The organism is Stenotrophomonas sp. CASM114 (genome assembly GCF_049384325.1).
Taxonomy (GTDB): domain Bacteria; phylum Pseudomonadota; class Gammaproteobacteria; order Xanthomonadales; family Xanthomonadaceae; genus Stenotrophomonas; species Stenotrophomonas muris.
The window spans coordinates 1-57,671 of sequence record NZ_JBMRGJ010000016.1 but is presented as its reverse complement, the minus strand read 5'-3'; the positions used below and the strand labels follow the sequence as shown (position 1 = coordinate 57,671).

The window sequence follows — 57,671 nt, the reverse complement described above, 5'->3', positions numbered from 1 at the left end:
CAGGCGCCCTGGTTCGGCTGGATCCAGGACCTGACCGCACGCGACCCGTACTTCATCCTGCCGGTCATCAACGTGGCAGTGATGTGGTTCACCCAGAAGCTGACCCCGGCACCGGGCATGGACCCGATGCAGCAGAAGATGATGCAGTTCATGCCGCTGGTGTTCGGCGTCATGATGGCCTTCATGCCGTCCGGCCTGGTCCTGTACTGGGTGGTCAACGGTGGCCTGGGCCTGCTGCAGCAGTGGTGGATGACCAAGCGCCATGGCGGCGAGCCGGTTGCGGCCACGACCGCTCCGGCCCCGGTCAAGAAGAAGTAATCGGTAGAGCCGGCCGCTGGCCGGCTGACCCCAGCAAAAGCCCGCCGCAAGGCGGGCTTTTCGCATGCGGCGTTAGAATCGCCGGCACACCGTTCCTCCCACCTTCGAGTCCGCCATGCCGCGTGCGTCGTCGTTCCGCCTGTTCCTGCCCTCGCTGTTGTTGACCCTGGTTGTTGCCGGCTGCGGCGACAAGGACGCGAAGGCGCCGGCGACCACCGTCACCCAGCCAAGCGCGCAGGCCGCGGCCGCCGCCGATCCGGCCGCCGCGCCGTTGCTGGCGGCGCTGCAGAAGCAGCTCGACGGCTACCGCCGGATCATCGTGCTGCTGGCAGACGAGGAACAGCAATCGGCCGCCGACCGCGTCACCTCCACGCGTGTGGGCCAGCAGCTGTTCCACGATGGCCTGGAACAGCGCACGGCGATCGCCGCGCAGTTCGACACCCTGCTGCGCGGCTCCAGCCCGCAGCGCTTCGCCACCCTCGGCACCGTGCTGGACTACATCGAGTCGGCGCCGGAACTGTTCGACGCCGACCGCCTGGCCTTCCGCGAAGTGCTGCGTGATCTGCATGAGCGGGTCGGCACTGATTCGTCGCTGCCGGCGGTCAAGCTGCACCAGCGCATCGGCGAGGACCTGGAGGCACTCGACGAGATCGAGCGAAACTACAACCAGGAACTGACCCGCATCTTCAGCCGCTTCGAGCGCACCCGTGCCATCGAGCTGAAGCGTGAGAAGTGGGACGACTACATCGCCCACCTGCACAAGGACTACAGCCGCGAAGCGATCCTGCGCGACTACGGCGTGATCGAGCCCTACCCGATGTCGATGAAGGACAGCGACCGCGAGATCTTCGGCCGCGACCTGCCGGCCAAGACCGTGGTGCTGACCTTCGACGATGGCCCGCACAAGGCCTATACCGATGAAGTGGTGGCCATCCTCAAGCGCTACGACGTGCCGGGCGTGTTCTTTGAAGTGGGCCGCAACCTTGGCAAGGTCGAGGCCGATGGCAAGGTCAGCCTCGGCCCGATGGCGAAGATCAGCCGCAACCTGATGGAAGAGGGCTATGCGGTCGGCAACCACAGCCTGACCCACGCTCAGCTGTCGCGCACCACCGGTGACGCGCTGCGCCAGCAGGTGCTCGACACCGACACGCTGCTGAAGGATGTCGACAGCAAGCGCGCGCCGCTGTTCCGTTTCCCGTATGGCGCGCGCAATGCCGAAGGCCTGCAGCTGCTCAACGAGGCCGGGCTGAAGTCGATCATGTGGAACATCGACTCGATGGACTGGGCCGACCCGGTACCGGAATCGATCGTGCAGCGCGTGCTAGACCAGGTGAACAAGGAACAGCGCGGCATCATCCTGTTCCACGACATCCACGATCGTGCGGTGAAGGCGCTGCCGCAGATCCTCGACCGGCTGATCGCCGATGGTTACCAGTTCGCCGGCTGGAACGGCCGTGACTTCACTGTCGCCCGTGCGCGCAAGGGTGAAGCCGGTGCCGCCACGGTCACCACCGGCTACGAGAAGTCCTGGGCGATCGTGGTCGGCATCGACAACTATGCCAAGTGGCCGAAGCTGGAGTACGCCAGCCACGACGCGCAGGCGGTGGCCGATACCCTGACCGGGCAGTTCGGCTTCCCGTCCTCGCAGGTGATCGTGCTGAAGAACGAGCAGGCGACCCGCAACAACATCCTCGCGGCCTTCCACGATCGCCTGGCCGATGACCGCACCGGCAAGAACGACCGCGTGTTCGTGTTCTTCGCCGGCCATGGCGCGACCCGCCAGCTCGCTTCCGGGCGCGACCTGGGCTACATCATTCCGGTCGATTCGGACCCGAAGGAATTCGCCACCGACGCCATCGCGATGACCGACATCCAGAACATTGCCGAGAGCATGCAGGCCAAGCATGTGATGTTCGTGATGGATGCCTGCTACAGCGGCCTGGGCCTGACCCGCGGTGGGCCGTCGTCGTCGTCGTTCCTGCGCGAGAACGCGCGTCGCAGCGCGCGGCAGATGCTGACCGCCGGTGGTGCCGACCAGCAGGTAGCCGATGCTGGCCCCAACGGCCATTCGGTGTTCACCTGGGTGCTGTTGCAGGCGCTGGCCGGCAAGGGCGACCTCAACGGCGACGGCCTGATCACCGGTACCGAGCTGGCCGCCTACGTGGCGCCGGCCGTATCGGCGGTCTCGCACCAGACCCCGGCCTTCGGCAGCCTGCCCGGTTCGCAGGGCGGCGAGTTCGTGTTCCAGGTGCCGGACAGCCAGGAATTCCTCAACGCCGATACGCGCCAGCTGACCGCCGATGCGATCGCGCTGAACAACAAGGTGGATGCGGCCAGCGAGGCCAAGGGCAGCCAGGCGCCGGTGACGGTGGCCGACCTGCAGGGTGGCAAGGCCAAGCTGGTGGTGCCCACCGCTGGCCCGGCGTCCGACCGCCAGCGCGCGCAGCAGGCCAACGACCGCGGCCTGCAGCTGTACCGCGAGAAGCAGTACGACGAGGCAGCCGCGCAGTTCGCCGAAGCGCTGAAGCTGCGTCCTGATTTCGCCCAGGCCGCCAACAACCTCGGCTTCGTCTACTACCGCCAGCAGCGCTATGCAGAAGCCGCGCGCTGGCTGGAGAACACGCTGAAGATCGACCCGTCGCGCGCGGTGGCCCATCTGAACCTGGGCGATGCCTACTTCAACGCCGGCGACAAGGCCAAGGCGAAGCAGGCCTACACCACCTACCTGGCGCTGCAGCCGCAGGGCAGTGGCGCGGCCCAGGCGCGCGCGCAGCTGGAGAAGCTCTGAGCCATGAACGACGCGATCCGCACCGACACCATCGTGGCCATCGCCAGCGCCCCCGGCGCCGGCGGTGTCGGCCTGTTGCGCCTGTCCGGTCCGCGCGCTGCGGCGATTGCCAATGCGCTGGGGGCGCCTGCACTGCGCCCGCGCCACGCGCACTACGCGCGCCTGCGTGATGCCGACGGCGAGGTCATCGACGATGGCATCGTGCTGTGGTTCCCGGCACCGAACAGTTTCACCGGCGAAGAGGTGGTGGAACTGCAGGGCCATGGCAGCCCGGTGCTGCTGCAGCAGCTGGTCGCGCGCTGCATCGCGCTCGGTGCGCGCCAGGCGCGGCCGGGTGAGTTCAGCGAACGGGCGTTCCTCAACGGCAAGCTGGACCTGGCCCAGGCCGAGGCCATCGCCGACCTGATCGCCGCGGGCGACAACCGTGCCGCACGCGCGGCGCGTCGTTCACTGGATGGCGTGTTCTCGCGCCGCATCGATGCGGTGGTCGAGCAGCTGGTGCTGCTGCGCATCCACGTGGAAGCGGCCATCGACTTCGCCGACGAACCGCTGGATACCCTCGGTGGCGCGCAGGTACGGCGTGGGCTGGAACAGGCGCGCAGCGATCTGGCCATTCTGCGCCGCGATGCCGAACGCGGCCGTCGCCTGCGCGATGGCCTGCACGCGGTGCTGATCGGTCCGCCCAATGCCGGCAAGAGTTCACTGCTCAACGCGCTGGCCGGCAGCGAACGCGCCATCGTCACCGACATCGCCGGCACCACCCGCGACACCCTGCGCGAAACCATCCGCCTGGATGGCCTGGAGCTGACCCTGGTCGACACCGCCGGCCTGCGCGACGGCGGCGACGCCATCGAACGCGAAGGCATGCGCCGCGCCCACGTGGAAATCGAGCGCACCGACCTGGCGCTGATCGTGCTGGATGCGCGCGATCCGGCGGCCGGTGAAGCGGCGCTGGGCGAGGCCGTGGCCGCGGTACCGCACAAGGTCTACATCCACAACAAGTCGGATCTGCTGGCGGCGTTGCCGTCGCTGGCTGATCCGGATCGGGTGTTCGTTTCGGCCGCCACCGGCGCCGGGCTCGACGATCTGCATGCGCGCCTGCGTTCGATTGCTTCGGCCGGTGCCGGTGAGCAGGTGGACGGCGAGTTCTCCGCGCGCACGCGCCACGTGGATGCGATTGAACGCGCGCAGGAACATGCGCAGCGCGCCGATGGCGAGCTGGCGCACGAGCACCTGGAGCTGGCCGCCGAGGAACTGCGGCTGGCCCACGATGCGCTGGGTGAGATCACCGGGCAGATGAGTGCCGATGATCTGCTGGGGAGGATCTTCTCCAGTTTCTGCATCGGCAAGTAACACGGGGTCAGATCCCCAAAGGGGCTCTGACCCTGCACGGTTCCGCCACGGGGTCGGAGCCCCTGCGGGGATCCGACCCCAGGTCCCCCACCTGTCACATTGCCGCCGCATACTGACGCCCATCACATACCGCTTGGGGAAGTCGCAGTGAAGTCGTGGGGTTGTGCGTTGCTGTTGTCGCTGGCCGTGGCACCATCGGTGGCCATGAGTGCTGAATCCTCCACCCCGGCCGTGCCCAAGGTGTCGGTCTACGGCCATCGCGGGGCAAGCGCACTGCTGCCCGAGCACACCCTGGCCTCGTATGCGCAGGCCATCGCCGATGGCGCCGACTACATCGAACCGGACCTGGTGATGACCCGGGACGGGGTGATGGTGGCCCGTCACGAGAACGAGATCGGCGGCACCACCGACGTCGCCTCGCATCCGGAGTTCGCCAGCCGCCGCACCCGCAAGGTGATCGATGGGCAGCAGGTCGAGGGCTGGTTCACCGAGGACTTCACCCTGGCCGAGCTGAAGACCCTGTACGCCCGTGAGCGCCTGCCGGAACTGCGCAGCACCGCCTACGACGGCCAGTTCCGCATCGCCAGCCTGGATGAGATCCTGGCCTTCCTGGTGCAGCAGGCCGGGCGCGCCAACCGTGGCATCGGCCTCGTGCCGGAGATCAAGCACCCGACCTATTTCCAGTCCATCGGCCTGCCGATGGAAGACAAGCTGCTGGCCGCGCTGCGTGGCAACGCGTACACCAATGTCGGCCCGGTCACGATCCAGTCGTTCGAGACCGCCAACCTGCGCTACCTGCATGGCAAGATCGGCCGGGGCAGCAACATCCGCCTGCTGCAGCTGCTGTGGAAGGGCGATACCCAGCCGGCCGACATCGCCAAGGCCGGCGGCACGCTGACCTACGCACAGATGATGACCCCGGCCGGGCTGAAGGACATCGCCGGCTACGCCGATGGCATCGGCCCCGAGCTGCGTTCGATCATTCCGCTGGATGCGAAGGGTGCGCTGGGCACGCCGACCGCGCTGGTACGTGATGCGCATGCGGCCGGCCTGATGGTGATTCCGTACACTTTCCGCCCGGAGAACCATTTCCAGCCCAGCAACCTGCGCAAGGGCGCCGACAACGCGCGCAACGTCGAAGGCTCGATCGCCGAGATGCGCGCCTACCTGGCGACCGGCATCGATGCCTTCTTCACCGATGATCCGGCGCTGGGCCGGCAGGCGGTGGATGGGATGGGCACAGCGGGGAACTGAGCGATCAACGCGCCGGGCATGGCCCGGCGCTACCCGGGGGCCGGTGTGCTCTGGTAGGTGCCAACCTTGGTTGGCACGCAACAACCGCGCCGACCAAGGTCGGCCACTACCGGTTCATGAGGTTGCCGGCCAGTGGCCGGCACGACCGTCACCTCAACCGCGCGGCTCGTCCGGGCGGCGGAACGGGATCACCACGTAGTCCTGGCCCTCGCGCGGCTGCCACAACACCGGCACGCGCTGCGGAGACGGCGGCTCCAGCTCGTCGTCGGCCAGCGGCTCGGCCTCGTCTTCTTCGTCTTCCCAGCTGTAGCGCTGGCGCGGCGGCACCGGATCGGCGTTGCGGAACAGCAGCGCGGCGATGATGCCGGCGAAGGCGCCGCCCATGTGCGACTGCCAGGACACGCCATCGGCATGCGGCAGGATCGTCATCAGCATGCCGCCATAGAACAGCATGCCGATCAGGCCGGTGGCGATTGCCGCACGGTCGCGGCGCAGCAGGCCGAGGCTGGCCAGCAGGAACATCAGGCCGTGGGTCACGCCACTGGCACCCAGGTGCACGCTGCCCGGATTGCCCAGCATCCACGCGCCGAGGCCCGAACCCAGCCACAGCAGGGGCAGGGCGCGCACGGTGGCTTTGGGATACACACTGCCGGCCAGGGTGCCGAGGATCAGGATGGCGATGCTGTTGGCGGCGATGTGCTCGACCGAGGCATGCAGCATCGGGCCGCCGATCAGGCCGAGCAGGCCCTTGGCTTCCAGCGGCGCAACCGCCCACGGTCGCCAGTCGAACGTGCCCTGCAGGGCGAACACGGCCACCAGCACCAGCACGGCCGCCAGGCTGACATTGAACGCCCGCAGGATGCGCGAGCGGTCATTGCGGGGGGCCGGCACGTCGCCGGCGGGCAGGGGCGTGTTGTTGTCCATACCTCAGCAATGGCGGTGGCTGGCGCGAAACCAAGGCCACTGTTGCGGGAGAGTGGGTGCGGCCGGCGGGACAATCCCGCCGGCCGCGTCTTCCCACCGCCCAGGCTCAGGCGTGGCCCGAGCCTTCCTTCGGCGGGTACTTCAGGCTCAGCACCACGGTGGCGGCGATGATCACCGCGACCACGCCCAGCGACACCGGGGTCGGGATCTTGAACAGGTCGATGATCATCATCTTGATGCCGATGAAGGCCAACACCAGCGCCAGGCCGTACGGCAGCAGGTGGAAGCGGTCGGCCATGCCGGCCAGCAGGAAGAACATCGCACGCAGGCCCAGCACCGCGAACACGTTGGAGGTGAGCACGATGAACGGGTCGGTGGTGATCGCGAAGATCGCCGGGATGCTGTCCACGGCGAAGATCACGTCGGTGACCGCGATCAGGATCAGCACCGCGAACAGCGGGGTGAACCAGCGCACGCCATCGCGCTTCACGCTCAGCGCATTGCCGGCGTAGTCCGGCAGCAGGCGCAGGTGCTTGCGCATCCAGCGCAGGGCGGGGTTGGTTTCCAGATCCGGTTCCTGGCCGGCGGCGAACCACATCTTCCAGCCGGTGAACAGCAGGAAGGCGCCGAACACGTAGAGCAGCCAATGGAACTGGCTGATCAGCACGCTGCCGGCGAAGATCATGATCGTACGCAGCACGATCGCACCCAGGATGCCGATGATCAGCACCTTCTGGCGCTGCTCCTCCGGTACTGCGAAGTAGCTCATGATCATCAGGAACACAAAGATGTTGTCGACCGCCAGCGCCTTCTCGACCAGGTAGCCGGTCAGGAATTCGAGGCCGACCTTGTTGGCCACCACCTGGCCGGCGGTCTCATTCAGGTAGTACCAGAGGCCGGCGTTGAACAACAGGGCCAGCGCGACCCAGCCGATCGACCACCACAGGGCTTCCTTGAAGGTGACCTTGTGCGGTCCACCATGGCGCATCAACACGAGGTCGACCAGCAGGGCGATGACCACCACCGCTGCGAAGCCGCCCCACAACCACACGTTACCGATCGTCTGCATTGGGAATGTCCGTTGGAAAGATGAATGCCAGGCCGGACGGCGAGGATCTGCAACGGAGGATCGGGAGGGGGATCCAGGGACAGAGCTTCGCCAGTACGGCGAAGGTCTCGCTCGCAGTTCCAGTCGGCTGGAACTGCCGTTGCACCGGAGCCTGCGGGCTCGAAATGACGGCGACAACGTCTGGGAGCTACTCCCCTTCTGGCGCCGATTCTGCCGTCTGGCTGGGCCGCCGTCAAATGGGGAAGAGGGGTCGGATCCCCGTAGGGGCTCTGATCCCATTCCCGAGCCCGTTCCGGCCTGGTGGGTGCCAACCTTGGTTGGCACGCCGGCGGGGGTCAGAGCCCCTGCGGGGATCTGACCCCGGCGCCCGGTTTACAATGGGTGGATGAATACCCCCCTTCCGATTGTCCGCCTCAAGAATGCGTGGCGCTCCAGCCACCCGTGGATCTTCCAGAAACTGGTCGAGAAGCCGACCGTCCGGCCCAAGCCCGGTTCCATCGTCGACGTGGTCGGCATTGATGGCGAGTTCATTGGCCGCGGGTTCTACAACGGGCATTCGCGCATTGCCGTGCGCATCCTTGAGACCGACCAGAACGTGCCGGTGGATGCCGGCTGGTTCTCGCGCAAGATTGCCCAGGCGGTGTCACTGCGCCGTGAGGTGCTCAAGCTCGACGCGGTCTCCGACGCCTGGCGCGTGGTGCACAGCGAAGGCGACGGCCTGTCCGGCCTGGTGGTGGATCGCTACGGCGACCTGGTGGTGGTCGAATTCTTCGCCGCCGGCATGTTCCGCCACCGCGAGTGGATCTACGACGCCCTGCGCGAGCAGTTCCCGGGTTGCCGCTTCCACAGCTTCGCCGATGAGCACGTGCAGAAACAGGAAAGCTTCGATTTCCACGGCAATACCACCACCGAAGCGTCGGTGATCACCGAGTACGGCATCAAGTTCCGCGCCGACCCGGCCGGTGCGCACAAGACCGGCTTCTTCGCCGACCAGCGCGAGAACCGCGAGTGGCTGAGCCAGCAGGTGGAAGGCAAGCGCGTGCTGGACCTGTGCTGCAACACCGGCGGTTTTGCGGTGTACGCGGCGGCGCGAGGCGCCTCGGAAGTGGTCGGCATCGACATCGATGAAGACGTCATCCAGATCGCCAAGGGCAATTCGCGCCTGAACAACGTGCGCCCGAAGTTCGTCCAGTCCGACATCTTCCCGTGGCTGCGTGATGCGGCCAATCGTGGCGAGCAGTACGACGTGGTGATCCTGGACCCGGCGAAGATGACCCGCGACCGCGACCAGGTCATCACTGCGCTGAAGAAGTATCTGGACATGAACAAGCTGGCGCTGGGCGTGGTCAAGCCGGGCGGCCTGTTCGCCACGTTCTCCTGCACCGGCCTGGTGGCCGAGGACCAGTTCCTCGACATGCTGCGCCGCGCGGCGTATTTCTCCGGCCGCACGATCCAGATCCTGAAGGTGGCCGGCGCCGGTCCGGACCACCCGTTCATGGCCCACGTGCAGGAATCGCGTTACCTGAAGGCCGTGTTCTGCCGCGTGGTGGACTGACCGCGTCACTGCCGATCTCTGTAGAGCCGAGCCCACGCTCGGCTGATCTGTCTGGCAGCCGAGCATGGGCTCGGCTCTACAAAAAGGCCGGGTGCAGCGCTATGGTCGGGCTCTTCCCATTGCCGGTGAGAGCCCATGCCATCGTTGCGCCACCTGTCCGTCGTGCTCGCCGTGGCGCTGTGCGCGCCGCTGTCGGCTCATGCCATCGAGTTCAGCGCCGAGGAACTGGCCCGTGCCAAGGCGCTGCAGCAGCGCCTGGTCACGCTCGACAGCCATCTGGATACGCCGGCAAATTTCGGCCGGACCGGCTTCGACATCGAGCAGCGCCACGACCGCAACGCGCTTTCGCAGGTGGACTACCCGCGCATGGTCGAAGGTGCGCTCGATGGCGGTTTCTGGGCGATCTACACCGACCAGGGCGATCGCAGCGCAGCGGCCCACCTGGCCGAGCGTGACCACGGCCTGCAGCGACTGCTGGAAATCCGCGAGATGCTGGCGGCCAATCCCGCGCGCTTCGCGCTGGCACTGACCGCCGATGATGCGGCGCGGATCAAGGCCGCCGGCAAGCGCGTGGTCTACATCAGCATGGAAAATGCCAGCCCGCTGGTGGAAGACCCCAGCCTGCTCTCGTTCTACCACCGTGCCGGCCTGCGCCTGCTCAGTACCGTGCACTTCGCCAACAACGAGTTCGCCGATTCGGCCACCGACCCCAAGGGCGCGGAGTGGAAGGGCCTGAGCCCGGCCGGCAAGGAACTGGTGCGGCAGGCGGTGAAGCTGGGCATCGTGATCGACCAGTCACATGCCTCGGACGCGGTGTTCGATGACCTGCTGGCGATGATGCCGGTGCCGTTCGTGCTGTCGCACAGCTCGGCCAAGGCGGTCTACGACCATCCGCGCAATCTGGATGACGCGCGGCTGCGCAAGCTGGCCAAGGCCGGCGGCGTGATCCAGGTGAACGCCTATGGCGGCTACCTGATCGACACCGCGAAGACGCCCGAGCGCACGCAGGCCGAAGAAGCGCTGAGCAGGCAGCTGGGCGGCTGGGAAGGGATGGGCATCGAGCAGGGCGTGGCCCTGCTGAAAGCCGAACAGGCACTGGACCATGAACACCCCGTGCGGCATGCCAGCCTGGACGACTTCTTCGCCCACTTCGAGCACATCCTCACGGTGGTCGGCCCCGAGCACGTGGGCATCGGCCTGGACTGGGATGGCGGCGGTGGCCTGAGTGACCTGCCCGATGTCAGCCAGCTGCCGAAGATCACCGCCTGGCTGCTGCGCAAGGGCTATACCGAGCAGCAGATTGCCGGCATCTGGGGCGGCAACCTGCTGCGGGTGATGCGCCAGGCGCAGGATTACGCCGCAAAGCAGGGCGGTTGACCGCCCTGTGGTAGTGCCGGCCGCTGGCCGGCATTGCCCGTATCAACAGGATGAGAGGTGCCGGCCCGCGGCCGCCACTACCGGTGATCCGGTTATTTCGCGATCAGTGCGTGGCGGCGGCTGTACAGGAAGTACAGCACCAGGCCGGCCACGTTCCACAGCAGGAAGTACAGCTGGGTGCTGTGCGGCAGGCTGAGGAACAGGTAGATGCAGCCCAGCGCGGCCAGCGGGCCGACCACGAAAGCAGCCGGCGTACGGAAGCTGCGCTCGCGGTTCGGTTCGCGCAGGCGCAGCACCACCAGGCAGACGCCCACGGCAGTGAACGCGGCCAGGGTACCGGCATTGGCCAGCGCGGCGATCTCGTCCAGGCGGGCCACGCCGGCCAGCGCCGACACCACCACCGCAGTGAACAGTGTGGTCGCCACCGGCGTGCCGGTACGCGCGTTGACCTTGGACAGGCCACGCGGCAGCAGGCCGTCGCGGCTCATCACGAAGAAGATGCGGCTCTGGCCGTACAGGAAGGCCAGCAGCACGGTCGGCAGCGCGATGATCGCAATCACGCCGATCACCATCGCCGCTGTCGGATGGCCCAGCTGGCGCATGATCAGCGCCAGCGGCTCGGCGCTGTGCCCGAACACGGCGTAGCTCATCGCACCCACTGCGGCCAGCGCCACCAGCACGTAGACAATGGTGCAGCCGATCATCGAACCGATGATGCCGATCGACAGGTCACGGCCCGGGTTCTTGGTCTCCTCCGCAGCAGTGGAGATCGCATCGAAGCCGTAGAAGGCGAAGAAGATGATCGCCGCTGCCGCCATCACGCCGTGCTCGACGCCATCGGGGCCCATCGACTTGGCAAAGCCATACGGCATGAACGGCTGCAGGTTGGCGCTGTCGAACGCAGGCAGGGCCACGGCCACGAAGATCGCCAGCGCGATCAGCTTGAACACCACCAGGATGGCATTGAGCGTGGCGCTTTCCTTGGTCCCGGCCATCAGCATGCCGGCCACCAGCCAGGTGATGATGATCGCCGGCAGGTTGATCATGCCGCCTTCCACGTGCGGGCCGGCTGCCAGCCAGGCCGGCAGGTGCACGTTCCAGCCGAACTGGGTGTGGACCCATTCGAGGAAGCCGACGAAGTAGCCGGACCAGCCCACCGCCACCGTACTCACCACCAGCGAGTACTCCAGGATCAGGCTCCAGCCCACCACCCAGGCGAACACCTCGCCCAGCGCACTGTAGCTGTAGGTGTAGGCGCTGCCGGCGGCCGGCATCATCGTCGACAGCTCGGCATAGGACAGCGCCGCACAGGCGCAGACCGCACCGGCGATGGCGAAGGAGATCAGCACGGCCGGGCCGGCCAGGTTGGCACCGACGCCGATCAGCGTGTAGATGCCGGTGCCGACGATGGCACCGATGCCCAGTGCGATCAGGTGCGGCCAGCTGAGCGTCGGGATCAGACGCCTGCCGGCTTCGTGGACGGTGACGGAATCTAGGGACTTGCGCCGGAACAGGGACATGCAGGCCTCGGAAGGGGTGACTAAGAACGACAAGTTCCCGAGTGTGACCGAACGCAGCGCAGCATTACCACTGACGGGGGTCATGCATGGCGGGGCGCGCGCTGCACCCCAGCCACGCTGCCGGAATCGGCACAATCCGGCGGTAGCCACCGGTGTGCGTTCGTCCCGGCCGCTGCTACGACTCGATGTTGGCCATGCCGCTGACCGAATAGCGTTCGCCGGCCGCGGCATGCAGCGGGAAGGCCGCATCCAATGCGTCCAGCGTGGCCGCATCCAGTTCCACCTGCAGTGCAGCGAGGTTCTCGTCCAGCCGTGCCCGCCGCGTCGTGCCCGGGATCGGCACGATGTGCCCGCCGCGCGACAGCACCCAGGCCAGCGCCAGCTGCGAGGCAGCGATGCCGCGCTCGGCGGCCAGCGCCTGCACGGTATCCACCAGTGCCAGGTTGCGCTGGAAGTTTTCGCCTTCGAAGCGGGGCGAGGTGCGCCGGTAATCGTCGGCGTCGAAGTCGTCCGGGCTGCGGATGGCGCCGGTCAGGAAGCCACGGCCCAGCGGCGAATACGGCACGAAGCCGATGCCCAGCTCCGCCGTGGTGACCAGCACTCCGTTCTGCTCCGGCTCGCGCGACCACAGCGAGTACTCGCTCTGCACCGCCGTGATCGGGTGCACCGCATGGGCGCGGCGGAGGGTGGCCGCCGAGGCCTCGGACAGGCCCAGCCAGCGCACCTTGCCCTGTTCCACCAGGCGTGCCATCGCACCCACGGTGTCCTCGATCGGCACGGTCGGGTCGACGCGGTGCTGGTAGTACAGGTCGATGTGGTCCACGCCCAGGCGGCGCAGGCTGGCCTCGCAGGCGGCCTGCACATAGTCCGGGTGGCCGTTGATCTGCCGCGCCTTCGGGTCAGCCGGGTCCAGGCCGATGCCGAACTTGCTGGCCAGGAACACCTGGTTGCGGCGGCCGGCAATCGCGCGACCGACCAGCACCTCGTTGGTGTGCGGGCCATACACATCGGCGGTGTCGAGCAGGGTCACGCCACGGTCCAGCGCGTGCCGGATGACGGCAATGCCGTCATCGTCACTGCCGCGGCCGCCGTAGTACGCGCTCATGCCCATGCACCCCAGGCCGAGGGCGGACACGGTGGGGCCGGCGGGGCCGAGAGTACGGGTCTTCATGTGGATCTCCTTGGGGAAGGCGCCACGTCTGGATGGGCAGTGGCGAGGGGCACAGCATCCTCCACGCCATCATGTGGATAAACTGCGTGTCACCGGACTTACCTTGAAGGCTGCCTTCACAATGGATGCCTCCGTCCCGCTCACTGCTGTGGTCGCTTTCGTCCACGTGGCCGAGCACGCCAGCTTTACCCGCGCCGCCGATGCCCTGGGTGTGTCGACCTCGGCGCTGTCGCAGAGCGTGCGCGCGCTGGAAGCGCGGATGGGCGTGCGGCTGCTGCAGCGGACCACGCGGCGGGTCAACCTGACCGAGCACGGCGCGCGTTTCCTGCAGCGCGTGCGCGGCGGCCTGGACCAGATCGACCAGGCATTTGCCGAACTGGACAGCGCGCGCTCGGTGCCTGCCGGGCGGCTGCGCGTGACCCTGCCGCGCATCGTCGCCGATCGCATGGTGCTGCCGCGGCTGCCCGACTTCCTTGCGCGTTACCCGCAGGTGCAGGTGGAACTGTGCGTCGACCCCGCGCTGACCGATCTGGTGGCCGAGGGCTTCGACGCCGGCATCCGCCTGGGCGAATCACTCGCACAGGGCATGATCGCGGTGCCGGTCGGGCCACCCGAGCGGCAGGTGGTGGTAGCCACGCCGGCCTATTTCGAACGCCATGGCGTGCCGCAGACCCCGCATGACCTGCAGGGCCACGCCTGCATCGTGCACCGGTTGGCCAACGGCCGGCTGATGCCCTGGGAGTTCAGCCGCGACGGCCACGACCTGGACGTGCAAGTGAGCGGGCGGCTGGTGTTCAACGATGCCGGCGTCGCCCATGGTGCCGTGCTGGCGGGTCTGGGAATGGCCCAGGGCTTCGCCTCGTTGATGGCCGACGACATCAACGCTGGGCGACTGCAGAGCGTGCTGCAGGACTGGCAGCCGCCATTCCCCGGCTTCCACCTGTACTACCCCGCGCGTGAGCAGATGGCGCCCAAGCTGCGGGTGTTCATCGACCACCTGCGCGCGGAGATGCACGACCGGTAGATGCCAACCTTGGTTGGCATGCTTCAATCGACCACGCGCGCCGCTACGCCTCCCGGCCAATGGCAGCCATCCTCCTGCCACGCCTCGCCGTCATCGTGGAAGGTGGTGCGACGGCCATCACGGGCGCGTTCGTAGCTCAGATCCAGTACCAGCGCGCCCTGCGTGCTCAGCAGGTAGCGGCCGTTGAGGCGCCCGTCGATGCGCTCTTCCCACACGCTGTCGAACTGGTACGGGCGGTCTTCGTCCAGCGCCGTCGTTTCCTGCGACACCCGTTGCAGCTGCAGGCGGCCGCGCTGCCCGGCGTACTGCACGTCGGCGCTTCCATCGTCCAGCCAGCGCCACAGCAGGTGGATGCCGTCGTTGCGACCGCCCGTCAGGCAGCGATGGTCCTGCACGCTGGCCGCTGCGGTGTCGGCCAGAAGCCCGATGAGCACCAGCACCAGCACGCGCCGGATCATCCGTTCAACCCCAACCGGATGCCGAACCCCACCAGGAACAGGCCGGCCACGCGGCGCAGCGCATCGCTGATCCGCGGGTGCTGGATCAACCGGCGGCGGGCCAGGTTGCCCACGCCGATCAGCATCGAGCAGTAGGCGATGCTGACCACCAGGATGATGCCGGCCAGCGCGGCGAAGGTGGCGATGCCCTGGTGCGCCTTCGGATCGATGAACAACGGCAGGAAGGCCATGTAGAACAGGATCGCCTTCGGGTTGAGCAGGCTGACCAGGATCGCCTGCTGGAAGTAGCGGCCGGGTTGCATGCGGATCGGGCCGGCGTCGCCGCCCTCGTGCTTGGGCGTGCGCAGCAGGCTGATGCCGACCCACACCAGGTAGGCCGCGCCGAGGTACTGCACGGCGTGGAATACCAGAGGATTGGCCTTGAGCAGCGCCGCCACGCCGGCCAGCGCCAGCCACATCAGGATCTGGTCGCCGACCAGCAGGCCGGCCAGTGCGGTGTAGCCGCCGCGCACGCCGCCACGGCCGGTGGCAGTCAGCAGCGTGAAGGTACCGGGACCGGGCAGGGCGAGAAACACCAGCACGGCGACCAGAAACGTCCACAGGTCCTGGATGCCCATCCACGGCATGGCGGTGCTCTTCTGTTACGGGGGGCCGCCATTGTCGGCCAGCGCTGCGGCGGGCGACAGGGGGCCGGTGGGGCCAACCGGCATCCCGGACAGCAGCGGTTGCAGGTGCTGGCGCAGCTGCGCGTGCAGCTGCCGCACGGCGGGTGAGAACTGCTTGCGATGCGGGCACACCAGCTGCAGCGGGATGCTGCTGCCAACGCCGTCCAGCAGCACCTGCAGGCGCCCGGCCTGCACATCCTCGCGCAGGTCCAGCCAGGACTTGTAGGTGATGCCTTCGCCGGCCACGGCCCAGCGCCGCACCACGTCGGCGTCGTCGCAGACCAGCGGGCCGCGTACCGGAACCACGCTGCGGCGCCCGTCCACCTCGAACGACCAGCGATCGTAGGCGCGGCCATTGAGTTGATAGACCAGGCAGTCGTGCTCGCGCAGATCCTCCAGGCGCGTGGGCGGGCCACGCCGCTGCAGGTAGCCGGGTGAGGCGGCCAGCACGCGCCGGTTGCCTTCCAGCAGGGGCAGGGCTACGTAGTTGGCGTCATCGAAGTGGCCGATGCGGATGGCCACGTCGACCGGTTCGCGGAACACGTCGGCGACCTCGTCGGACAGGCGCAGGTGCAGGCGCAGCCGCGGGTGCGCGGCGCGGAACGCGCTCAGCCAGGGCAGCAGCAGGTTGCGGCCGAAGTCCGACGGCGCCGACAGCTGCAGCGTGCCGTGCAGCTCGGTGTCCTCGCCCTGCACGCGGGCCTGGCCTTCGCGCAGGGTGGCCAGCACCTCCTGCGCATACGGCAGGTAGAGCGCGCCCTCGCCGGTCAGGCGCAGGCTGCGGGTCGTGCGCACGAACAGGCGCAGGTCCAGCTCGCGCTCCAGCCGTGCCACCGCCGCAGCGACCTGCCCCGGCAGCAGGTCGGCCTCGCGGGCGGCCTGCGAGAAGCTGCCCAGCGCGGCAGTGCGGACGAACAGCTGCAGATCGTCGAAGCGGATCATCTTCATCGCCAGAGTGAAAGTGCTGCCCGATTCTGCGCCTTTCCGAGGGAGCGCGCGCGGCGCAACCTGTCGCCTCCTTCCCCACTGGACCGCTGCCATGCGCGCCATTGCCTATACCCACGCCGGCCTGCCGATCGATGATGCCCGGGCCCTGATCGACATCGAACTGGAGCTGCCGCAGCCCGGCCCCCGCGACCTGCGCGTGGCGGTACGCGCGGTGGCGGTGAACCCGGTCGACACCAAGGTCCGCCGCGGCGTGGCCACCGATGGCCCGCGCGTACTGGGCTGGGATGCGGTCGGCATCGTCGACGCGGTGGGCAGCGAGGTGACCCTGTTCCAGCCCGGCGACGCGGTCTACTACGCCGGCGTCATCGACCGCCCGGGCAGCAATGCCGAGTACCAGCTGGTGGACGAGCGCAGCGTCGGGCGCAAGCCGGCCAGCCTCGATGATGCCGCCGCCGCGGCGCTGCCATTGACTGCAATCACCGCCTGGGAGCTGCTGTTCGACCGCCTGCGCATCCCCGAGGGTGGTGGCGAGGGCCAGACCCTGCTGGTGATCGGTGCTGCCGGTGGTGTCGGTTCGATCCTGGTGCAGCTGGCGCGGAAGCTGACCAGGCTGACCGTGATCGGCACCGCCTCGCGTCCGGATACCCAGGACTGGGCATACGCAATGGGCGCGCACCACGTGATCGACCACCGCCTGCCGCTGGCCGAGGGACTGGCGCGGCTCGGCATCAGCGAAGTGCAGCATGTGGCCAGCCTGACCCACTCCGACCAGTACTACGCGCAGATCGTGGAACTGCTGGCGCCGCAGGGCCAGCTGGGGCTGATCGATGATCCTGGCCAGGTGGACGTGATGGCGCTCAAGCGCAAGGCGTTGTCACTGCACTGGGAGTCGATGTTCACCCGGCCGCTGTACCGCACCGCCGACATGCAGCGCCAGCACGACCTGCTGAACCGTGTGGCCGAGCTGATCGACACGGGCGTGCTGCAGACCACGCTGGGCGAGCACTTCGGGCGCATCGACGCGGCCAACCTGCGGCGCGCCCACGCGCTGCTGGAGAGCCACCGCGCCAAGGGCAAGATCGTGCTGGAAGGCTGGTAAGGCCGGGTCGTTCCCGCACCCTTGGGGTCAGATCCCTTTGCCCCGGGAAAGGGATCCGACCCCTGCCTCAGGCCACGCCGTTGTCGACGTGTTCGGCGAAACCGGGCTGCTGGCGCAGGCGCTCGAACCAGGCGCCCACGTGTGCCAGCGCCGGCTTGTGGCCCGGTGTGCTGCGCCAGCGCTGGGTCGACAGCCCGAGCACGATGTCGGCGAGGGTGAAGGTGTTGCCAGCGGCGTAGCCGCCAGCGGCCAACTGGGCATCAAGCACGCCCATCAAGCCGTTCCACTGGACCAGGCTGGCCTCGGCGCGGGCATCGTCCGGGTAGTCCGGATGCTGGCGCACGCGTGCCATGAACACGTGCCGCCAGGCACTGTTGAGGTCGCTGGCCTGCCAGTCCATCCATTGTTCGACCCGCGCACGATCCTGTGCCGCGCGGGGCAGCAGGTCATCACGGCCAGCGCGTACGGCCAGGTAGCGGCAGATGCTGTTGGATTCCCACAGCACGAAGCCGCCATCGCGCAGCACCGGCACCTGCCGGTTCGGGTTCAGTGTGGCCAGCAGGTCCGTCGGCGGCGCTGGCTCGTGGTGAAGTGGCAGGTCGAGGCCGGCGCACAGCCAGAGCACCTTGCGCACGTTGATGGAGGTGGGTTTTCCGTACAGAGCGAGCATGGGGGCTTCCGGGGCAGACCGACCCAGCCTAGCGCAGCGGGGCTAAACTGATCGCATGAATATCGAAGTCCTCATGATCCTGGCAGTGGTCCTGCTGCTGGCGACCCTGGTCGCGCTGGTGCTGCTGTGGCGTCGCAGTGCTGGCGGTGCACCCTCCGACGAACTGCAGCGGCTGCTGGACAGCGAACGCGAACAGCATCGCCTCGCCCTGGTCGATGCCGGCCAGCTGCGCGGCCGCCTCGATGCGCTGAGCGCTGAACTGGAGAACGAACGGAGCCGCAGCCAGCAGCACGCACAGGCCGTCACTACGCTGACCGCCCGGGTGGAGCGCGAAGCAGCGCTGTCGGCCAGTCGCGAAGCACAGCTGGCCGAACGTGAAGCGGCCCTGGCGCAGGCGCGCGCTGCCGTTGCGGAGACCAGCAGCGAGCTGCAGCAGGCGCAGCAGCGCTACCAGCAGTTGCACGGTGAACATGCCCGCGCGGTGGCCAATCTGCAGCACTCCGAACGGGCCAGTGCCGAACTGCGCAGCTATCTTGATACCGCCAAGGAAAAGCTGTCGGGCGCCTTCGCCGAACTGGCGGGCAAGGTGTTCGACGAACGCGGACAGCAGTTCGAGAAGAACGTGCGGCAGGCGACAGTGCAGTCACGCGCGGACATCGAGGGGCTGCTCAAGCCGTTCGCCGACAAGCTGGGCGATTTCCGCACCCGCGTCGATACGCTGTATGGCGAGGAAGCGCGGCAACGCGCCAGCCTGCTGGGTGCGGTGGGCGAACTGAAGACGCTCAACCAGGACATGGCGGCGCAGGCATCGGCGCTGACGAATGCGCTGAAGGGCAATGCCAAGGTCCGCGGCGACTGGGGCGAGCTGATGCTCGACAACGTGCTGCGCGGATCGGGGCTGGAAGAGGGCGTGCACTACCAGCGGCAGAAGCATGCCGTGGATGACGAAGGTGCGCGCCTGCGACCGGACGTGGTGGTGCAGTTCCCCGACGAACGCAGCGTGGTGATCGACAGCAAGGTGAACCTGATCGCCTGGCAGGAAGCCATGAATGCCACTACCCCGGAGCAGTCGGAAGACGCGTTGCGCAGGCACGCGGTTGCGCTGCGCCAGCACGTTAAGGACCTGGGCGAGAAGAATTATCCGAAGGCGTTGGGCAGCGAGACGCTGGACATCACCATCGCCTTCGTTCCCATCGAGGGTGCCTTGTCAGCCGCACTGGGCGCCGATGGCAGCCTGCAGGCGTTCGCCTTCGACAACCGCGTGGTGTTCGCCTCGCCCAACACCCTGATGGCGCTGCTGCGCGTGGCCGAGCGCCTGTGGACGCGCGACAAGGTGCAGAAGCAGGCGTTGAAGATCAGCGAGGCCGGCGGTCTGGTGCTGGACGCCCTGACCGGGTTCCTGCAGGACTTCACCGCCATGGGCAAGAAGCTGGACGATGCCGGCAAGGCCTACGCCGATGCGCGCAATCGCCTGATCGATTCGCCGCAGTCGGCCATCAGCCGCGCCCGTCGGCTTGCCGAACTGGGCAGCAAGGCCAAGCGCGCGCTGCCCCCGGAGCTGACCCCGGACCCGATGCAGCAGCTGGGCGCGCCGGAGGACGACGAGGACGGCAATGCGGGTTGACACGTCCCGTGCACCTGCGCCTGGCTATGCTGGGCACCCTGAGTCCGTGGCGGGTATCGACATGCGCATGCGCTCCTGTGCCGTTCTTGTCCTGGCTGCGTTGCTGGCTGCGTGCAGCAGCACGCCCCCGGTCGCCGACACGACTACGGCCGCTCCTGCGCCGGAAGCCAGCGAGGCCTACCGCGAAGCACGTGACGTCGACTGCCAGGCCGCTGGCGGCACGCTGCAGCGGCTCGGCCGCCTGCAGCGCGAGCAGTGCGTGATTCCCTATGCGGACGCCGGCAAGGCCTGCAGCCGCAAGAGCGACTGCACGGGCCAGTGCCTGGCCGGAGCCGAGGTGGCCGCCGGCAGTGCCGCCACCGGTACCTGCCAGCGTGATGTGCGCCAGAACTTCGGGTGCCGCCAGCGCATCGATGATGGCAAGGCGCAGGGCACGATCTGCGTGGACTGAATCCTGCCTGTAGAGCCGAGCCCACGCTCGGCTGCCATACCATCAGCCGAGCATGGGCTCGGCTCTACAACAGCGCGCGCGGCGCTATGCTGGTGGGCCATTCCCCGCCGTAGCCGGAGCCCCCGCGTGAGCACCCCGATCCAGGACATTCCCCTCACCACCATCGACGGCCAGCCGTCCTCGCTTGCCGACTACCAGGGCAAGGTGCTGCTGCTGGTCAACGTCGCCTCCAAGTGCGGCCTGACCCCGCAGTACGAAGGCCTGCAGGCGCTGTATGCGGAAAAGCACGCGCAGGGCCTGGAAGTGCTGGGCTTCCCCGCCAACAACTTCCTTGGCCAGGAGCCGGGCAGCGAGGCCGAGATCCAGCAGTTCTGCCAGCTCACCTACGATGTCAGTTTCCCGATGTTCTCCAAGATCAGCGTGGCTGGCGAGGACACCCACCCGCTGTACCAGCAGCTGACCGCCGCGCAGCCGCAGTCGATCGGCGAAGGCCCGCTGCGTGAGCGCCTGGCCAGCAAGGAGATCCCGATCCATCCGGCACCGGCGGTGCTGTGGAACTTCGAGAAGTTCCTGGTCGGCCGTGATGGCAAGGTCGTCGCACGCTTTGCCCCGGACGTGGCCGCCGATGACGCGCGCCTGCGCGAGGCCATCGAGGCCGCGCTGGCGGCCTGAGCACGGCGTGCCAACCAGGGTTGGCACCCACCGGAAAAGAAAAACCCCGCCGAGGCGGGGTTTTTCATGCACCGTCGCACGGCCTCAGTGGGTCCACTGCGGCATCGGCATCGCATCGACCGGGATCGGCGAATTGGCATCGTCATGGCCGCGGTCGCGCTTGCTGCGCAGATCGTTCTCGATCTGGTAGTTGCGGCGCTGCATCCAGGCATCGCGGACCAGGGCGTACTCGTCCACTGCGGTGTCGCGCAGATCGTCGATCGCCAGCAGCTGTGCGCGGGTGTCGACCAGCTGCAGGCCCTGCAGGCCGATGCGGATCTTGTCTTCCTCGACGCGCCGGATCGGCGACAACGGGATGTCACCCGCCAGGCCGAACACGTCGCGTACGGTACGCGGGCCGAAGAACGGCAGTTCCACGTAGCGCGAACGACGCCAGCCCCAGGCACCCAGGGTCTGGCCGAAGTCTTCATTGCGACGCGGCACCATCGCCTTGCTGGCTGGATCGAACAGGCCACCGATGCCCAGCGTGCTGTTCATCAGGAAGCGGCCGAGGCTGTCCCACGCATCGGCACCACGGCCCTGCAGCAGCTGGTTGGTGATGGTCACCGGCGCACGCAGGTTGCTGAAGAAGTTGCTGACGCCGGTGCGCGCGAAACGCGGCACCACATGGGTATAGGCGGTGGCCAGCGGGCGCGCCACGCCGCGGTCGACCGCATTGTTGAAGGTGTGCACCTTGCGGTTGAACGGTTCCCACGGATCGTAGGCCGCCGCGTTGCCGGTGTTGCCGATACCACCATAGAGGGCGTCGAAATCATCGTCGCCGGCGGCGGCGGTGGACGCTGCGGCCTTCGGTGGGCTGGCCTCTATGCCCTGCGGCGCAGCCGTCGGCGCTGAAGCGGTGGGCGCGGCAGGGTTGGCCACGGAGGCGACCGGAGCAGCGTCGACCCCGCCGGTATCGGCCGTTGCGGCCGGAGCAGCAGGGCCGGGCGCAACCACGGTGCTGGCGACCGGTGCATCGCTGCGCGCGGGCTTGCCGGCACAGGCGGTCAGGGCGGTGGCCAGGAGGATCAGGGGGAAAGTGCGTACGACGTTCATGTCAGCTCGCAGCAGAAGTAGCGTTGAAATCCAGGTCGGGCGACAGCCGGTAGGCTGCGCTCAGCTCGTTGAAGCCGGCGGGCGCGCCGGAGATGGCCAGCGCATGGCCCGCCTTGCGTGCACGGGCCGCCAGCTCGGCCAGCAGGGCCAGGCCGGCGCTGTCCACGCGCTCGACCTCACCCAGCTCCAGCCGCGCCAGCTTGGCCGGCAGGGCCTGAAGCTGCGGCCACAGTGCGATCACCGCGGCACGGTCAAGCACCCCGCGCAGGCGCAGGGTGTCGCCTTCCAGCAGCGCAAGTGCGTTACTTGCCATTGCCGGCGGGCCCGGCCTGCATGCTGCCGCTGTGCAGCTCGCTGGCCACCTGCTTGATGCCCTTCTGGCGCAGCGGGGTATCGAACTGGTTGCGGAAGGTCTGCACGTAGGAGATGCCTTCGATGTTGACGTCGAAGATCTTCCACTGACCGTTCACGTTGCGCATCCAGTATTCGACCGGGGTCGGTTCATTGCCGGCGCGCACCAGTTCGGTGCTCACGCGCACGCCACGGTTGCCCGGCAGCGGGCTTTCACCCTTCAGGCGGAAGCTCGGCTTGCCCTGGATGTTGAGCAGGGTCGAACCGTAGCGCTGCATCAGGCTGTCGGCCATGGCATCGGCGAACAGCTTGATGTCGGCATCCGAGGCGCCGCGGGCGTGCGGGCCCAGCACCAGGCGCGCGGCATAGTCGCGATCGAAGGTGCGGTTCAGTTCGCTGTCGATGTAGCTGCGCAGGCTGGCCGGGTTGCTGCTGAACTCGCTGCGGCGCTGCTGCAGGGTGGTGAGGATGCGCGTGCTGGCATCGATCACCACCTTGCCGGCCTGGCCCTGCGCCGCGGCAGCGGCGGGGGCGGGAGCGGTGGCCTGGGCCTGGGCCTGGGCCTGGGCGAGGAATGGAGTAGCCGCCAGCAGCGCCGAGGCGAGCAGGGCCGGGATCAGTTTCATCTTCATGGTTGCGGTTCCGTTGCAGGCGCCTGCGCGCCATCGTTGGGCTTCTGGCCTGCGCCACCACCGGCGCCGCCACTGAACATGTACTTGCCGACCAGCTGGATCAGGTCCACCGCCGGCTGGGTGAAGACGATCTCGTCACCGGCCTTGAGCACGTCCGGGTCACCGCCCGGCTGCAGACCGATATAGCTCTCGCCGAGCAAACCACTGGTGAAGATGCCGGCCGAGGTGTCCGCCGGCAGGTCCTTGACCTTGCTGTCCATGCGCAGGGTCACGATGGATTCGAACTTCACCGGATCCAGGTCGATCGAGGCGACCTGGCCGACGGTGACGCCGCCGATCTTCACCGGCGCCTGCTTGCGCAGCTGGCCGACCTGGGAGAAGCGCGCCTTCAGCTCGTAGCCCTGGCTGCCCCAGCTCCAGCGCTGGTTGGTCGAGGCCACGGCCAGCACCATCAGCGAGGCCAGGGCCAGCAGCAGGAAGGCGCCGACGGAGAATTCGAGTCTGGGACCGCGGATGGCCATGTGGATTACCTGATCGAGTCGTGGTGGCCGCGCGCGCCTGCGCACCGCCTGTGGAGGGGTTAGGTGAACAACATTGCCGACAGCACGAAGTTGAACATCAGTACCAGCAGCGAGGCGTTGACCACCGCACGGGTGGTCGCCACCGAGGTGCCCTCGATGGTCGGCTCGGCGTGGAAACCAACGTAGGCGGCGACCAGCGCGGCGGTGCCGCCGAAGATCGCCGACTTCAGCATCGCCACGCCGAAGTCATCCCAGAAATCGACGCTGTTGCGCAGCGCCGACCAGAACACGCCATTGTCCAGGCCCAGCACGTGTACCGCTTCGAAGTAGCTGGCACTGATCGCCAGCGAACAGAAGATGCCGGTCAGCAGGGGCACGGTCAGCACCGCCGCCCAGAAGCGCGGCGCCACGGCCTTGGCCACCGGGTCGATCGCCATCAGCTCCAGTGCCTTGATCTGGTCGGTGGCGCGCATCAGGCCCAGTTCGGCGGCGATCGAGCTGCCGGCGCGGCCGATGAACAGCAGCGCGGTCAGCACCGGTGCCAGTTCGCGGTACAGCGACAGGCCGAGCAGGGTCGACAGCGCGTCGGCCGCACCGAAGGTGGTCAGCGTGCGGTAGCCCTGCAGCGTCAGCACCAGGCCGACGAAGGCGCCACCGACGGCGATGATCGGCAGCGAGCGCGCGCCGATCTTGTAGATCTCGCGGGTCAGTTCGGCCAGGAAATCACGGGTCGGCAGCGAACCACGCAGCACGGTCAGCGAGAACAGGCCGGCGCGGCCGAGCGAGCGGGTGGCTTGGACGAACGGCATCAGGCGACCCTCGCGCGCGGTGCGGCATCGAACGGGATGGGGCCGTCAGGCTGGCCGTGCAGGAACTGCCGCAGCAACGGGTCCTGGCTGGACTGCAGCGCCTCGGGCGTGCCCTGGAACACGATGCCGCCATTGGCGATGGCGATCACCTGGTCGCAGATCGGCAGGGTCTCGTGCACGTGGTGGCTGACGATGATGCTGGTCAGGCCCAGGCTGTGGTTGAGGCGCTGGATCAGGCTCATGATCACGCCAGAGGCGATCGGGTCCAGCCCGGTCAGTGGCTCGTCGTAGATCATCAGCGGCGGGTCCAGCGCCAGCGCGCGGGCCAGCGCGACGCGGCGCGCCATGCCACCGGACAGCTCGCGCGGCCAGGCATCGGCAGCGGCCAGCAGGCCCACCGCATGCAGCTTCATTTCCACAAGGCGGCGCAGCACGGCGGTCGGCAGGCGGGTATGCGTGCGCAGCGGCAGCGCGACGTTTTCGGCCACAGTGAGGTCGGTCAGCAGGCCGTTGCCCTGCAGCAGTACCCCCACACTCTTGCGCATTTCCAGCAGCGCGCCGCTGTCCTGCGGAATCGGCTTGCCGAACAGGGTGACCTCGCCAGCCACCGGGCGCAGTTCGCCGGTCAGTGCCGCCAGCAGGGTCGACTTGCCGCTGCCGGACGGACCCAGCACGGCCGTGATGCTGCCCTTGGGCACCTGCAGCGACACGTCGCGCAGGATCGTGCGCCCGCTCCGGTCGATGCGGACGTTGGATAACTGCACCAGACTGGAGGTGGAAGCCGACATGGGCACCATTAACGTTTTTTAGACATCGAAGGATCGGGCCCGTCGGCTGAACATAAGCAGACTGGACGGTCCAGTATTGTGGCACGGCAAGATCCCTGCCAGGCCGGGATAATCGGCCGGCAGCCCGGAACAATCCGTACCGGCGATGGGCCGGCCATTGAATACTGCCTGCCGTGCTGCACACTGTGCATGATGAGTGACCCGGGCAGCGATTTCCGCCTCTACCATTCCAACTCCCTGGACGTGCTGGCCGCGCTGCTGGCGCGCAACGTGCGTGCGCCGGTTGCGGGTCAGCCGCTGCTGGCGCCGGAGGTGGTGCTGATTCCGCAGGTGGCGATGCGGCGTTGGCTGCAAGCAACACTCGCTGCCGAATATGGCGTGGCCGCCAATCTTGAGTTCCTGACCCCGGGCGAGTTCGTTGCCCGTGCACTCAACGCCAATGTGCCCGGCGAACGCGACGACCTGGACGCGGCCGGCCTGCACTGGAAGGTGTACCAGGCACTGCGCGACCCGGCGTTGCTGGCGCAGCCACCGATGCGCGCGCTGCAGTCCTATCTTGCCGGTAGCGATGCATTGAAGCCGTGGGCGTTGGCCGGTGAACTGGCGTCGGTGTTCGAGAAGTACCAGGCCTGGCGCCGCGACTGGCTGCTGCGCTGGGAGGCCGGCGCCGACCCGGCCGACCCGCAGGCCATCCTCTGGCGCAGCATCGCCGCTGGCCACGACTACCGCGCGCGCCGCATCCAGGCTTACCTGGACCGCTTCGAGGGCGCCGGCCAGCCGTTGCCGCAGGGCCTGCCACCACGCATGTCCGCGTTCGCGACGCTCAACATCTCGCCCGATGTGCTGCGGGTGATGGCCACCCAGGCGCGGGTGGGCGAGCTGCACTTCTATATGCCCACGCCGGTGCAGTCGTACTGGGGTGACCTGCAGACGCTGGCCGAGCGCCTGCGCAGCGGCGCGCCCGATCCCTTCGGTGAAGCGGCCGGTGAGAACCGCCTGCTGGAAGCCTGGGGCGCGGCCGGGCGCGATTTCATGGCGGTGCTGGGCAGTTACGAGGTGGTGCACCCGGCCGGCGAGATTGCCGCGTATTCGGATCCGGAGGACGACACCCGGCCGACGCTGGCCGAAGGTGGACTGTCCGACAGCCTGCTGCATCGCCTGCAGCGCGATCTGTTCCACCGCCGTGCGCTGCCCTCGGGCGAGCTGCGCGACGGGCTGCGCAGCGACGATCCCAGCCTGCAGGTGCATGCCTGCCATACCCGCCTGCGCGAACTGCAGGTGCTGCACGACCAGCTGCGCAGCCTGCTGCAGGACCCGCGCTTCGACCCGCCGCTGCAGGCGCGGGAGATCGCTGTGCTTGCACCGGACATCGACCCCTATGTGCCGTATCTGGAAGCAGTGTTCGGCGGCCGTGGGGGCGAGGACGAGCACATTCCCTATGCGCTGGCCGACAGCAGTCCGCTCGCCGGCGAGCCACTGGCCGACGTGTTCGTGCACCTGCTGGGCCTGCCGGTCTCGCGTTTCGGCCTGAACGAAGTGCTGGACCTGCTGGCCAGCGCGCCGCTGGCCGAAGCGGCCGGGCTGGAGGCGGTGGACTTTGATCGCCTGCATGGCTGGCTGCAGCAGGCTGGCGCGCGCTGGGGCCTGGATGCGAAGCACCGCAACCAGCACCAGGCCCCGGCCGACGACGCCTACACCTGGCAGTTCGCGCTGGATCGCCTGGTGCTCGGTCATGCCACCGGCAGCGAGGCCGACCTGGCCGGTGTTGCCCCGTGGATCGAGCTGGAGGGCGGCGCATTGGACGCCCTGGACCGGCTGCTGCGCCTGTTGCGCGTGTTGGCGGTCTACCAGCGCCGCCTCGGCGAACTGCTGACGCCGGCGCAGTGGCGGCAACGCCTGCTGTCGCTGCTGGACGCGCTGCTGCCGACTGCGCCCAGTTCGCCCAACAGCCAGCGTGCCTTGGAGCGCCTGCGCAAGCTGCTCAACCAGTTCGCCGATGATGCCGCCAAGGCCGGCTTCACGGACGGGGTGCCGCCGGAGGTCGTGCGCGCGCACTTCGCCGGAGCACTGGGCGAGGCCGATACGCGCGCGCCGCTGCTGACCGGTGGCATCAGCTTTGGCCGCATGGTGCCGATGCGCCTGCTGCCGTTCCGGGTGATCTGCGTGCTCGGTCTCAATGATGGCGATTTCCCGCGCCGTGACCCGGCTGCCGGTCTCAACCAGCTTACTGCCGAGCTGGACACGCCGCGCCGCCGGCCCGGCGACCGCTCCACCCGCGAAGACGACCGCTTCCTGTTCCTGCAGCTGTTCGCCGCCGCGCAGGAGGTGTTCTACCTGAGCTACCTCGGTGCCGATCCGCGCGATGGCAGCGCGCGTGAGCCGTCGGTGCTGGTCAGTGAACTGATCGATGCCGCCGCTGCGTATCACCTCGATCCGCCTGCGGCGGTCCGCGACTTCACCGTGCGCCACGCACTGCAGCCGTTCTCTCCGGCGGCGTTCGGTGACGGTGATCCACGCCGCTTCAGCTATCGCCGCCAATGGCATCCGGCCGCCGGTCGCCTCACCGGCGCGCGCGGAGGCCTGCAGCCGTGGTTCGATGCCGCGTTGCCGCCGCTCGACGATGCGGTGGAAGACGACGTTGCACTCGATACCCTGCGCCGCTTCCTGTGCGATCCGGCCGGGCAGTTCCTGGCGCAGTCGCTGGGCCTGCGCCTGGCCGACGATGTCGAGGAGGTCGATGACCTGGAACCGCTGGTGCTGTCCTCGCGCGGGCCGGAAAAGCGCAGCGTGCAGGCGGCGGTGGTACGCGCCACGCTCAGTGGCGATACCGAGCCGTTGTATCCGCGGCTGCGCGCGCGTGGCCTGCTGCCGTCGGGCCCCCTGGGCGAGCGCCAGTTCGAGGTGGAGCAGTTGAAGACCCGCCCGTATGCCAGTGCATTGCTGGGCTGGATGCGGGGCGAGCCGCTGGAAAGCCGCCGCTATGAAGTGGAGATCGATGGCGTGCGCCTGCATGGCCGTGTGGCCGATCGACACCCCGACGGGCTGGTGCGCCTGCGCGCTGGCACCCTCAATGGCACTGCGGTGATCCGCCAGGGCCTGGATTGGCTGCTGGCCAACGCTGCCGGCGATGCCCTGCCGCTGGTGCAGTTCCATGATGGCGGCGACGCCGGTCCCGGCCCGCATGTACTGCCGGCACTGAGCGCTCCTGCTGCACGCGCGGCATTGCGCGCATTGCTGCAGTTGCGCCAACGCGGACTGCGTGAACCGCTGCGCTTTGCCCCCTACACCGGCTGGGTGCTGTACAACGCGCCGGCCGAAAAGCAGCGCAGCGAAGGCTGGAAGCAGTGGCACGGCAGCGACCGCAGTTGGGGTGAATCCAGCAGCGACGCCTGGCAGCTGCTGCTGCGCGGTGCCGATCCATTTGCCACCGACGCCGGCTATGCCGATCTGCTGCGCAACAGCCAGGTGGTCTTCAGCGCGGTGCGCGAAGGCCGCACCCTTGGCGCCGATGCACGCCAGGAGGGCAGCACATGAGCACCGCCATCGTCGATGAGGACTCCCAGCGCATGGCGGGCGATCCCTATCTGGCCCTGCCGCTGGATGGCATCCGCCTGATCGAGGCCAGCGCCGGTACCGGCAAGACCTTCACCCTGGCCACGCTGTTCACCCGCCTGGTGGTGGAGCAGGGCCTGCGCATCGGCCAGATCCTGGCGGTGACCTTCACCGATGCCGCCACCCAGGAACTGCGCAAGCGCATCCGCGAGCGCCTGTCGCTGGCCGCGCGCCTGGTCGATCTGGAACCGGCCGAGGGCGAAGCACCGGACACGAGGCTGACCCGCCAGGTGCTGCAGCGCCATCTGCAGGGGGGCACCGAGAGCGCCGCCGCACTGAAGCGCCGCCTGCAGGTGGCCGCCGATGAGATCGACCTGGCGTCGATCTTCACCATCCACGGCTTCTGCACCCGCGTGCTGCGCGAGCATGCGCTGGAGAGCGGCCATACCTTCGATCCGCCGGAACTACTGGCCAGCGACCGTGAGCTGTTGGAGGAACTGGCGGCCGATCTGTGGCGGGTGCATGCCAACGACGCGGCCACGCTGGAGCCGCTGACCTGGCTGTGGTCCAACCCGGACGCGCTGGCCACCGATCTGCGCGCGTTGCTGGCTGCGCCGCCTCTGCACCCGTTGCCGCGGCCGGTGGCGCTGGCCGATCCACAGCCGGCTTTGCAGGCCGCCGCCACCGAACTGCAGCAGGCGCTGCGCGGGCATGGCGAGCAGTTCTTCATCGACCTCTGCGATGCCGTCGACAACAAGTGGATCAACGGGGTGTCCTACAAGCTGGGTTGGCTGCACACGCTGGGCCGGCAGCTGCTGGCCTGGGCCGAGCGGGGCGACCCGCGCGAGCTGCTGGCCAGCGAGCGCCTGCCGGCACTGCTGCCGGAGGTGCTGGCCGACAAGACCAACAAGAAGTTCCCCGACCGCACGCCGTCGTCGCCAGTGCAGGTGCCGTTGGCGCGCTATGTCGCGCTGCTGGCCGAACGCGATGCCTGGCTGCGTGGTACTGCGCTGAATTTCCTGCACGCGCTTCGCGCCGAAGCCATGCAGCGCCTGCAGGCGCTGAAGCGCACGCGCCGGGTGCAGACCTATGACGATCTGATCGATGGCGTGGCACTGGCCCTGGAAGGCCCGCAGCGGCTGCCGCTGGTAAGGCAGCTGCGCGCGCAGTACCGCATCGCGCTGGTCGATGAGTTCCAGGACACCGATGATCGCCAGTGGAACATCTTCCACACCGTGTTCGGCGATTCGCCGGAGGTGCGCGAACTCGGCCTGGCACCGGCGCTGTTCCTGATCGGCGATCCCAAGCAGGCGATCTACGGGTTCCGCGGCGGCGACATCCACACCTACCTGAAGGCCAAGCAGGTGGCGCAGCAGGCGCCGGTGCTGGACCAGAACTTCCGCTCGCGACCGTCAGTGCTGCGCGCGTTGCAGGCGCTGTACGACAACGGGGGTGAGGACGCCTTCCTCGAGCGTGACATCCAGTTCGAGCCGGTGCGTCCCGGTGGCGTGCGCACCGATGAGGACTATCTGCACGACGGCCACGCCGCCAAGGCACTCACCCTGCGCGTGCTGCGCAGCGGGGGTGACAAGGCGATGAGTGCCGATGCCTCGCGTGAGGCAGCGACCCAGGCCTGCGTGGCTGCGATCCACCAGGCCCTGGTCGAGGCGCGTGCGGGCAAAGCGGTGTTGCGTCGGCGCCCGGTGCAGCCTGGTGATATCGCGGTGCTGGTGCGCTCGCATCGCGAGGCGACGCTGGTGCAGCGCGCGCTGGCTGCGGTTGGCATACCCGCAGTGGCGGCGGGCAAGCAGAGCCTGTTCGCCACCAGTGAGGCACGTGATCTGCGCGCGCTGCTGCTGGCGCTGCTGCAACCGGCAGACGAAGGCCGCCTGCGTGCAGCGCTGGCCACGGTGTTGCTGGGCCAGCGGGCCAGTGCGATCGCGGCGATGGAGCGCGAGGGCGACCTGCAGCGCGGGTTCCAGGCGCAGCTGCTGCACTGGCGCGAGCGCTGGCAGCGCGGTGGTCCGTTCGCGGTGATCGCCGATGTCTGTGCCGCGCACGGCGAACGCCTGCTGGCGCTGATCGACGGCGAGCGCCGCCTGACCAACTACCTGCAACTGGGCGAACTGCTGCAGGAAGCCTCGGCGCAGGCGCTGGGCATGCATGGCCTGCTGGACTGGCTGCAGGGGCAGATGGCCAGCGCCGACCAGGATGACGAGCAGCAGTTGCTGCGCCTGGAATCGGATGCACGCCGCGTGCAGATCATCACCCTGCACAAGAGCAAGGGCCTGGAGTATCCGCTGGTGTTCCTGCCCTTCGTCGGCATCGACGGCGGCGCACCGAACACCGCCTCGCACTGCACCGTGCACGTCGATGGCCAGCGCCAGCTGCACTGGAAGCTGGACAGGGACGAGGCCTGGGAAGCGGCCAGCACACAGCGCGAGCGTGAGCAGCGGGCCGAGGATGCGCGCCTGCTGTATGTGGGACTGACCCGCGCCGAGCATGCGCTGTGGATCGCCGTGGGTGATCTGGCCGGGCTTGGCAAGACGCGCCTGGCGCCGCTGCTGGGCGACCTGCAGGCGCTGCGCGCGCACGCCGACGTGCACATCGATGACAGTGAGACAGTGGCCGCGCTGCCGCAGCTGGCGGCCGAAGTGGAAGGGGATCTTCCGGCAGTGCGTGCACTGACCCGGCGCGTGCCGCACGACTGGTGGGTATACAGCTTCACCCAGCTGGCGCATGCCGACGCGGGCGCTGGCAGTGATATTGAAGCCGCCGCCACCGAGCTGCCGGCGCCCGCCGCCGACGAACCCGCGGGCCCGGAACTGCCGCTGGAGCCCGCGCTGCCGGAACCCGCCGCCGTCGAAGGCAGCCCGCCGGTCGACCCGCGCTTCATGGGCAGCCGCTTCGGCAACGTGCTGCACGAGGCGATGGAGAACGTCGACTTCGCTGCGTGGGGGGGCTGGCAGCCGGGCCTGGAAGCGCCCGAGGGCCAGGCCGAGGTGCTGCGCAAGGCGCTGCACGATGAAGGCTATGCCGACGTCGACCTGGACGATGGCGTGGCGGTGCTGGTGCCGTTGGTCGGCCACACGCTCACCGTGCCACTGCCCGAGGGCGGTGCGCTGCACAGCCTGGGCGAAGGCGAGCGGCGCGCGGAAATCGACTTCCATTTCGCCATCGAACCGACCACGGTACCGGCGCTGTTGCAGCTGCTGCATGCACATGGGGTTTCCAGTGCGCGTCGCGGCTTCGGCCAGCGCCGCCGCCTGGAAGGGCTGATGACCGGCATGATCGACCTGACCTACGTGCGCGACGGGCGCTGGTACGTGCTCGACTACAAATCCAACCGGCTGCCCGGCTACAGTCCGGACCTGCTGGCCATTGCCATGCGCCACAGCGAGTACGACTTGCAGGCGCTGATCTATACCGTGGCCCTGCATCGCTGGCTGCGCTTCCGTCTGGGCGCGGCCTACGATTACGAGCGCGACATGGGGGGCATCCGCTACCTGTTCTGCCGCGGCCTGGATGCTGCCGGCAACGGCGTGCATGTGGACCGCTTCCCGTTCGCGCTGGTGGATGCACTCGACGCACTGTTCGCAGGTGGCGAACAGGCCCAGGCCGAACTGGCCGCACGTGCCCGTGGGGCCAGCGCATGAGCCTGCTGAAGGAACTGCACCAGAAGGGCCTGCTGCGCACCCTCGATCACGCGTTGGCGACCAGCCTGCAGCGGTTGCGCGACGACACGCCGGACAGTGTGGCGCTGGCGGCCGCGCTCGCCTCGCTGGCGGTGTCGCAGGGCCACGCCGGGTTTGATCCGGCACAGCCGCAGCGGTTGCTGGACGGCGTGCCCGAGTGGCCTGCCGCGCAGGACTGGCTGGCGCAGCTGCGCGCATCGCCCTGGGTAGCGACGCCGGAGCAGGCCGATGCCATCGCCGAGGATGCGCCGCTGGTGCTGGAGAACGGCCTGCTCTACCTGCGCCGCTATCGCGAGTACGAGCGGCAGTTGGCGGCCGGGCTGCAGCGCATCGGCCGGCATCCACTGCCGGCACCGGACATGGCCGCGCTGGCACCGTTGTTCGCGCAGCTGTTCCCGCAGGCACTGGGCAGCGAGGATCACCAGGCACGCGCCGCCGGCGTGACCCTGCGCCATCCGCTGGCGCTGGTCACCGGCGGTCCCGGCACCGGCAAGACCACCACCATCGCGCGGCTGTTGCTGCTGCTGGCCGCACAGGCCCGGCACGCTGGCCAGCCGCTGCCCGAGGTGGCGCTGGCCGCGCCCACCGGGCGCGCCGCCGAACGCATGGCCGAGAGCCTGCGGCTGGCCGTGCAGCGCCTGCAGGAGCACGGCGTGGACCCGGCGCTGTGCGCGGCACTGCCCAGTTCCGGCACCACCCTGCATCGCCTGCTCGGCGTGATCCCGGATTCGCCGCGCTTCCGCCACCACGCCGACAATCCGCTGCCGGTGGACGTGGTGGTGGTCGACGAAGCCTCGATGATCGATCTGCCGATGATGGCCAAGCTGGTCGATGCGATCGCCAGCGGCACGCGGCTGATCCTGCTCGGCGATCCCGACCAGCTGCCGTCGGTGGAGGCCGGCGACGTACTCAGTGCGATCCTGCGTGCCAGCGGTGATGGCATCGGCACCCGCGCCGATGACGCGCAGGCGCTGCGTGGATTGCTGGCGCCGTCCACGCTGCAGCCCCAGGCCGAACCGAACACCTTCGCCGGCCGCCGCGTGCAGCTGCAACGAGGGTACCGGCAGAGCGATGCACTGGTGCTGGCCCCGTTGGCAGATGCCGTGCGCGAGGGTGACGCCGTCGCCGCTTTGCAGCTGCTGCGCGGCGGTGAACTGGCAGGCGTGCATTTCAATGAAGGTGAGGCAGACCCGCTGCGCGGCCAGCGCGAGCACCTGCTGGGCCATTGGCGTGCGTTGGCCGACGCCGCCGATCCGGTGCTTGCCCTGCAGCAGGCCGGGCGACTGCGCGTGCTGACCGCGCTGCGCGAAGGCCCGCAGGGCGCGCGCGGGCTCAACAGCCGCATCGAACAGCTGCTGGCCGGCAACACCCCGGGCTACTTCCAGGGCCGCCTGCTGCTGGTGACCGAGAACAGCTACCGGCACCGCCTGTTCAACGGCGATATCGGCATCTGCCTGCGCGATGGCAGTGGCGCGATGGTGGCCTGGTTCCCCGGCGACACCGTCGAGCAGCCGCGCGCCTTCCACCCGGCGGCACTGCCCGCGCACGAAAGCGCCTTTGCGATGACCGTGCACAAGGCACAGGGCTCGGAGTTCGATGAAGTGTGGTTGCAGCTGCCACGCCAGGACAGCCGTGTGCTGTCGCGCGAACTGGTCTACACCGGCCTGACCCGCGCCCGCCAAGTGCTGCATGTGGCGGGCAGCGCAGAGGTGCTGCAGGCCGCATTGAAACGCCACGCCAGCCGGTTGGGTGGCCTGGCCTGGCGGCTGGGTGCGGAAGCGGTGGCCGAAGCACCGGCGCGCCTCGAACAGCCCACGGTGCAGGGCCAGTTGTTCTGAATCGGGGTCGGATCCCGTTCCCACCGGGAACGGGATCCGACCCCTTCACCTGATCGCCAGGCAAAAGCAGTCGAGCATGGCTCGACTCTACAAAAGCGTACTTCGATCATTCCGACGTTCATCCACGCATGGCGTGGACCCACCCCGCCAACCCACGGAGAGCACGCATTTGACGTTGCTGTTGACGTTGTTTCGGCAGGTGCAGGGCGCAGCCCTGCCGCCACACCTATTCCGCGATCAACACCAGCCCATCCGGGAACACGATCGCCGCTTCATCGGCACTCACATCGAAGAAGCCCACGCCGTGCTTGTCGGCCAGGTCCTGCACGCGGCCGTGCGCGCGTTCGGCCACCGAATAGGCAAACGCACCGTAGATCACCTGCTGGCCGATGCTGTACTCGGTCACCTCGGCGCGGTCGTCATCGTCGTTGCTCAATGGGCCGTTCAACGGCGGGAAGTCCTGCGCCATCTCCGCGAACCACGCCTGCAGCGCCGCGCTGCTGACTGCCGGGTCGTCGTACTCGTGGCGCTCGTTCCACTGCGTCTGCTTTTCGAACCAGGCGATGAAAGCTGCCGCCTCGCGTGGTGCGGCGCTGGCCTCGAACACCATCATGTCGTAACTCATTGGAGCTTCCTGTGCAGAGCAGGGGTCAGAGCCTTCGCCCGCAGCGAAGGATCCGACCCCGGCAACGGGGTCTGTGGACGCACAGGGTATCGCGCTACGGCTGTTCGGCTGCACTCATGGCCAGGCCCGGCGCCAGCGCCTTCGCCTCCGGGAACAGCGCGAAGCGCAGGCCGATCAGGCCCATCAGCGCCTCGTCGCGTGCCTTGCAGGCGGCTACGCTGCCGACCCGCCCCAGCGAGGTATCCAGCCGCTCGCGCAATGCGTCGGCCGCCACCATCGGCTTGCGTGCGGCAATCTGCCGCCGGTAGTGCGCGGCGATCTCCTCAAGAATGTGCTCGACCGCTTCGCGGCTGCGCTCGGGCAGTTCCAGCCGCGCGCGGCGCAGCTGCAGGATGTTCAGGCCGATGCGCGCTTCGTTGAGCATATCCACCGAGGCGATGTCGCTGCCCTCCGGGGTTGCCGCCAGGCGCGGCGCGAGCAGGCCCAGCAGGTCGAGCATGCGTGCGGCGAAGCGCTGGCGGTCCTGCTGGCCGCGCCCTTCGGCGGCCTCGGCCAGCGTAGTCCAGCCCTGCCGCACCAGCCGGCGCGCGGTCCACTCGGCACCCACCGAACGGAACAGGCGGGTCATCACCACCGCAAAGCCAATGCCGATGAACATCGCGATCGACGAGTTGAGGAAGGTCTGGATGTTGGCGCTGTAGGTGTTCTGCAGGCTCAGCAGCGCGGCCAGGTTCACCGTCAGCGGCAGTGCGAACAGCGCGCTCTTGGGGCGGTGCAGCATCAGCCCCAGCGGCAGGAACGCCACCGCCAACACCAGCGCCAGCAGGCCGAAGTCGTGCACGGCCGGGAACACGCCGAACAGGTACACGCCGGCCACCACCGAGGCGACCATGGCCCACACCAGGAACGACACCATGCTCGGTGCCGGGTCGTCCTGCGCGGCGAAGAACGCCGCGGTCACCGCGGCCATCATCGCGCCGTTGCCACCGCCCTCCCAACCCAGCGCGATCCACAGCACGCAGTAGCTCATCAGTGCCACGCCGGCACTGAGCGCGGAGAACAGCGCCATGCCGTAGTCGACGTGCTTGTCAGCGGCTACGCGTTCGGTACGGATGCGGTAATGCGCGCGGTCCAGCGGCGCGGTGCCGTGGTCGATGGCGTGCTGCAGGGTGCGGCAGTCCTGCCACAGGTCCACCAGTTCCTCCAGGCGCAGCAGCAGGCTGGCCAGCTGCAGGTGCTGCAGGTCGCGGTCCACCTGCGGCTTCAGCGCGCTGATGCGCGCGCGCAGCCGCGCGTACTCACTGGCGTTGGTCGGGCCATCCAGCCAATCGCGGATGTCGTCGACCAGCGCCGGCAGCCCATCCGGCAGGGCCTGGCCATCGCTGCGCAGCGCGCTCAGGCGATCGGCAATCGAGGACAGCACCGGCAACAGCAGCAGCATGCGCTCGCGCAGGCGCTCCATCGACACTGCCGAACCGGCATGGCGTGGATCATCGCGGCGCAGGAATTCGATCAGCGCCTCGAACTGCACCAGGTCCGCGGCCAGCCGGTTGCGCGGCGCGTGCGCGCGGCCGCGTTCGAGGATCTGCCGGCACCACTGCGCGGCGTCCTCCATCCAGTTGCCGATGCGGGCGCGCAGCATCGGGCGTACCGAGGCCGGGAACAGCAGCGAAGCAAACAGCACCGCCACCACGGTGCCGAGGATGATCTCCTCGCTGCGCGCCACCACGGTGTCGAAGATGGTCTCCGGCGAAGTCACCGCAGGGAAACCGATGAAGGCGGTGGTGTAGCCGGCCAGCAGGAACGCGTAACCGCGCGGGCCGCGGTTGAGCAGGGCCATGAACAGGCAGCCGGCCAGCCAGATCGACATGGCCGCGCTCAGCACCAGCGGCGTCTCCACCAGCGCCGGCAGCACCAGCAGGGTGGCCAGGCCGGCCACCAGGGTGCCGACGATGCGGTACACGCCCTTGGCCCGGGTCGGGCCCAGCAGCGGCTGGCTGACGATGTACACCGTGCCCATCGCCCAGTACGGGCGCGACAGGTTGCCGGCCATGGCGATGTACAGCGCGGCCACTGCGGCCAGGTAGGTCTTGATCGAGAACAGCCAGGCCTGGCGGTCGGTCAGCACGTTCATGGTTTACTTCGCTGCGGTCGAGGCGTTGGGCGCGGTGGCGCTTGCCTGCCAGCCACCGCCCAGCACCAGGAACAGGTGGATCTGGTCGCGCGAGACCTGCGCTTCGGCGGCCGCCAGGGTGGCATCGCTGGTGGCCAGGCTGCGGTCGGCATCCAGGCTGGACAGGTACGGCGTGCGGCCGCCCTGGTACAGCCGGCGGTTCTGCTCGGCGGCCAATGCGGCCTGTTCCTGCGCAGTGCGCAGCGACTGCAGCCGGCGCAGGTCCTGCGCGTAGCGGTCCAGCGCGGTCTGGGTCTCGCGCAGCGCCTGCAGCACGGTGTGGTCGAACTCGGCCAGTGCCGCGTCGGCACCGGCTTCGGCGGCGTGGATGCGCGCGTGGGTACCGGACGACGGCAACGTCCACGAGATCAGTGGGCCGATCGACCACTGCTGGGTCATCGGCGTGCCGAAGTCTTCCAGCAGGCCGGCGGCGCCGAGCGAGGCGCCCAGGCGGATGTCCGGGTACAGCTCGGCGGTGGCGACGCCGATCCGCGCGGTGGCCGAGGCCAGCTTGCGTTCGGCCTGGCGCACGTCCGGGCGGCGCTGCAGCAGCGCGCGGCCGTCACCGACCGGCAGCGGCTGCGCCAGGCCGGGTGCGTGCGCACAGTCGATCACGCCGGCTGGCAGCTGGCCCGGGGTTTTCCCAAGCAGCGCGGCCAGCGAATAGGCGGCCGCCGAACGTTGCGCGCGCAGCGGCGGCAGCGCGGCTTCCAGCAGTGCCACCTGCGCATTGGCGCGGGCCAGCTCCGGCGGCGTGCCGCGGCCGGCCGCGATCAGGCGCTCGGTGACGCTGCGGCTGCGCTGCTGCAGCTGCAGCGAATGCTCGGCCACGTGCAGTTCGTGGTTGGCGTGGCAGATTTCCAGGTAGCTGTCGGCGACCTGCGCGACCACGCTGACCTGGGCCAGGTCGCGCGCCGCTGCAACGGACTGCTCGTCGGCACGCGCCGCCTCGGCGCCGCGCTTGAGCTTGCCGAACAGGTCGAACTGGTAGCTGACCGCGAACTTGCCATCGGCCAGGTTGATCACCGGCAGTTCGTGCTCCTGCAGGAACGATTCGGCCGACAGCTGCGCGCGGCTGACCCCGGCCTCGGCCTCGTACTCGAAGCCACCGGCGTCCAGCGCCTGTTCGTATACCGCCGCCGCACGGCGCAGGTGCGCATCGGCGGCCTTCAGTTCGACGTTGTCTCGCAGCGCCTGGGTGATCAGGCCATCCAGCACCGGGTCGTTGTACAGCGACCACCAGCGGTCGGGCAGCGCCTGGTTGGCGGCAATCTGCGGGTTCTGCGTATCGATGAACGCCGCATTGGCCTCCGGGCGCTTGAAGGCCGAGCCTTCCGGCAGTGCATAGTCGGGGCCAACGGTCCTGCACGCGGCCAGGCTGGCCAGCGCGACGATCAGGCCGAGACGGGGCAGGGCGGCGTTCACAGGCCCGCCTGTGTCGGCGCGGTGCCGGCCTTGTCGTTGTGCGGGTGACGGCCGGTGTCCACGGTCACCGTCGCGGTGCGGCCGGCAATCAGTTCCACGCCCTTGGGCACCTCGTCGATGGCGATGCGCACCGGAATGCGCTGGGCGAGGCGCACCCAGTCGAAGGCCGGGGTCACGTTCGGCAGCAGGGAGCTGCCATTGCTGCGGTAGCGGTCCTCGATGCCGGCAGCAATGCTCTCCACATGGCCACGCAGCGGGGTCGACTCGCCCATCAGGCGGATGTCCACGCGCTGCCCCGGCGCCACGCCGCGCAGCCGGGTTTCCTCGAAGTAGCCATCGATGCGGAACGAACCGGTGTCCAGCAGCGCCAGCACCGGCTTGCCGGCCACCACGTAGTCGCCCACGCGCATCGTGCGATCGTTGACCCGGCCGTCCGCCGGCGCGCGCACCTCGGTGCGGCCCAGGTTGAGCTCGGCCAGGTCCACGGCGGCCTGTGCCGTGGCCAGCGCGGCCTGTGCGGCCTGCAGCTTGGCGCGGCGCACTTCGGCGTCCTCGGCGGCAACCAAGTCCTGCAGGCTGCGGTCACGGCCGATCTCGCGGCGCAGCTGGGCCACCGAGGCCTGGCGCTCGGCCAGGCTGGCCTTGGCCTGTTCCAGCGCGATGCGATAGCGCGCGCGGTCGACCACGAACAGCAGGTCGCCCTTGCTCACCGCCTGGTTGTCGGCCACCTGCACCGTTTCAACCAGCCCGGAGACATCCGGCGCCACCTGCACCACGTCGGCGCCGACATGGGCGTCGCGGGTCCACGGCTCATCCATGTAATAGACCCACAGCTGGCGCAGCACCAGCAGGGCGATGATCACGGCTGCGCTGGTGAGCAGCACCGGCAGGGTCTTCTTCACGATCTTGTTCACGATTGCATCCAACGCAGGAGGTGGAACAGCAGGCCAAGCACGATCCCGTACAGGGCCAGGTTGAACAGCGCCGGGTGCCATACGTGGCGATAGGCGCCGGCACGCTGCAGCAGCGCGTGCAGGCCGCTGTTGACCAGGTAGGCCAACAACATCAGCCCGAGCAGGGTCGGGACGAACACTCCGTGGAGACTGAATTCACCGGGCATCGGTAGGGGCGGGGGCGAGGTGGGGGAGGGGAGGAACAACGAAACAACGGCAACGGGTAAAAGCCGCTGGCGTGTGCACGGCAGCGGCGGTATTCGGGGGCAGCGGTCTTACGTGATGCGGTCGGCGGCCTCGGCCAGCAGGCGCCATGCCTTCAGCACGGCGTGCAGTTCATCCATGGAAAGCTCGCCGAACACGTCCTGGCGCAGGCCGATCAACTGGTCTTCCAGCTCGCTGACCAGCGCATGGCCCGCGTCGGTCAGCCACAGCAGGTTGGCGCGGCGGTCGCTGGCGTCGCTCTCGCGGCGGACCAGGTCGCTGGCGCACAGCTTGTCCAGCAGGCGCACCAGGGAAGGACCCTCCATGCCCAGCTGCTGGGCCAGCGCCACCTGACGGATGCCACCGCCGGAGCGGCCGATCATCAGCAGGGGCATGGTGCAGGCGGTGGAGATGCCGTAGCTGCCGAGCCGGCTGTCGGCCAGGCGCTGCCACTGCCGCCCTGCGTACAGCAGGCCGGAGCTGAGCTGCATCTGCAGCACGGTGCGCTCGTCGAGGGGTCGGTCCATAAGAGATAGATAGGATACTACTAATTTCATTCCTATCAATAGGTTTTTCTGAATGGGGGTGTAGTGGGGAAAGCGTTGCGCCTGCCTGGTGTCGGGTGGGGCAGCGGGGGCCGGACTGTGCAGGACACGCCGTGAACCCCCCTCCGGGGTCCGGCCCAGCCGCTGGCGGCTGGGCGTTCGGGCGCTTGCGAGGCATGCCTCGCAAGCAAAGCGCCCTCACCCTTGGGGGCTCGGCCGCGGCATCCATGCCGCGGACGGTCCTGCCCCGCCCGGCCCCCGCTGCCCTCCCATCACCCCGCGAGCGCGGTGGGTTGGCTCTTTAAAGGCAGGAGCAGTGCGGACCAACGGCCCGCACCCACCGCAGCAGCGGCCCGCGGTGCTTCCGAAGTCATGAACCCCCGCTTTTGCCCCCGCTTTCGGGCGGTCCGGCCGCGCCCGCAGGAAACCGTCGGAGAGGGGGAGGGGCAGGCCGGGCAGGACCGTCCACGGCATGGACGCCGTGGCCGAGCCTACAGGGACGTACTTGCGGCGTGTCCTGCCCGGCCTGCCCCTTCCCCCTCTCGCTCAGCAGCAACGAGGCGCCGGAAGAACCCCCCGATGAACCGTCCCAACAGGACGACCCACCCCCCGGTCGGGTACGATGCTCGCCCCCCGTTCGGGACGCTGTACGCAATGAGCAAGAACAACGAAAAGGCCGCCCCGCAGGGCGACGTGACCCAGGACCAGGCCGAGGATGCCGTGCGCACCCTGCTGCGCTGGGCCGGTGAGGACCCGTCCCGCGAAGGCCTGCTGGATACCCCCCGCCGTGTCGCCGAAGCCTATGGCGACTGGTTCAGCGGTTACCGCGACGACCCGCGCGCCTACATGGAGCGGACCTTCGAGGAAGTGGCCGGCTACGACGAACTGATCGTCCTGCGTGACATCGAGTACGAAAGCCACTGCGAGCACCACATGGCGCCGATCATCGGCCGCGTCCACGTCGGCTACCTGCCGGCCGGCAAGGTCGTGGGCATCAGCAAGCTGGCCCGCGTCGTCGAAGCCTACGCCCGCCGTTTCCAGGTGCAGGAGAAGATGACCGCGCAGATCGCCCAGTGCATCCAGGATGTGCTGCAGCCGATCGGCGTCGGTGTGGTCGTCGAAGGTGCCCACGAATGCATGACCACCCGCGGCATCCACAAGCGCGGCGTCAGCATGGTCACCTCGAAGATGCTGGGCAGCTTCCGCGACGACGCGCGTACCCGCGCCGAGTTCCTGCGCTTCATCGAAGTGGGCGGCAAGCGCTGAGCCGCTTGACCGCACTGCGCCGGCCTCTGCGGGCCGGCATGCCCACGGCTGCCCGCGCGGCCGCCGCGGGCGGCTGCTCGTCCCCGCCAGCCCTCATGACTCCTTTCGCTGCATGAAGCACCGCGAACGCATCTCCCGTTACCGCCATCTGCGCGAACAGCCCCAGTGGAAGCTGCTTGCCGCCGACCACGCCCCGGAAATCATCGGCCTGCTGCAGGGGCTGCTGATGGACGGCGAGCGCACGCTGCCGTCGTCGGTGCTCAACGAGCGCCTGCAGCGTGCGCTGGACCAGCTCAACGGCGACGAACTGTCGCGTGAGCTGCCGCGTACCGCGCAGGCCTACATCGCGCACTGGCTGGCCCAGGGCTGGCTGGAACGCCGCCTGCCCGAAGGCGCCGACCAGGAGCAGTACGAGCTGTCGACTGCGGCACTGCAGGCCATCCGCTTCGCCGATGGTCTTGAGCAGGCCCGCGTGGCCGCCACCGAAAGCCGCCTGGCGCTGGTCATCGAACAGCTCTCGCAGTTGGCCGCGCAGACCGAGTCCGACCCGGATGCACGCCTGTCAGCACTGCGCGACGAGCGCGACCGCATCGACGCCGAGATCGCCCGCGTCGGTGCCGGACGTGTGATCGCGCTGGATGGCAAGCGCGCGCTGGAGCGTGCGCGCCAGATCATCGGCCTGGCCGACGAGCTGACCGAGGATTTCCGTCGGGTGCGCGACGATTTCGAGCAGCTCAACCGCGACTTCCGCGAACGCATCATCGACGACGAGGGCGAGCGCGGCGATGTGCTGTCGCAGCTGTTCGAAGGCGTGGATGTGATCGGCGAGAGCGATGCCGGTCGCAGCTTCCAGGCCTTCTGGCGCCTGCTCAACGACGCCGAACAGAGCGCCCAGCTCGATGCCGCGCTGGAAGCGGTGCTGGCGCGTGGCTTCGCCCGCCGCCTGGACCGCAACGAACGCAACTTCCTGCGCGGCTTCACCAGCACCATGCTCGAGCGCGGTGGCCAGGTGCACGACGTGCTGCAGAACTTCGCGCGCAGCCTGCGTGGCTTCGTGCAGAGCCGTGGCTATCTGGAACAGCGCCGCCTCAACCAGCTGCTGAAGCAGGCGCAATCCGAAGCGCTGTCACTGCGTGACGAATTCCCCGCACAACGCGGCATCGGCCGCGACCTGCAGCTGACCACCAGCCGCCTGCGCTCGTGGTCGCAGTGGAAGCTGCACGATCCGCGCAGCGCCCAGGTCGATGGCAACGTCGAGTACAACGACGCCGCAGCCATCAGCCTGGAGAGCGTCGGTGATCTGGTCGCTTCGTCTGAAATCGACTTCCGCACCCTGCGCCGCGACCTGCACGACCTGCTCGATGCACAGCCGCGGCTCAGCATCGCCCAGGCACTGTCGCAGCGCGAAGCACCGCAGGGTCTTGGCAGCGTCATCGGCTACCTGTCGCTGGGCACGCGCTTCGGCAACGTGATCGCTGGTGAGCAGGAGCTTGCCGAATGGCGTGGTGGCGACGGCCAGGTCCGTCGCGCCCGCATCCCGCTGGTTTGGTTCACCCAGGAGAGACGCCATGAGCTGGCATGAAGATCCCATCGACGCACCGCAGGCCGACGTGGCGGAAGACGCCTACGAAGCCGAACCGGTGGCGGCCGTGGCGCAGCCCCGCCGTGGCAATGACGTGTATTACCTCGGCGACACCGGGCGCCTGCCGCTGGATGCACGCCGCGCGCTGTGCCAGCTGCTGATCGGCCCCAGCATCGACCAGCTGCGCCACGCCAAGCTGTGGCCGGCACTGATCCGCAGCGAGGCGGCCATCCGCTCCTCGCTGGCGGACCTGTTCCTGGAACTGGTGCTCGACCGTGACAGCGGCGTGGCCTTCACCCGCCAGGCCGACACCGAAGACGTGGATGCGCCGGTGTTGCTGCGCACCTCGCCGCTGACCTTCATCGACTCGGTGCTGCTGCTGTACCTGCGCCAGCAGCTGGCCGAGGCCGATGCGCGCGGCAACCGCGCGGTGGTCGCCGACGCCGAGATGGCCGAAGCGCTGGCCATCTACGAAAAGAACCTGTCCACCGACCGCGCCGGCTTCAATCGCCGCGTCGCTTCGGCGGTGCAGAAGATGAAGGACAACCACATCCTGACCCGCCTCAGCGGCCAGGAAGACCGCCACGAAGTCTCGCCGGCGCTGAAGCTGCTGTTCTCCGCCGAAGACGTATCCCAGCTTTCGGCGGTCTACCGCCAGCTGCGTGAAACCCCGGCCGCCGAGGCCTGAGAGACCCGACCATCGCATGGCTATCTCCAAGCACACTCCCGCCCTGTTCAACGAAGGCCTGCCGGACCCGCGCCTGCAGCAGTTCCGCATGCGTCGCCTGCAGGTACACAACTGGGGCACGTTCAACGGACTGACCGAAGTACCGATCGCCGAGCGTGGCTTCCTGTTCGTCGGCCGTTCCGGCTCGGGCAAGTCGACCCTGCTCGATGCCATGTCCGCGCTGCTGACGCCGCCGGCCATCGTCGATTTCAACGCCGCCGCGCGTGAAGCCGAGCGCAGTGGCCGCGACCGCAACCTGGTGTCCTACGTGCGTGGCGCGTGGGCCGACCAGCAGGACAGCGGCACCGGCGAAATCGCCACCCAGTACCTTCGCAAGGGCGCGACCTGGACTGCGCTGGTGCTGGAGTACCGCGCCGGCGATGGCCGCGTGGTCAGCCTGGTGCGCCTGCTGTGGATCTCCGGTAACGGAACCTCGGCCGGTGACGTGCGCAAGCACTACATGATCGCCGAGCGTCCGTTCGACATCGCGAAGGATCTTGGCGGCTTTGACCTGGACCTGCGCAAGCTCAAGCAGAAGCTGTCCGACCTGCACCACTTCGACACCTTCTCCGGCTACGCCGAGCGCTTCCGCGACCTGCTCGGCATCGACAACGAGATGGCGCTGCGCCTGCTGCACAAGACGCAGTCGGCGAAGAACCTGGGCGACCTCAACGTCTTCCTGCGCGACTTCATGCTCGACACGCCGAAGACCTTCGACGCCGCCGAGCGCCTGGTCAGCGACTTCGCCGAACTCGATGGCGCGCACCAGGCCGTGGTCACCGCCCGCCGCCAGGTGGAGACCCTGCTGCCGGCACGCGCCTACTACAACGACCTGAAGGAAATGCACCGCCGGCGCGGCGACGACGAAGCCCTCAAGCTCGGCGTCGACAGCTTCCGTGAAAGCCGCCGCCAGGCGCTGATCGAAGCGCGCCTGCGCGAGATGGACGTGCGTGACCGTGGCCTGCTCGGCGAAGAAGCCCAGCGCCGTGCCGCACTGGACAACCACACCGAGCGCCTGGCCGAGCTGGAACTGCAGCGCCGCCAGCAGGGCGGTGAGCGCATCGAGGAACTGGAGCGCGAGCAGGGCCGTGCCGAAGCCGAGCGCGACCGCCGCCAAGCCAAGCGCGAGCAGGCAAGCCTGGCCGCGCAGCAGCTGGGGGCTGAACTTCCGGACGACGCACACGGCTTCGCCGAGCTGGTCGAGCGTGCGCAGAACGAACTGCAGGACCGCCAGCGTGCCTCTTCGGCGCTGGACGATGCGATCAGCGATCGCCTGGGTGGCAAGCGCGATGACGAGCGCCGTTTCGGCGAAGTCCGTGCGGAACTCGAAGCGATGCAGCGCACGCCCTCCAACATCCCGGCGCCGATGCAGAAGCTGCGCGCGCGCCTGGCCGAGGAAACCGGCATTGCCGAGGCGGCGCTGCCGTTCGTCGGCGAGCTGATCCAGGTCCGCTCGGAAGAGCAGGGCTGGCAGGGTGCCATCGAGCGTGTGCTGGGTGGCTTCGCGCTGTCGCTGCTGGTCGATGACAAGCACTACAACGACGTCGCCGAGTGGGTGAATCGCACTCACCTGGGCATGCGCTTCACCTACTACCGTGTGCGCCGCAACGATGATGCGTTCGCGCGCGAGCCGTCGGCGAAGTCGCTGCTGCACAAGCTGGAGCTGCGCGAGCACGTATTCGAAAGCTGGCTGCGCCGTGAGCTCGGCAAGCGCTTCGACTACGAGTGCGTGGATGCCAAGCAGCTGCGCAACGTCGACCGCGGCATCACCCGCGAAGGCCAGGTCAAGCATCCCGGCGACCGCTTCGAGAAGGACGACCGCAGTGCGGTGGGCGACCGCCGTCGCTGGATCCTCGGCTTCAACAACCACGACAAGGTGGGCGCCTTCGAGCGCGAAGCCCAGGAACTGGCCAAGCGCATCGCCAGCTGCGAGACCGACATCGCGCGCCTGCGTGGGCAGCGTGACCGCGACAACGAACGTCGCCTGGCCTGCCACGAGCTGGTCAGCATCAGCTGGAACGAGATCGACATCGCCGCCCCGCAGCAGCGCCTGACCGATATCGAGGCCACCCTGCGCGACCTGCGCGAAGGCAATGCCGACCTGGCCAAGCTGGCCAAGCAGATCGACGCCGTGCGCGCCGACATCGAGCAGGCTCGCCGTACCTATGAAGACGTCCGCGTCGAGCGCGGGCAGCTGGTCAAGGAGCGCGATCGCCTCGACCGCGCGCGACAGCAGAGCCGTGCGCTGGTGTTGCCGAGCCTGGCCCAGGAGCAGGAAGCCGGCCTTGCCGAGCGCCTGCAGGAACAGGGCCCGCTCAGCCTGGAAACGCTGGAGGCGCACATGCGCCAGGTCAGCAACGCGCTGAACGAGCAGCTGTCGACCTCGCAGCAGGACCTCAACCGCATCGAGAACCAGCTGATCGGCTGCTTCCGTCGCTTCATCCAGCAGTGGCCGGAGGAATCGGGCGACTTCACCGTATCGGTGGCCTCGGCCGAGGATTTCCTTGCCCGCCTCGAGCGCCTGGAGCGCGACGGCCTGCCGCAGCACGAAGAGCGCTTCTTCGATCTGCTGCAGAACCAGAGCAAGAACAACCTGCTGGCCCTGCAGCGCCACAGCGCCGAGGCCCGCAAGTCGATTGGCCAGCGCCTGGACGAAGTGAACGCCAGCCTGGAGCAGGTGCCGTTCAACCGTGGCACGCTGCTGACCATCGAACTGAGCGACCGCCGCCTGCCGGAAGTCGGCGAGTTCCACCTGCAGCTGCGCGAGGTGCTGGCGCAGCAGCAGACCGAGCAGCGCGAGCTGGCCGAATCGCAGTTCACCGTGCTGCGCCAGCTGGTCAACCGCCTGGGTTCGCAGGAAGGCGAGGACAAGCGCTGGCGCGAGCTGGTGCTGGACGTACGCATGCACGTGGAGTTCATCGGCGTCGAGCTGGATGCGGAAACGCGCCAGCAGGTCGAGATCTACCGTAGTGGCGCGGGCAAGTCCGGTGGCCAGCGCCAGAAACTGGCCACCACCTGCCTGGCTGCGGCACTGCGCTACCAGCTCGGCGGCGCCGACAGCCAGCTGCCCAGCTACGCCGCCGTCGTGCTCGACGAAGCCTTCGACAAGGCCGACAACGAGTTCACCGCGCTGGCGATGAACATCTTCGACAACTTCGGTTTCCAGATGGTGGTCGCCACCCCGCTGAAGTCGGTGATGACGCTGGAGCCGTTCATCGGTGGCGCCTGCTTCGTCGAGATCAGCGGCCGCCACGACTCCGGCGTGCTGCTGATCGAGTACGACGAAGAAGGCAAGCGCCTGAAGCTGCCCGAGCGCAGCCGCCAGCAGGCCAACGAACCGGAAGAAGCCGAAGCCTGACCCGGTCGATTGAATGGGGATGCCGGCCAGCGGCCGGCACTACCCATGGGCGGGGTTCACGACCCGATCGGATGGGGATGCCGGCCAGCGGCCGGCATTACCCATGGGCAGCGTTCATGACCCGGTAGTGCCGGCCGCTGGCCGGCAACCGCATTTACGCACCGCGGAAGGTATCCCACGCCATCCGCGCGATCAGTACCACCACCAGCCCCACGAACAACTTGCGGATGAACGGCGTGCCGCCCTTCAACGCCAGGCGCGTGCCCACCACCGAGCCGATGATGTTGGCCGCCGCCATCGGCAGCGCGAACAGCCACAGGATGTTGCCGGTCGGTACGAAGAACGAGATTGCCGCCGCATTGGTCGCCAGGTTCACCACCTTCGACGCCGCTGACGCACGCAGGAAATCCAGGCCGAAGAAGCGCACGAACAGGAAGATCAGGAAGCTGCCGGTGCCCGGCCCGAAGAAGCCGTCGTAGAAGCCGATCGCCGCACCGATCGCCAGCGCGATCGCCAGTTCGCGGCGGCCGATCTCCTGCGGCCGGTGCAACGCGCCGAAGTCCTTCTTCCACAACGTGTAGGCCAGCATCGCGATCAGCAGCACCAGCACCAGTGGGCGCACCGCGTCCTTGGGCAGCAGGCTCACCGCGGTGGCCCCGGCGAAGGAGAAGATGAAGGCGGTACCGGCCGCGAACAGTACCGGCTTCCACGGGAAGCGCACGTTGCGCGCATAGCGCCAGGCGGCCGCACCGGTACCGAACATCGAACTGAACTTGTTGGTACCGAACAGCATCGCCGGCGTCTGCTGCGGCAGCACCGTGAACAGGCCGGGCAGCTGCACCAGGCCACCGCCACCGACAGCGGCATCCACAAGGCCGGCGATGAAGGCGATCACCACCAGCCACCACAACTCAGGGGGAACCAGTTCCAGCACGGCGATCAATCAAGGAGGGGGCGCGACAGCATACGCCTGTCCTGCTCCGGGCGACTGCGGCCCCGCGTGGATCAATCCCGGCAACCCGGCGACAATGCCGGCATGAGCCGAAAACCCGCCGATCCCTGCCCCTGTGGCCTTCCCGCCGACTATGCCGCCTGCTGTGGCCGTTTCCATGCCGGTGAAGCCGCGCCTGATGCAGAGCACCTGATGCGTTCGCGCTACAGCGCCTATGTGCGTGGCCTGGCTGACTACCTGCGCCAGTCCTGGCATCCGGACACGCGTCCGGCCGAGCTGTCGCTGGACGATGCCCCCGGCCAGCGCACCCATTGGCTGGGCCTGACCGTGCACGAGCACACCATCACTGGTGCTGACAGCGCCGAAGTCCGCTTCACCGCGCGCTACCGCATCGGCGGCGGCAGCGCGGTGAGGATGACCGAGCACAGCCGCTTCCAACGCATCGACGGCCGCTGGTACTACCTCGACGCGGTCTGAGCACTACGCGCCGTGCGCTGCCAGAACGCGCTGGCCGCCGTGCGCGCGCACCTGGTTGCGGCCCCCGTCCTTGGCCACATACAGGGCCTGGTCGGCGGCCTTGACCACGGCCATCGGCCGCGGATCCACGCAGCTGTCGGCCAGCCCGATGCTCACCGTCACCTGCACCACCTGGCCGCTGCCACCGCGTCCGCGCCGCTGGCGGCCGGCTTCGTCGTCACGGCTGCGGGTGCTGCGGTCGCGAAGCTGCATGCGGGTGTCCTCGATGCTCTGCCGCAATGCTTCCACGGCATCGACACAGGCTGCCGCCGGCCGGTCCAGGAACACCACCGCGAACTCCTCGCCGCCATAGCGGAACGCACGGCCACCGTCGCCCACCCGCGCCAGCCGCGACGCCACCAGGCGCAGCACATCGTCGCCGGTGTCGTGACCATGGGTGTCGTTGAATGACTTGAAGTGGTCAACGTCCACCATCGCGATGCTGTAGGTACCGCGTGCCCGCTGCAGGGTCTCGTTGAACGCCCGTCGCCCCGGCAGGCCGGTCAGCTCATCGCGGAAGGCCATGTGGAAGGATTCCTGCAGCATCGCGCCCAGCATCAGCAGCAGGGCGGCACTGCTCAGCGCCGGCAGCAGCACCGGCTGCAGGAAGATCCGCGGCAGCATCCACCACAGGCACAGCAGGGCCAGCAGCATTGCCGTGTGCAGTGGCCGCGGATGCCGCCACGCCTGCCAGCCCAATGCTGCGGTCGCCAGCAGGAACAGCAGCGCCGGCAACTGCGCCAACGCGTTCCAGTTGGCGGGAATCCAGGCCCAGTGACGGTTCGACAGCAGATCGTGCATCCCCTGCGGCTGCTGTGCCGCCAGCAGCAGGAAGATCATCAGCGCCGCGCCGCACACTACGCTGCGCAGCAGCAGGTCCTGGCGTCGGCGTCCGCGTTCCGGCCATAGTGCCAGTCCGGCGAACAGCAGCGGCACCCACGCCGAGATCGCGTGGAAGCGCAGCGGGGTCAGGGCGTCGACATGGCCGCTGCGCAGGTAGCCACCGACGTCCCGGTGCAGCAGGGCGAATACCACCGCCACCACCAGCAGCAGGCACAACGTGCGCATCTGGTGGTAGAGCAGGGCCAGGCCTGCACCGAGACAGGCCAGCAGCCAGGGCAGGATGCGCTGCGCCGGGCTGGCGACATCCTCGGTGCCCAGCGCCATCCACAGCACCAGGACGACCAGCACGGCGGGCAGCACGAACAGGTAATGCGCAGGCTGGCGGAGCGGATGCAGGGGCACGCGGTAAGTCCAGTGCGGTGACGATGCGGCCGCAACATTGCCGTTAGCGGCGTCCCCACGCGCTTCTTGAATGCGCGTGCCCGCTGTCATGTGAACGTGGTGATGTGGTGCCATGACGTTGCGCTCACCGTCCTGCGCCGATGCTTCCGGCATGGACAGCGTACCCACCGCCGTCGCTGCCCCGCAGCGCGATCTCGCCCGCCGCTTTGCACAGGTGCGGGCGCGCAGCCTGCAGCTGGCCGCGCCGCTCAGTGCCGAGGACGCCATGCTGCAGAGCATGGCCGACGCCAGTCCCAGCAAGTGGCACCTGGCCCATACCACCTGGTTTTTCGAACGCTTCGTGCTGGCCGGTTTCGCCACCACGCCCGCGCATGACCCGGCCTGGGACTATCTGTTCAACAGCTATTACAAGAGCATCGGCCCGGCGCATGCGCGGCCGCAACGCGGTCTGCTGTCGCGGCCCTCGCTGCAGCAGGTGCGCGACTACCGGCAACAGGTCGACATGCAGGTGCAGTCACGGCTGGCGGCCGGTGACCTCGACGCGCAGGCGCTGCACCATCTGCAGTTGGGGCTGCAGCACGAACAACAGCACCAGGAACTGTTGCTGACCGACATCAAGCATGCGTTCTGGTGCAATCCACTGCAGCCACCGTATCGCGAGGACCTGCGGCCCGGCGCCAGCACCGCCACGGCGCAGGGCTGGATCGAATCGCCCGAACGCATCGTCACCGTCGGTGCCGCGGCATGGCCCCGGCACGCCGCCTTCGCCTACGACAACGAATCGCCGCCACACCGTGTGCTGCTGCCCGCGCATGCCCTGGCCGAACGCCCCGTCAGCAATGCCGAGTACCGCATCTTCATCGAGGCGGGGGGCTACCGCGAGCCGCGCTGGTGGCTCAGCGAAGGCTGGGCGCTGCGTGAAGCCGAAGGCTGGCAGCACCCCCTGTACTGGGATGATGCCCTGCAGCGCGAGTACACCCTGGGTGGTTGGCGCGAGCTGGACCCGCACGCGCCTGTCTGCCACCTCAGTTACTACGAGGCCGATGCCTGCGCCCGCTGGGCCGGTGCGCGCCTGCCCAGCGAGTTCGAGTGGGAAGCGGCCGCCGCGTCGCAGCCCCTGCGCGGTCATTTCGCCGATGACGATCACCTGCACCCGCAGGCCGGGCAGGGCAGTGGGCTGCGGCAACTGTTCGGTGACGTCTGGGAGTGGACCGCCAGCGCCTATGGCGCCTACCCGGGCTTCCGTCCTTTTGACGGCAACCTCGGCGAATACAACGGCAAGTTCATGTGCGGGCAATGGGTGCTGCGCGGCGGCAGCTGTGCCACGCCCCGCGACCATGTGCGCGCCAGCTACCGCAATTTCTTCATGCCGCCGGCGCGCTGGCAGTTCTCCGGATTGCGCCTGGCCAGGGACCTCATATGAGCACGGTGCATGACGCGCTGCAGGCGCTGACCGACCTGACCCCCAGCCGCCAGCAGATCCTGGCCGATGCGCTGGCCGGTCTGTCTTGCGCATCGCGGCAGCTGCCTTCCAAGTACTTCTACGATGCCCGCGGCTCGCGTCTGTTTGAACAGATCACCCAGACCCGCGAGTACTACCCCACGCGCACCGAGCTGGCGCTGCTGGCCCGGGTGCTGCCCGATGTCGCGCGCGTGGTCGGCCCGCGCCTGCATGTGGTCGAGCTGGGCAGCGGCAGTGGCCGCAAGACCGCGTTGCTGCTGGCCGCGCTCCAGGATCCGGTGGCCTATACGCCGATCGAGATCTCGCGGGCCGCACTGCTGTCCAGCATCGACCACCTGGCGCCGGCGCTGCCCGAGGTCGAGATGCTGCCGGTCTGCGCGGACTTCACCCGCGCCGTCGCCGTGCCCATGCCCGAACGCGAACCCGCGCGACGGCTGCTGTTCTTCCCCGGTTCCACATTGGGCAATTTCGCCGAAGCGGAGGCCGTCGCCCTGCTGCGGGCGATGCGTCAGACGATGGGCCGCGACGGCCTGGCCCTGATCGGCATCGACCTGCACAAGGACACGGCGCTGATCGAAGCGGCCTACAACGATGCGCAGGGCGTCACTGCGGCATTCACCCTCAATCTGCTGGCCCGCCTCAACCGCGAGATCGGAAGCGATTTCGATCTCGATGGATTCCGCCACCGCGCCCGTTACAACACCGCGCGGCTGCGCATCGAAACCGACCTGGTCAGCCAGTGGCCGCAGGACGTCCACCTCGGTGGCCGCACCTTCCACTTTGCTGCCGGTGAACCCATCCGCGTCGAGTACAGCCACAAGTACACCGATGACAGCTTCGAGGCGCTGTTGCAGCAGGCGGGCCTGCAGGTCGCACAGCGTTGGGATGCCGAAAGTCCCGCCTATGGCCTGCGCCTGCTGCGCGTTGCCTAGGGGGGACGGCCAGCCGGTGGCCCTTCAGGTTCGGCCGCACTGCTGCCCCTAAGATGGCCGTGCAACGGCAACACGGAGGACGCCATGCCCATTCTGACCACGCTCGGCCTGGCGGCCGCCCTCGCCTCGACCCCGACGCTGCCTGCGGCCCCTGCCGCCAGCAACGATCCGGCGTTCAGCCGCTGCCTGGCGGCCCTGCAGGCCACCGCCGCAACCCAGGGCATCGGCGCCGACCGTTTCAACGAGATCACCACCGGGCTCACGCCGGACCCGAGCGTGCTCGGACTGCTGGACGCACAGCCGGAATTCACCACGCCGATCTGGGACTACCTGGCCGCGCTGGTCGACCGCCAGCGCGTCGATGATGGCCGCACCCTGCTGCAGCAACATCGCGATCTGCTCGATCGCGTCTCCGCGCAGTATGGCGTCGACCCGGCCACCATCGTCGCGGTCTGGGGGGTGGAGAGCGACTATGGCCGCGTCTTCGGCAAGCGCCCGCTGCTGCAGTCGCTGGCCACGCTGTCCTGCGCCGGCCGCCGCCAGGCCTTCTTCCGTGGCGAACTGCTGGCGCTGCTCAAGCTGATCGACCGCGGCGACCTGCAGGCCCAGGGGCTCACCGGTTCCTGGGCCGGCGCCTTCGGGCATACGCAGTTCATGCCCAGCACCTACGCACGTATCGCGGTCGATGGTGATGGCGATGGCCGCAGCGATCTGGTCGGCAGCATTCCCGACGCGCTGGCGTCCACCGCCAACTACCTCAAGCGTGCGGGTTGGCGCAGTGGCGAACCGTGGGGCATGGAGGTCCGTGTTCCCCCCGGTTTCAATGCCAGCCAGGCGGGCCGCACCCAACGTCGAGCCCTCGCCGATTGGCGCGTGCAGGGCGTGACCGCGCTGGATGGCAGCGCGCTGGTGCCGCCCAATCTGCCGGCCGACGCGCGCGCCGCCCTGCTGCTGCCGGCCGGCATCAAGGGCCCGGCGCTGCTGGTGTTCCGCAACTACGATGCGATCTACAGCTACAACGCCGCCGAAAGCTATGCACTGGCCATCGCCACGCTGGCCGACCAGCTGCGTGGCGGCACCGGCCTGGCCACCGCCTGGCCGACCGATGATCCCGGCATCGGCCGCGATGAACGCCGCCAGCTGCAGACCCTGCTGCTGGCCCGCGGCCACGACATCGGCAGCGCGGACGGCATGATCGGCACCGCCACGCGCCGCGCGATCCAGGCCGAGCAGCAGCGCCTGGGCTGGGCCAATGCGGATGGGCGCGCCGGCCAGCGCATCCTGCGCGCGTTGCAGCAGGAGGCAGCCGCAGGGACGCCTGCCACCCGCTAGACCTTGCCGATCACAGGCTGGCCGCGACATCATCGCCGCGGTCTTCAAGGAGCGTCATAGCATGCAGTCGAACCCGGACATCAGCACCGGCCTGTACCACGGGCTCGAGGCCTGGCAGATACGCACGCCCAGCGCCACCGCGGTCATCAGCGTGTTCGGCGGACAGCTGCTGTCGTTCATCCCGGAGGGGCAGCCGGACCTGCTGTGGCTGTCGCCGAAACGGGCCGGGCTGCCCACGCCGATCCGGGGTGGCGTTCCAGTGTGCTGGCCGTGGTTCGGTCGCCAGGGCCAGAGTGATGACGTGCCGGCACACGGCCTGGTACGCACCGCGCGCTGGGAGCTGCTGCAGGCCCGCCAGGACGATGACGGTGAACTGGAGCTGCAGCTGGCGCCCCTGTCGATTGCCGAGTGTGGCCTGCGCCTGCAGATGCAGCTGCGCATCGGTCGCCAGTTGCGCCAGCAGTTGACCACCGAGAACACCGGCCCGTCCCCGATGACCTTCACCCAGGCCCTGCACAGCTACTTCCGGGTGGGCGATGCCCGTCGTGTCGAGGTTGATGGCCTCGATGGCCTGCACTATCTGGACAAGTACGAGGATTACACGCAGCTGCGCCGGCAGCAGGGGCCCTGGTCGCTGCGTGACCCGCGCGATCCGGGGCGCAGCGACCGCATCTATACCGGTGCCGGTGGCCACTACGTGCTTCGCGATCCCGTCCTGCAGCGGCGGATCGAGATCCGCAGCGAAGGCAGCCAGACCCTGGTGGCGTGGAATCCGGGCGCGGAGGCGGCGGCGAAGATGGCCGATGTCGGCGACGGTTGGCACGATTACGTGTGCCTGGAAGTAGCCAATGCCGGGCCGGAGCAGATTGCCCTTGCACCCGGCGCGCGCCACCAGCTGGTGCAGGTACTGGCCAGTGAACCGCTGCAGGCCGTGGCGGGGTGTTCGGAGTAACCATGGGATCGACAGGAGTGGATGGCATGCAGGACGCACAGTGGTGGTACGCCAACAGCAAGCAGAGCGAAGGGCCGGTGGACCTGGCCGGGCTGCGCCGTCTGCAGCAGGACGGCACGGTAACCGCCCGTACGCTGATGTGGCGGGAAGGAATGGCATCGTGGCGGCCGCTGGCCGAGCTGGATCCCTCGGTGGCGCCGATGGATCCGACCCCGCCGTCGATTGAACCGGCGCAGGCCGTCAGCGCCAGCGGCGCATCGACCGCTGATCCGTCCGACCCCTATCGTGCGCCGGCAGCTTCGCCGGTGGCCGCGACCGCGCCGCAGCTGGAAGGCGACATCGCCTTGTACGCCGCCGTGGTCGGCGGCAACTTCCCGATCTATCGACAGCGCTGGCGGCTCGACCAGGGCATTGCCGACGGCAACGGCACCTGGCACTGGCCGGCGTTCCTGATCGGCGTGATCTGGATGGTGTACCGCAGGATGTACCGGCTGGCGGCGATCTGGGCCGGCGTGCTGGTGTTCTTCAGCATCGCCGAAGCGTTGCTGGGCGTTCCGGAAGGCGTGTCGACGGTCATCACCCTCGTCATCAACATCGCCGCTGCGGTGTATGCCAACCGCTGGTACCTCGCGCATTGCCAGCGTGAGATCGCCCGCGCGCGCGCGTTGGTGGGAGATGACGAGGCGCGCCTGCGCAGCGAGCTGGCCAGACGGGGTGACACCAATGCACTGGCAGCGGCGATGGTGGCCATCGCCGTCGTTGCGGTGATGCTGGTGGGGCAGGCGCTGGCAGGCTGAGGCCGGGAAGGCTTCAGATTCAGCGGTGGCTGCCGCTACCGCGGGATCGTCCTGGGCAAGGAATCGCCGACATGAATCATCTGGATACTCCGCCGGTTTCCCCGGCGGATGACAATCCCTATCTTGCGCCCGCCACAGAGGTGGACGACGCGCCCGCTCCGTCCGACGCGGACTACCTGAACCTCCTCGTCGGCCCCAACGCGGCGCTCTATCGCCAGCGCTGGCACCTGGGCAGCCCGGTGCCGAAGCCGCCGCGACCGTGGCACTGGCCCGCCTTCCTGGTGCCGACGTACTGGCTGCTGCACCGGAAGATGTACCTGGCAGCCATCCTCTTCGAGCTGGTCCTGATCGGCATCGCGCTGCTGGCGGCCCGCGCCAACCCGCTGCTCACGGTGGCGTTGCTGGCGGTGCCTCGGTTCGCCATCGCGGTGACCGCCAATACCCTGTACCTGCGCTACTGCACGCGACTGCTGGGCAAAGTGAAGGCTGCCCACGCCGGGCAGCACAACCGCATCCGTGCCGAACTGCAGCGTCGTGGCGGCACCAGCGTGTGGGCGGTGGTGATCGGCATGGCGGCCAACGCGGTGATCAATACCGTCGCCCGCATGGCGGCCTGATCATGCCGGCCTGATAGGGTTGCTCAGGCCGTTGTCCGTGCCCGCAACACCAGCAGGCACAGCGCACCGGCCAGCAGTCCCCAGAACGCCGAGCCGATCCCGGCCAGGGAAACTCCGGAGGCGGTAACAAGGAAGGTGACCAGCGCCGCCTCGCGGTCGCGCTCCACCGCCAATGCACTGGCCAGGCTGTTGCCGATGGTGCCGAACAGCGCGATACCGGCCACGCAGGCCACCAGCTCCCTGGGGAAGGCCGCGAACAGTGCGGCCACCGTGGCGCCGAACAGCCCGATGACAATGTAGAAGGCGCCGGCCGCCATCGCTGCGGTGTAGCGGCGCGCCGGATCCTCGTGCGCATCGCGGCCCATGCAGATGGCGGCGGTGATCGCCGCCAGGTTCAGTGCATACGCACCGAACGGCGCCAGCAGCGTATTGACTACACCGATCCAGCCGATCAACGGCGACACCGGGGCGTCGTAGCCGGACGCGCGCATCACCGCCACACCGGGAATGTTCTGCGAGGCCATGGTGACCACGAACAGGGGCAGGGCAATGCCGGCCACGGCGGTCCACGACAGCGAGGGCGTCACCCACTGCGGGATCGCCAGTTGCAGATGCACCTGCTGGGCGTGCAGCAGGCCACGGCTCGCGGCGACGGCGATGCCGACCAGCAATGTGGCGATCACCGCATAGCGCGGGAACAGCCGGCGCCCGGCCAGCCAGGTGGCGAACATTGCCAGCGCGAGCACCAGCTGGGTGTTCATGGCGACGAACACATCCAGCCCGAAGCGCAGCAGCACACCGGCCAGCATGCCGGCGGCCAGCGCCATCGGTACCCGTTGCATCAGTCGCGCGAAGACCCCCGAGAAACCCGCAAGCAGGCCCAGCACGGCGGCCAGCAGGAATGCGCCCGTGGCCTCGGAGAGCGAAGCACCGCCGGCACCCACCACCAGCATCGCTGCACCCGGGGTCGACCACGCTGTCACCACCGGCACCCGATAGCGCAGCGACAGGCCAATGCAGGTCACGCCCATGCCCAGCCCCAGCGCCCACATCCAGGAGGCGATCTGCGCCTGGTCGGCACCGACGGCCTGTGCCGCCTGGAACACGATCACGGCCGAGCTGGCGAAGCCCACCAGTACCGTAATGAAGCCAGCGACGATTGCCGGCATCGAAAGATCGCGCCACCACGCGCGCCGCACCTGCATGCTCATTGCCCTGTCTCCACTGTGCATCCCTGCATTGATAAGGGTTTCGGCGTTGACCGCGCAACGCGCGGGCAACGCCGCAGTGATCTTCGAGCGTACGTCATGCGTGATGGCGCGGTGCTTCTGTCATCACGCTGCAAAAAAGCCTTGACGAAATCCGCAGGATCTCTAGAATTCGCTCCCTTGCTGCAGCGCATCGCTTCCCCGGAAACGACACGCGAACAGCGACGCCACCACCGGCGAACGAGTTGATCGAACGAAGGTGTTGACGGACTCGAAAAGTCCGGCATAATAGGCGGCTCGCAGCGATGAAAGGCCCTCGGGCCCAACGACGAAGCAGCATCGGCAACAACGTCCACTCCGGTGAGACGGCCTTGAAAAAAGGTGTTGACGAAGCGGAAAAGCCGGCTATAATGGGCGGCTCGCTACGAAGGAAACTTCGCAGCACACGGGAACGGCGCTGAGGCCACTTCCCCGGATCTTTGAAAGTATGCGCAGGTATCTTGTGAAGGCGCCTGCAGGAAGGATGATTGTCCATCTTGCAGACGTTTGATCAAGCAACTATTAATTGTTTTAAAGCAA

Annotated in this window: 48 protein-coding genes (1 of these 48 running past the window's edge); 25 read left to right on the top strand and 23 right to left on the bottom strand. The window is 68.5% G+C overall.

Features of this window, described 5'->3' with window-relative positions; translation table 11 throughout:
* From yidC to VG566_RS14935, 4 genes are all read left to right on the top strand, one after another.
* Positions 1-318 carry the 3' end of a membrane protein insertase YidC gene (gene yidC, locus VG566_RS14950; RefSeq protein ID WP_241884707.1) on the top strand. Its footprint begins 1,398 nt before the window's first position, so 318 of the gene's 1,716 nt are visible here — the last part of the coding sequence; its start codon lies off the left edge, out of view; the stop codon is at positions 316-318.
* A 115-nt stretch (positions 319-433) separates the two neighbouring features.
* The gene (locus tag VG566_RS14945; protein ID WP_241884708.1) at positions 434-3,106 is read left to right on the top strand and encodes a polysaccharide deacetylase family protein; all 2,673 of its coding nucleotides are present in this window, start codon (positions 434-436) and stop codon (positions 3,104-3,106) included.
* A gap of 3 nt (positions 3,107-3,109) precedes the next feature.
* The gene (gene mnmE, locus VG566_RS14940; RefSeq protein WP_014648953.1) at positions 3,110-4,459 is read left to right on the top strand and encodes a tRNA uridine-5-carboxymethylaminomethyl(34) synthesis GTPase MnmE; all 1,350 of its coding nucleotides are present in this window, start codon (positions 3,110-3,112) and stop codon (positions 4,457-4,459) included.
* Positions 4,460-4,606: 147 nt separating this feature from the next.
* Positions 4,607-5,713 carry a glycerophosphodiester phosphodiesterase gene (locus VG566_RS14935; RefSeq protein WP_241884709.1) on the top strand — a complete coding sequence of 369 codons (1,107 nt, stop codon included), beginning with the start codon at positions 4,607-4,609 and terminating at the stop codon, positions 5,711-5,713.
* A 153-nt stretch (positions 5,714-5,866) separates the two neighbouring features.
* Here VG566_RS14935 and VG566_RS14930 read toward each other — a convergent pair whose 3' ends face one another.
* Together VG566_RS14930 and VG566_RS14925 are read right to left on the bottom strand one after the other, a co-directional pair.
* Positions 5,867-6,637 carry a rhomboid family intramembrane serine protease gene (locus VG566_RS14930; RefSeq protein WP_053494817.1) on the bottom strand — a complete coding sequence of 257 codons (771 nt, stop codon included), beginning with the start codon at positions 6,635-6,637 and terminating at the stop codon, positions 5,867-5,869.
* A gap of 106 nt (positions 6,638-6,743) precedes the next feature.
* Positions 6,744-7,706 carry a TerC family protein gene (locus VG566_RS14925; RefSeq protein WP_014648950.1) on the bottom strand — a complete coding sequence of 321 codons (963 nt, stop codon included), beginning with the start codon at positions 7,704-7,706 and terminating at the stop codon, positions 6,744-6,746.
* A 385-nt stretch (positions 7,707-8,091) separates the two neighbouring features.
* Here VG566_RS14925 and VG566_RS14920 point away from each other — a divergent pair, with 385 nt between their 5' ends.
* Together VG566_RS14920 and VG566_RS14915 are read left to right on the top strand one after the other, a co-directional pair.
* On the top strand, positions 8,092-9,261 hold the full coding sequence (locus VG566_RS14920; protein ID WP_032958445.1) for a class I SAM-dependent rRNA methyltransferase: 1,170 nt from the start codon (positions 8,092-8,094) through the stop codon (positions 9,259-9,261).
* Between the two features lie 135 nt (positions 9,262-9,396).
* Positions 9,397-10,638: a dipeptidase gene (locus VG566_RS14915; RefSeq protein WP_241884710.1), complete on the top strand. Its 1,242-nt coding sequence runs from the start codon at positions 9,397-9,399 to the stop codon at positions 10,636-10,638.
* A 92-nt stretch (positions 10,639-10,730) separates the two neighbouring features.
* On the opposite strand, the gene VG566_RS14910 is transcribed toward VG566_RS14915, so the two are convergent.
* Together VG566_RS14910 and VG566_RS14905 are read right to left on the bottom strand one after the other, a co-directional pair.
* Positions 10,731-12,158, bottom strand: coding sequence for an amino acid permease (locus VG566_RS14910; protein WP_049442542.1), 1,428 nt, complete (start codon positions 12,156-12,158; stop codon positions 10,731-10,733).
* Between the two features lie 175 nt (positions 12,159-12,333).
* Positions 12,334-13,329, bottom strand: coding sequence for an aldo/keto reductase (locus VG566_RS14905; protein ID WP_241884711.1), 996 nt, complete (start codon positions 13,327-13,329; stop codon positions 12,334-12,336).
* A gap of 121 nt (positions 13,330-13,450) precedes the next feature.
* On the opposite strand from VG566_RS14905, the gene VG566_RS14900 reads away from it, so the two are divergent.
* Complete coding sequence (locus VG566_RS14900; RefSeq protein ID WP_032958441.1) at positions 13,451-14,353, top strand: LysR family transcriptional regulator; 903 nt, start codon at positions 13,451-13,453, stop codon at positions 14,351-14,353.
* Between the two features lie 23 nt (positions 14,354-14,376).
* Here VG566_RS14900 and VG566_RS14895 read toward each other — a convergent pair whose 3' ends face one another.
* From VG566_RS14895 to VG566_RS14885, 3 genes are read right to left on the bottom strand one after another with little or no spacing between them, the layout of a single operon-like run.
* Positions 14,377-14,811 (bottom strand): hypothetical protein, encoded by a 435-nt coding sequence (locus VG566_RS14895; RefSeq protein WP_032958439.1) that lies wholly within the window; start codon positions 14,809-14,811, stop codon positions 14,377-14,379.
* Complete coding sequence (gene leuE / locus VG566_RS14890; RefSeq protein WP_005411716.1) at positions 14,808-15,437, bottom strand: leucine efflux protein LeuE; 630 nt, start codon at positions 15,435-15,437, stop codon at positions 14,808-14,810. Before leuE ends, VG566_RS14895 begins: the two co-directional genes overlap by 4 nt.
* 15 nt (positions 15,438-15,452) lie before the next feature.
* The gene (locus tag VG566_RS14885; protein ID WP_032958436.1) at positions 15,453-16,424 is read right to left on the bottom strand and encodes a LysR family transcriptional regulator; all 972 of its coding nucleotides are present in this window, start codon (positions 16,422-16,424) and stop codon (positions 15,453-15,455) included.
* Between the two features lie 91 nt (positions 16,425-16,515).
* Here VG566_RS14885 and VG566_RS14880 point away from each other — a divergent pair, with 91 nt between their 5' ends.
* The gene (locus VG566_RS14880) at positions 16,516-17,523 is read left to right on the top strand and encodes a zinc-binding alcohol dehydrogenase family protein (RefSeq protein ID WP_014648942.1); all 1,008 of its coding nucleotides are present in this window, start codon (positions 16,516-16,518) and stop codon (positions 17,521-17,523) included.
* Positions 17,524-17,590: 67 nt separating this feature from the next.
* Here the strand turns inward: VG566_RS14880 and VG566_RS14875 are convergent, their stop codons facing one another.
* Positions 17,591-18,193, bottom strand: coding sequence for a glutathione S-transferase family protein (locus VG566_RS14875; RefSeq protein ID WP_032958433.1), 603 nt, complete (start codon positions 18,191-18,193; stop codon positions 17,591-17,593).
* Between the two features lie 55 nt (positions 18,194-18,248).
* On the opposite strand from VG566_RS14875, the gene rmuC reads away from it, so the two are divergent.
* The 3 genes from rmuC (at position 18,249) to VG566_RS14860 (ending at position 20,940) form a co-directional block, all read left to right on the top strand.
* On the top strand, positions 18,249-19,817 hold the full coding sequence (gene rmuC, locus VG566_RS14870) for a DNA recombination protein RmuC (RefSeq protein ID WP_014648940.1): 1,569 nt from the start codon (positions 18,249-18,251) through the stop codon (positions 19,815-19,817).
* A 61-nt stretch (positions 19,818-19,878) separates the two neighbouring features.
* Complete coding sequence (locus VG566_RS14865) at positions 19,879-20,268, top strand: hypothetical protein (RefSeq protein WP_241884712.1); 390 nt, start codon at positions 19,879-19,881, stop codon at positions 20,266-20,268.
* 126 nt (positions 20,269-20,394) lie between these two features.
* Positions 20,395-20,940 (top strand): glutathione peroxidase, encoded by a 546-nt coding sequence (locus VG566_RS14860; protein ID WP_014648938.1) that lies wholly within the window; start codon positions 20,395-20,397, stop codon positions 20,938-20,940.
* 84 nt (positions 20,941-21,024) lie between these two features.
* On the opposite strand, the gene VG566_RS14855 is transcribed toward VG566_RS14860, so the two are convergent.
* From VG566_RS14855 to VG566_RS14830, 6 genes are read right to left on the bottom strand one after another with little or no spacing between them, the layout of a single operon-like run.
* A complete protein-coding gene (locus VG566_RS14855) occupies positions 21,025-22,035 on the bottom strand; it encodes an MlaA family lipoprotein (protein WP_241884713.1) in 1,011 nt (336 codons plus the stop codon).
* Between the two features lies 1 nt (position 22,036).
* Positions 22,037-22,348, bottom strand: a complete 312-nt coding sequence (locus VG566_RS14850) for an STAS domain-containing protein (protein WP_014648936.1) — start codon at positions 22,346-22,348, stop codon at positions 22,037-22,039.
* Positions 22,338-23,018, bottom strand: a complete 681-nt coding sequence (locus VG566_RS14845; protein WP_423172669.1) for an MlaC/ttg2D family ABC transporter substrate-binding protein — start codon at positions 23,016-23,018, stop codon at positions 22,338-22,340. Before VG566_RS14845 ends, VG566_RS14850 begins: the two co-directional genes overlap by 11 nt.
* Positions 23,015-23,539, bottom strand: a complete 525-nt coding sequence (gene mlaD / locus VG566_RS14840; RefSeq protein WP_014039020.1) for an outer membrane lipid asymmetry maintenance protein MlaD — start codon at positions 23,537-23,539, stop codon at positions 23,015-23,017. The genes VG566_RS14845 and mlaD overlap by 4 nt, the downstream gene beginning before the upstream one ends.
* A 59-nt stretch (positions 23,540-23,598) precedes the next feature.
* On the bottom strand, positions 23,599-24,348 hold the full coding sequence (locus VG566_RS14835; RefSeq protein ID WP_005414955.1) for an MlaE family lipid ABC transporter permease subunit: 750 nt from the start codon (positions 24,346-24,348) through the stop codon (positions 23,599-23,601).
* On the bottom strand, positions 24,348-25,136 hold the full coding sequence (locus VG566_RS14830) for an ABC transporter ATP-binding protein (protein ID WP_014648934.1): 789 nt from the start codon (positions 25,134-25,136) through the stop codon (positions 24,348-24,350). The genes VG566_RS14835 and VG566_RS14830 overlap by 1 nt, the downstream gene beginning before the upstream one ends.
* A 189-nt stretch (positions 25,137-25,325) precedes the next feature.
* Here VG566_RS14830 and recC point away from each other — a divergent pair, with 189 nt between their 5' ends.
* From recC to recD, 3 genes are read left to right on the top strand one after another with little or no spacing between them, the layout of a single operon-like run.
* Complete coding sequence (gene recC, locus VG566_RS14825; RefSeq protein WP_041863987.1) at positions 25,326-28,670, top strand: exodeoxyribonuclease V subunit gamma; 3,345 nt, start codon at positions 25,326-25,328, stop codon at positions 28,668-28,670.
* Positions 28,667-32,344 carry an exodeoxyribonuclease V subunit beta gene (gene recB / locus VG566_RS14820; RefSeq protein ID WP_241884715.1) on the top strand — a complete coding sequence of 1,226 codons (3,678 nt, stop codon included), beginning with the start codon at positions 28,667-28,669 and terminating at the stop codon, positions 32,342-32,344. Before recC ends, recB begins: the two co-directional genes overlap by 4 nt.
* Complete coding sequence (recD, locus tag VG566_RS14815) at positions 32,341-34,221, top strand: exodeoxyribonuclease V subunit alpha (RefSeq protein WP_241884716.1); 1,881 nt, start codon at positions 32,341-32,343, stop codon at positions 34,219-34,221. The genes recB and recD overlap by 4 nt, the downstream gene beginning before the upstream one ends.
* Positions 34,222-34,447: 226 nt before the next feature.
* Here recD and VG566_RS14810 read toward each other — a convergent pair whose 3' ends face one another.
* The 6 genes from VG566_RS14810 to VG566_RS14785 form a co-directional block, all read right to left on the bottom strand.
* Positions 34,448-34,846, bottom strand: a complete 399-nt coding sequence (locus VG566_RS14810; RefSeq protein ID WP_241884717.1) for a hypothetical protein — start codon at positions 34,844-34,846, stop codon at positions 34,448-34,450.
* A gap of 94 nt (positions 34,847-34,940) precedes the next feature.
* On the bottom strand, positions 34,941-36,980 hold the full coding sequence (locus tag VG566_RS14805) for an FUSC family protein (protein WP_241884718.1): 2,040 nt from the start codon (positions 36,978-36,980) through the stop codon (positions 34,941-34,943).
* 3 nt (positions 36,981-36,983) lie between these two features.
* Positions 36,984-38,444, bottom strand: coding sequence for an efflux transporter outer membrane subunit (locus tag VG566_RS14800; protein ID WP_241884719.1), 1,461 nt, complete (start codon positions 38,442-38,444; stop codon positions 36,984-36,986).
* Positions 38,441-39,358, bottom strand: a complete 918-nt coding sequence (locus tag VG566_RS14795) for an HlyD family secretion protein (RefSeq protein ID WP_241884720.1) — start codon at positions 39,356-39,358, stop codon at positions 38,441-38,443. The genes VG566_RS14800 and VG566_RS14795 overlap by 4 nt, the downstream gene beginning before the upstream one ends.
* Entirely contained in the window at positions 39,355-39,564 is a 210-nt protein-coding gene (locus tag VG566_RS14790; protein WP_010487502.1) for a DUF1656 domain-containing protein, read from the bottom strand. Before VG566_RS14790 ends, VG566_RS14795 begins: the two co-directional genes overlap by 4 nt.
* A 108-nt stretch (positions 39,565-39,672) precedes the next feature.
* Entirely contained in the window at positions 39,673-40,128 is a 456-nt protein-coding gene (locus tag VG566_RS14785) for a MarR family winged helix-turn-helix transcriptional regulator (RefSeq protein ID WP_012481667.1), read from the bottom strand.
* Positions 40,129-40,800: 672 nt separating this feature from the next.
* On the opposite strand from VG566_RS14785, the gene folE reads away from it, so the two are divergent.
* The 4 genes from folE (at position 40,801) to VG566_RS14765 (ending at position 47,079) form a co-directional block, all read left to right on the top strand.
* A complete protein-coding gene (folE, locus tag VG566_RS14780) occupies positions 40,801-41,412 on the top strand; it encodes a GTP cyclohydrolase I FolE (RefSeq protein ID WP_004141296.1) in 612 nt (203 codons plus the stop codon).
* Between the two features lie 112 nt (positions 41,413-41,524).
* A complete protein-coding gene (locus tag VG566_RS14775) occupies positions 41,525-42,994 on the top strand; it encodes a DUF3375 domain-containing protein (RefSeq protein ID WP_049405561.1) in 1,470 nt (489 codons plus the stop codon).
* A complete protein-coding gene (locus tag VG566_RS14770; protein ID WP_005421303.1) occupies positions 42,981-43,682 on the top strand; it encodes a DUF4194 domain-containing protein in 702 nt (233 codons plus the stop codon). The genes VG566_RS14775 and VG566_RS14770 overlap by 14 nt, the downstream gene beginning before the upstream one ends.
* Positions 43,683-43,698: 16 nt before the next feature.
* Positions 43,699-47,079: an ATP-binding protein gene (locus tag VG566_RS14765; protein ID WP_032960149.1), complete on the top strand. Its 3,381-nt coding sequence runs from the start codon at positions 43,699-43,701 to the stop codon at positions 47,077-47,079.
* Between the two features lie 154 nt (positions 47,080-47,233).
* On the opposite strand, the gene VG566_RS14760 is transcribed toward VG566_RS14765, so the two are convergent.
* Complete coding sequence (locus VG566_RS14760; RefSeq protein ID WP_241884721.1) at positions 47,234-48,013, bottom strand: sulfite exporter TauE/SafE family protein; 780 nt, start codon at positions 48,011-48,013, stop codon at positions 47,234-47,236.
* Between the two features lie 102 nt (positions 48,014-48,115).
* On the opposite strand from VG566_RS14760, the gene VG566_RS14755 reads away from it, so the two are divergent.
* Positions 48,116-48,508: a YchJ family protein gene (locus VG566_RS14755; RefSeq protein ID WP_032960150.1), complete on the top strand. Its 393-nt coding sequence runs from the start codon at positions 48,116-48,118 to the stop codon at positions 48,506-48,508.
* 3 nt (positions 48,509-48,511) lie between these two features.
* Here the strand turns inward: VG566_RS14755 and VG566_RS14750 are convergent, their stop codons facing one another.
* On the bottom strand, positions 48,512-49,792 hold the full coding sequence (locus VG566_RS14750; RefSeq protein WP_049405563.1) for a GGDEF domain-containing protein: 1,281 nt from the start codon (positions 49,790-49,792) through the stop codon (positions 48,512-48,514).
* 151 nt (positions 49,793-49,943) lie between these two features.
* On the opposite strand from VG566_RS14750, the gene egtB reads away from it, so the two are divergent.
* The 6 genes from egtB to VG566_RS14720 all read left to right on the top strand — a co-directional run bounded on the left by egtB (position 49,944) and on the right by VG566_RS14720 (position 55,884).
* Entirely contained in the window at positions 49,944-51,215 is a 1,272-nt protein-coding gene (egtB, locus tag VG566_RS14745; protein WP_241884725.1) for an ergothioneine biosynthesis protein EgtB, read from the top strand.
* A complete protein-coding gene (gene egtD, locus VG566_RS14740) occupies positions 51,212-52,186 on the top strand; it encodes an L-histidine N(alpha)-methyltransferase (protein WP_241884722.1) in 975 nt (324 codons plus the stop codon). Before egtB ends, egtD begins: the two co-directional genes overlap by 4 nt.
* Before the next feature lie 84 nt (positions 52,187-52,270).
* The gene (locus tag VG566_RS14735; protein WP_241884723.1) at positions 52,271-53,518 is read left to right on the top strand and encodes a lytic murein transglycosylase; all 1,248 of its coding nucleotides are present in this window, start codon (positions 52,271-52,273) and stop codon (positions 53,516-53,518) included.
* Between the two features lie 61 nt (positions 53,519-53,579).
* Positions 53,580-54,470, top strand: a complete 891-nt coding sequence (locus VG566_RS14730) for a D-hexose-6-phosphate mutarotase (protein WP_049405570.1) — start codon at positions 53,580-53,582, stop codon at positions 54,468-54,470.
* A 26-nt stretch (positions 54,471-54,496) separates the two neighbouring features.
* Positions 54,497-55,267 carry a GYF domain-containing protein gene (locus VG566_RS14725; protein WP_241884724.1) on the top strand — a complete coding sequence of 257 codons (771 nt, stop codon included), beginning with the start codon at positions 54,497-54,499 and terminating at the stop codon, positions 55,265-55,267.
* Between the two features lie 71 nt (positions 55,268-55,338).
* Complete coding sequence (locus VG566_RS14720; RefSeq protein ID WP_014648914.1) at positions 55,339-55,884, top strand: DUF2628 domain-containing protein; 546 nt, start codon at positions 55,339-55,341, stop codon at positions 55,882-55,884.
* 23 nt (positions 55,885-55,907) lie between these two features.
* Here VG566_RS14720 and VG566_RS14715 read toward each other — a convergent pair whose 3' ends face one another.
* A complete protein-coding gene (locus tag VG566_RS14715; protein WP_069118231.1) occupies positions 55,908-57,095 on the bottom strand; it encodes a benzoate/H(+) symporter BenE family transporter in 1,188 nt (395 codons plus the stop codon).
* Positions 57,096-57,671: the final 576 nt, after the last annotated feature.

Bases quoted from the DNA above. Each gene is read 5' to 3' on its own strand.
- VG566_RS14945 (WP_241884708.1), top strand. From the start codon at position 434: ATGCCGCGTGCGTCGTCGTTCCGCCTGTTCCTGCCCTCGCTGTTGTTG.
- mnmE (WP_014648953.1), top strand. From the start codon at position 3,110: ATGAACGACGCGATCCGCACCGACACCATCGTGGCCATCGCCAGCGCC.
- VG566_RS14930 (WP_053494817.1), bottom strand. From the start codon at position 6,637: ATGGACAACAACACGCCCCTGCCCGCCGGCGACGTGCCGGCCCCCCGC.
- VG566_RS14925 (WP_014648950.1), bottom strand. From the start codon at position 7,706: ATGCAGACGATCGGTAACGTGTGGTTGTGGGGCGGCTTCGCAGCGGTG.
- VG566_RS14920 (WP_032958445.1), top strand. From the start codon at position 8,092: ATGAATACCCCCCTTCCGATTGTCCGCCTCAAGAATGCGTGGCGCTCC.
- VG566_RS14915 (WP_241884710.1), top strand. From the start codon at position 9,397: ATGCCATCGTTGCGCCACCTGTCCGTCGTGCTCGCCGTGGCGCTGTGC.
- VG566_RS14910 (WP_049442542.1), bottom strand. From the start codon at position 12,158: ATGTCCCTGTTCCGGCGCAAGTCCCTAGATTCCGTCACCGTCCACGAA.
- VG566_RS14905 (WP_241884711.1), bottom strand. From the start codon at position 13,329: ATGAAGACCCGTACTCTCGGCCCCGCCGGCCCCACCGTGTCCGCCCTC.
- VG566_RS14900 (WP_032958441.1), top strand. From the start codon at position 13,451: ATGGATGCCTCCGTCCCGCTCACTGCTGTGGTCGCTTTCGTCCACGTG.
- VG566_RS14895 (WP_032958439.1), bottom strand. From the start codon at position 14,811: ATGATCCGGCGCGTGCTGGTGCTGGTGCTCATCGGGCTTCTGGCCGAC.
- leuE (WP_005411716.1), bottom strand. From the start codon at position 15,437: ATGCCGTGGATGGGCATCCAGGACCTGTGGACGTTTCTGGTCGCCGTG.
- VG566_RS14885 (WP_032958436.1), bottom strand. From the start codon at position 16,424: ATGAAGATGATCCGCTTCGACGATCTGCAGCTGTTCGTCCGCACTGCC.
- VG566_RS14880 (WP_014648942.1), top strand. From the start codon at position 16,516: ATGCGCGCCATTGCCTATACCCACGCCGGCCTGCCGATCGATGATGCC.
- VG566_RS14875 (WP_032958433.1), bottom strand. From the start codon at position 18,193: ATGCTCGCTCTGTACGGAAAACCCACCTCCATCAACGTGCGCAAGGTG.
- rmuC (WP_014648940.1), top strand. From the start codon at position 18,249: ATGAATATCGAAGTCCTCATGATCCTGGCAGTGGTCCTGCTGCTGGCG.
- VG566_RS14865 (WP_241884712.1), top strand. From the start codon at position 19,879: ATGCGCATGCGCTCCTGTGCCGTTCTTGTCCTGGCTGCGTTGCTGGCT.
- VG566_RS14855 (WP_241884713.1), bottom strand. From the start codon at position 22,035: ATGAACGTCGTACGCACTTTCCCCCTGATCCTCCTGGCCACCGCCCTG.
- VG566_RS14850 (WP_014648936.1), bottom strand. From the start codon at position 22,348: ATGGCAAGTAACGCACTTGCGCTGCTGGAAGGCGACACCCTGCGCCTG.
- VG566_RS14845 (WP_423172669.1), bottom strand. From the start codon at position 23,018: ATGAAGATGAAACTGATCCCGGCCCTGCTCGCCTCGGCGCTGCTGGCG.
- mlaD (WP_014039020.1), bottom strand. From the start codon at position 23,539: ATGGCCATCCGCGGTCCCAGACTCGAATTCTCCGTCGGCGCCTTCCTG.
- VG566_RS14835 (WP_005414955.1), bottom strand. From the start codon at position 24,348: ATGCCGTTCGTCCAAGCCACCCGCTCGCTCGGCCGCGCCGGCCTGTTC.
- VG566_RS14830 (WP_014648934.1), bottom strand. From the start codon at position 25,136: ATGTCGGCTTCCACCTCCAGTCTGGTGCAGTTATCCAACGTCCGCATC.
- recC (WP_041863987.1), top strand. From the start codon at position 25,326: ATGATGAGTGACCCGGGCAGCGATTTCCGCCTCTACCATTCCAACTCC.
- recB (WP_241884715.1), top strand. From the start codon at position 28,667: ATGAGCACCGCCATCGTCGATGAGGACTCCCAGCGCATGGCGGGCGAT.
- recD (WP_241884716.1), top strand. From the start codon at position 32,341: ATGAGCCTGCTGAAGGAACTGCACCAGAAGGGCCTGCTGCGCACCCTC.
- VG566_RS14810 (WP_241884717.1), bottom strand. From the start codon at position 34,846: ATGAGTTACGACATGATGGTGTTCGAGGCCAGCGCCGCACCACGCGAG.
- VG566_RS14805 (WP_241884718.1), bottom strand. From the start codon at position 36,980: ATGAACGTGCTGACCGACCGCCAGGCCTGGCTGTTCTCGATCAAGACC.
- VG566_RS14790 (WP_010487502.1), bottom strand. From the start codon at position 39,564: ATGCCCGGTGAATTCAGTCTCCACGGAGTGTTCGTCCCGACCCTGCTC.
- VG566_RS14785 (WP_012481667.1), bottom strand. From the start codon at position 40,128: ATGGACCGACCCCTCGACGAGCGCACCGTGCTGCAGATGCAGCTCAGC.
- folE (WP_004141296.1), top strand. From the start codon at position 40,801: ATGAGCAAGAACAACGAAAAGGCCGCCCCGCAGGGCGACGTGACCCAG.
- VG566_RS14775 (WP_049405561.1), top strand. From the start codon at position 41,525: ATGAAGCACCGCGAACGCATCTCCCGTTACCGCCATCTGCGCGAACAG.
- VG566_RS14770 (WP_005421303.1), top strand. From the start codon at position 42,981: ATGAGCTGGCATGAAGATCCCATCGACGCACCGCAGGCCGACGTGGCG.
- VG566_RS14765 (WP_032960149.1), top strand. From the start codon at position 43,699: ATGGCTATCTCCAAGCACACTCCCGCCCTGTTCAACGAAGGCCTGCCG.
- VG566_RS14755 (WP_032960150.1), top strand. From the start codon at position 48,116: ATGAGCCGAAAACCCGCCGATCCCTGCCCCTGTGGCCTTCCCGCCGAC.
- egtB (WP_241884725.1), top strand. From the start codon at position 49,944: ATGGACAGCGTACCCACCGCCGTCGCTGCCCCGCAGCGCGATCTCGCC.
- egtD (WP_241884722.1), top strand. From the start codon at position 51,212: ATGAGCACGGTGCATGACGCGCTGCAGGCGCTGACCGACCTGACCCCC.
- VG566_RS14735 (WP_241884723.1), top strand. From the start codon at position 52,271: ATGCCCATTCTGACCACGCTCGGCCTGGCGGCCGCCCTCGCCTCGACC.
- VG566_RS14730 (WP_049405570.1), top strand. From the start codon at position 53,580: ATGCAGTCGAACCCGGACATCAGCACCGGCCTGTACCACGGGCTCGAG.
- VG566_RS14725 (WP_241884724.1), top strand. From the start codon at position 54,497: ATGCAGGACGCACAGTGGTGGTACGCCAACAGCAAGCAGAGCGAAGGG.
- VG566_RS14720 (WP_014648914.1), top strand. From the start codon at position 55,339: ATGAATCATCTGGATACTCCGCCGGTTTCCCCGGCGGATGACAATCCC.
- VG566_RS14715 (WP_069118231.1), bottom strand. From the start codon at position 57,095: ATGAGCATGCAGGTGCGGCGCGCGTGGTGGCGCGATCTTTCGATGCCG.